We start from the raw sequence: 55843 nt of genomic DNA, 5'->3' as shown, positions 1-55843 counted from the left end.
GGCACGCGCAATATTTGCGCACCGGCCGCACCAAGGCGGGTTGCAGCGGCAGGCTCCGCAAGCTCAGAAGCGATGACCCACAGCGGCGTCTCGCGCGCGGAGCGCACGAGCTGGCTTGAAGCGGGGATGCGCAGGCTCTGGTCGAGCACCACACGCACTGGCGAGCGCGCCGCCATGCCCGGCAGGCGGCAATTGAGCTGCGGATCGTCCGCCAGCACCGTGCCGATGCCGACCAGGATCGCATCGCTCTGCGCGCGCAGCAGATGCACGCGATTGCGCGCCGCCTCCCCCGTGATCGCGACCGGCTTGCCGCCGGCGGCGCCGATCTTGCCGTCGGGCGAAACCGCGAGCTTCAGGATCACGTGCGGACGCTGGTCCCGGATGCGGCGGAAATGGCCGGCATGGTCGAACGCGGCCTCCGCCGCGCACAGGCCTACGTCCACCGCGATGCCGGCAGCGCGCAGGCGTGCATGCCCCTGCCCTGCGACCTCCGGATTGGGATCCTCGATCGCCGCCACCACCCGCTTGATACCGGCGGCGATCACCGCATCTGCGCAAGGCGGCGACTTGCCGAAATGCGAGCACGGCTCGAGCGTGACGTAGAGCGTGGCGCCGCGGGCGGCTTCTCCTGCGCGCCGCAAAGCCTCGGGCTCGCCATGCGGCCGCCCGCCTGGTTGCGTCCAGCCGCGGCCGACGATGACGCCGTCCTTGACGATGACGGCACCCACGGCCGGATTGGGCCAGGTGCGACCCTGCCCGCGCCTCCCCAGCGCCAGCGCCAGCTGCATGAAACGAAGATCGGCGTCCTTGGCCTCACGGGCCTTCTGCGCGAACTGATCTTCCAGGATACGGAAGATCATTTGCGGATCGCGGCAAGCCGCGCTTCCTCCTCACCGGAGAGCTCGCCGAGCACGTTGGCGAAATCCTTGGCCTCGCGGAAATTGCGGTAGACCGAGGCGAAGCGCACATAGGCGACGTCGTCGAGCGTACGCAGATGCTCCATCACGGTCTCGCCGATCACCTCGGACGAGATCTCGGCCTCGCCGCCGGTCTCGAGCTCGCGCACGATGGTGGAGACCATCTTCTCCACCCTTTCCGGCTCGACCGGCCGCTTGCGCAGACTGATCGACACCGAGCGCATCAGCTTGTCACGGTCGAACGGCACGCGGCGGCCGTTGCGCTTGATCACCGTGAGCTCGCGCAGCTGCACGCGCTCGAAGGTGGTGAAGCGAAATTCGCAGGCGACGCACACGCGCCGCCTGCGAATGACGGAAGAGTCCTCGGTCGGACGCGAGTCCTTTACCTGCGTATCGAGACTGTTGCAGTTCGGGCAGCGCATCCGTTGACCTTAATCAGTTCTCTTGGCCTTATTGATAGATCGGGAACCGGTCGGTGAGCGCCTTGACCCGTTCCTTGATCGCGGCTTCCACCAGCGGCGCCTTGCCGTCGGAGGACTGCGCGATCGCGTTGAGGACCTCGGCGATCATGCCGCCGACCTGCTGGAATTCGGCGACGCCGAAGCCGCGGGTGGTGGCCGCCGGCGTGCCCAGACGAATACCGGAGGTGACGAAGGGCGACTCGGGGTCGAACGGAATGCCGTTCTTGTTGCAGGTGATGGCAGCGCGAACCAGCGCCTTCTCCGAGGCGTTGCCCTTCAGGCCCTTCGGCCTGAGATCGACCAGCATCAGATGGTTGTCGGTGCCGCCGGAGACGATGTCGAAGCCGTGGCTCTTCATCGCTTCTGCCAGCGCCTTGGCGTTCTCGACGACGTTCTTGGCGTAGACCTTGAAGTCCGGACGCAGCGCCTCGCCGAAGGCGACCGCCTTGGCCGCGATCACGTGCATCAGGGGGCCGCCCTGCAGACCCGGGAAGATCGCCGAGTTGAACTTCTTGGTCAGCGCCTCGTCATTCCACAGCATCAGGCCGCCGCGCGGGCCGCGCAGCGATTTGTGCGTCGTCGTCGTGGTGATGTGGGCATGCGGCACCGGCGAGGCATGCACGCCGCCGGCAACGAGGCCGGCGAAGTGGGCCATGTCGACCAGCAGATACGCGCCGACGCTGTCGGCGATCTCGCGGAAGCGCTTGAAGTCCCAGGCGCGCGAATAGGCCGAGCCGCCGGCGACGATCAGCTTCGGCTTGACCTCCTCGGCCTGCTTGGCGACCGCATCCATGTCGATGATCTGGTCCTCGCGGCGCACGGTGTAGTGCGCGGCCTTGAACCACTTGCCGCTCATGTTGACGGGCGAGCCGTGGGTGAGATGGCCGCCGGCCGCAAGGTCGAGGCCCATGAAGGTGTCGCCGGGCTGCAGCAGCGCCAGGAACACCGCCTGGTTCATCTGGCTGCCGGAGTTCGGCTGCACGTTGGCGAATTTGGCGCCGAACAGCTTCTTGGCGCGATCGATCGCAAGATTCTCGGCGACGTCGACCCACTCACAACCGCCATAGTAGCGCGCGCCCGGATAACCCTCAGCGTACTTGTTGGTCATCACCGAACCCTGCGCTTCCAGCACGGCCCGGCTGACGATGTTCTCGGAGGCGATCAGCTCGACCTCATGGCGCTGACGGCCGAGCTCACCCTTGATGGCGGCGGCGATGTCCGGGTCGGCCTGCTCGAGCGAGGCGGTGAAAAACGAATCGGGCGCGGAGGCGGACGCTGTAGAGTTCTTGGCTGAGGTCATCTTGCGAATATCTCCACCGCCGCAGCCTTTTGGCGGGCTACGGGCGGGTCTGGTGTGGCGATCGGAAGCACGCGCGATCTACCACATCGCCCGCAACAGGCCAAGCATTTGCGGGTCGGGCTCGATATTTGTGCAAGATATGGTGGGGATCGGGGAATTTCGGCAACCGGGCCGGTTCGAGGAACCGCCCGTCCGCCTAAACCCGAAATGGGACCGCTTCGGGCCTTAACGTCTCACCCCTGGGCGGCGGACTGCGGCCAATGTCCCGTCACAGCCCCGTATACCCCGCCTTCACCGGGTCCACGCTGCCGTCGAGCTGCCGCAGGTAGGTCAGGCCGCAGACTGTCAACCTGTGCGGGTCCTTCTCGCCGGCTTCCATCAGGGTGTTGAGGTAGTTCGTGACCTTGGCCCTCGCCTCCTCGCTGGCCGCGGCGGTGCGGTTGGCGAGCAGGTCATAGGTCTGCATGATGCGGTCGATGGCGGCTTCCATGGCACCCTCTGGTTCGTCGGTGTTTTGGGACTGTTGATCAGGCAACCGCGCGGGCCTCGGCCTGCGCCTCGAACCGGGCGATCGCCTTGTTGGCGAGCCTGATCCTGTTGAATTCGCCGTGCTGGAGCAGCTTCACGATGATCCCGAGCAGGCGTTCGTCGGTGACGAGCGTATCGGGGATCGCGCCGGACCGGCGAAGGTAATTCGCGGCGATGGCGTAGGCCTCGCTCACGAGTTCCACGTTCATCGCCTGAAGCCCGCGCTCGACCAGCATCGACATGTCTCCGATCCGAAGGAGATAAGCACCGAGGGCGGAACTGGTTCCTCGCAGGCGCGACTTTTTTCGCAGGTGCAAAAATGTAAACGCACCGGTCCGGGGGCAACTCCGGGCCGATGCGCTTGGGGAAGTCAGGCACGTTTTGGGAAGCTTGCCGGTCTTGTTGCGGGCCGGCTTGGCCTAATCCCTTGGAAAAATCAGAGCCGATACAAGATCTGGTCGGTCCAGAACCGCTCGAGGCGATGCAGCGACTTGTTGAGGGTCGAGAATTCCTCGCCCGAGATGCCGCCGACCTGCTCGACCGTCTTGACGTGCTTCTGGTAGAGCGCATCGACGATGCGGCGGACTTCCTGGCCCTGCGGGGTCAGGCGGATGCGCACCGAGCGGCGATCGACGCGCGAGCGCTGATGATCGAGGAAGCCGAGCTCGACGAGCTTCTTCAGATTGTAGGAGACGTTGGAGCCGAGATAGTAACCGCGCGTGCGCAGCTCGCCCGCGGTCAGCTCCTTGTCGCCGATGTTGTAGAGCAGGAGCGCCTGCACCGAGTTGATGTCCGCGCGGCCGCGGCGATCGAATTCGTCCTTGATCACGTCGAGGAGCCGGCGATGCAGCCGCTCCACCAGAGTCAAAGCTTCCAGATAGAGCGACTGCACCGAACCCTGCTGGCCGGAGACGCGCTCTGCGGTATCTGCCGCAGTTGCGACGGCTTTCATCATGACACTTCCCCTGTTGTCGTTTTTATCGACACTTATTCGACGAAACTTGTGTCCCGTCTGATAGGTGCAACTTAAGGGGCGCGTTTGAAGATCGGCTTAAATAAGAGAATAAAGAGATCATGAATTTAAGACAGTGAATTGCGGATTAAGCCTGTGCCACAAGCACTTTTCGCAACTCTCTGTTGACCTTCGCAAGGTCCTGTTCACCCTCCGTCCGCCGCACCTGTCGCATTCCAGAACAGCCCCGCTCCGTTTCGAAACGGGCGCGTAAGAGCTGTGGCGGAACCGGCTGGTCAACGAAAACTTACCGCAAATTTTAGGCAACCAGCGGTCAACCAAGCTGAACACTCTCGTGTCCCGGACAAGCGCCGCAAAGCGGCGCGCAGAGCCGGGACCCAGATGTTTCAAAGCGAGATTGCGGAGAGATGGGCCCCGGCTCTGCAGCGCACCGCTGAAGGAGCGCTGCGCTGCGTCCGGGGCACGAGAGTGTGCTTTGCGATCGTCCGCCCTACGGCGGCCGTTCGCGCGCGGCCATCCACGCGAGCGCGAGATAAGCGGCAAGCATGAAGGCCTCGACGCCGACGACGATCAGGCTGCCGCCGTAGATTCCCGGGAACATCAGCTCGATCACCGCCATCGACACCACGGTGGTCAGCCACACCACCGCGCCCCATGGCGTCGCCAGCCATAGCCCGACCGCGGCGACGAGCTCGATCACGGCGAAGTAGACGGTGGCGGCCTGCCAGGCCATCGACTGGTTCTCGAACGCCTCGTCCTCGCCGCCGACGAAGCCGGTAACCTGCGCCCAGTGATAGAGCCCCTTCAGGATCGAGAGCAGCGCCATCACCCGCAGGAACAGCACCAGGCGGCGCGTCCAGACATTGTCGTCGGACTCGGTCCGCTCCGACGAGATCGCAGCGACCGACATGGCGGTCTCTCTGGCGGTCTCTCTGGCGGCGTCTCTGGTAGTGTCCCTTGCGCCGTCGCGGGCCGCATCGCGGGTGGAGATCTCGGACATGGGCCCTTTGTGGCTGCTTCGCCCTGCAAAATCAATCGGCCGCGCCTTCCGTTCAACTCTGCCTTGCGGCAGGTCAAGCCGCGGTGACGGGAACCGTGCGAGCTGGTATAAGAATAATTCCAGCCGGAGGAAGAGTGATGGCGATCAAATACGGACGTCCGATCGAATTGCGCGAGGTCTCGCGCCACGAGGGCACGATGGTGCCCCATGCCCTCGATCTGACCGTCCGCCCGCGCCGCAACCGCAAGGCCGAATGGGCCCGGCGCATGGTGCGGGAGAACGTGCTCACCACCGACGATCTGATCTGGCCGCTGTTCCTGATCGACGGCAACAACAAGCGCGAGCAGGTCGCCTCGATGCCCGGCGTCGAGCGCCTCAGCGTCGACCAGGCCGTGCGCGAGGCCGAGCGCGCCATGAAGCTCACCATTCCCTGCATCGCGCTGTTTCCCTACACCGACCCGTCCCTGCGCGACGAGGAAGGCTCTGAAGCGACCAATCCGAACAATCTGGTTTGCCAGGCGGTGCGTGCGATCAAGAAGGAGTTTCCGGACATCGGCCTGCTCTGCGACGTCGCGCTCGATCCCTTCACCAGCCACGGCCATGATGGCCTGATCTCGGACGGCAGGATCCTGAACGACGAGACGGTCGCGGTGCTGGTGCGCCAGGCCCTGGTGCAGGCCGAGGCCGGCTGCGACATCATCGCGCCCTCCGACATGATGGACGGCCGCGTGGCCGCGATCCGCGAGGGACTGGATCGCTCCGGCCTGTCCGACGTGCAGATCATGGCCTATGCGGCCAAATACGCCTCCGCCTTCTATGGGCCCTTCCGAGACGCGATCGGCTCGGCCAAGACGCTGACCGGCGACAAGCGCACCTATCAGATGGACAGCGCCAACTCCGACGAGGCGCTGCGCGAGGTCGAGCTCGACATCGCCGAAGGCGCCGACATGGTGATGGTGAAGCCCGGCATGCCCTATCTCGACGTGGTCCGCCGCGTGAAGGATACGTTCGCGATGCCGACCTTCGCCTATCAGGTCTCCGGCGAATACGCGATGATTGCAGCCGCCGCGAACAACGGCTGGCTCGACGGCGAGCGCGCGATGATGGAGAGCCTGCTTGCCTTCAAGCGCGCCGGCGCCGACGGCGTGCTCAGCTATTTCGCGCCGAAGGCGGCAGAGAAGCTGCGGGCGCAGGGGTAAGCTGGCGGGGTACCTTCACTGTCGTCCCTGCGTACGCAGGGCCCCATACCGCGTAATCTAACTGTAATCCGCGGTATTCGTACCGACGAAATCAACTAACGGTCTTCGCCAAACTCCTCCCTGTGGTTATGTATCCCGGATCTGCGCTTCGCTTGTCCGGGACGACACCGGTGTTTGCGGCGCCAACATCGTGCCCTCCCTCGCCCCCGAATCGCCGGAATATTTCGGCATGTTGACATCCCAGCGCCCTTGGCAGGGGATGAGCCTGCTCCCATGTCCTGCCTCGAGGGTTTTTCCCTCTGTTTCCCCCTTGGGAGGACGGATCATGTCGTACGAGACGGGCAATTCGGGCGCCTGGCGCAATGACGGCGGGGTGCAGCCGCACGCCTACGATCCCTATCTGCACCCGGAGCTGTTTCGCGGCGTTGCAACGCGGCGGGCCTTCGCCTTCTTGATCGACATGGTCGTGATCTCGGTGCCGGTGATCCTCGGCTACATCTTCATCGCCTTGTTCGGCGTGGTCACCCTCGGCATCGGCTGGGCGCTGTTCTGGCTGGCCTGGCCGGCCTCCGTGGTCTGGGCCATCGTCTATTATGGTGCCTGCATCGGCGGCCCCTCCTCCGCCACGATCGGCATGCGCCTGATGGATCTGGAGCTGCGCACCTGGTACGGCGCGCCCGGCTATTTCGTGCTCGGCGCCACCCACGCCGTGCTGTTCTGGGTCTCGGTCTCGTTCCTGACGCCCTTCGTGGTGCTGGTCGGACTGTTCAATGGCCGCCGGCGCCTGCTGCACGACCTCGTGCTGGGAACGGTCGTGATCAACAATTCCGTCCGCGCGCCCGTACCGCAGGGCGCAAGGACATATTGAGCCGGCGATCAAGGACCTATCAACCAGGATCACTTAAGCTGTCTGATCTGACCTGCCGAGCAGACCGATTGACCAGGGGCTTCCGTAGCGCGATGCTGATACTCGTTTCGGAGGCCCACGACGTCCCTTGACCCAGCACTCGCGCGATACCCCCCAATTCTACCTCACGGCGCCCTCGCCCTGCCCCTATCTGCCGGGCCGGCATGAGCGCAAGGTGTTCACGCACCTGGTGGGGGAGCGCGCCGGTGACCTCAACGACCTCCTGACCCATGGCGGTTTCCGCCGCAGCCAGTCGATCGCCTACCGGCCAGCCTGCGACCAGTGCCGCGCCTGCGTCTCGGTCCGGGTCGTCGCCAACGAGTTCCGCCTCTCCCGCAACTTCCGCAAGGTGATGGCGCGCAATTCCGACATCATCGGCGAGCAGCGCAGTGCGGTCCCGACCTCCGAGCAATATTCGGTGTTCCGGGCCTATCTCGACGCCCGCCACCGCCACGGCGGCATGGCCGACATGACCGTGCTCGACTACGCCATGATGGTCGAGGACAGCCATGTCGAGACCCGCATCATCGAATACCGCAAGCGCGGCCCCGACAGCGGCATCACCGGCCGCGGCGAGGAGCTGATCGCGGTGGCGCTGACCGACGTGCTCAGCGACGGCCTGTCGATGGTCTATTCGTTCTTCGAGCCGGGCCAGGTCAGCCGCTCGATGGGCACCTTCATGATCCTCGACCACATCGCCCGCGCCCGCCGGCAAGGCCTGCCTTACGTCTATCTCGGCTACTGGATCGAGGGCTCCAAGAAGATGGACTACAAGGCCCGCTTCCTGCCGCAGCAGCGTCTCGCGCCCTCCGGCTGGCTGCGCATCGACGCGCAGGGCGACGCCGCGTCCGAGCCGCAGGACTGAGGCGTCATCCGGAAGGTGCGGAGCGCTTTCCGGGAAGATCAAGGGCAAACGGCGACCATAAGGGCGATCAAGCGCGAGCGATGAACCTCAGCGCTGCGATCCCAGGCAAGAAGAAATAGCCGCCGCCGAGCGTCTGCGTGAAATGTTGCAGCGAAACTTCGCGGCCGCTCGCCAGCCCCGGAATGGTGAAGGTCTTCGGGCACGGCTGCGACCCCACGACCGGATCATCCTGGCTTTCGAGCGTTCCGAATCTCCGGTTTTGCAGCCAGCGCTGGTGAATGAACTCGAACTGCCGCTCGAGGTCCGCATTGCAGGCGATGAAGAAGATGCCCTGGCGGCCCGAGGACTCGCGGTACGGCCTGCCGCGCCGCAGCAAGCGGTGCAGCTTGGATGACTTGATGCTGGATTGCACGTCGATGCCGAGTGAGTCCCGGGGATTCGAACGACGCACATGCGCGCCTTTGGGACACATGAAACCGTCGGCGTCATCGACACGATAGCGGAACGCATCGGCTGCCGAATCCGGCGCTGGCACGGTCGGGTCGCCTTTCCACGACAAGGGAAGTCCATTCTTCCTGCGCCCCATCAGCTTCTCGCCGGCCGAGACGCCGTTCGCCGCGAAGAAGTCCGCGTTCGCCATCTCGAACGCCCTGAACGCGGTCACATCCTGCTCGAACTGACGTACGGCGAGATAGCTTCCGTTCAGGGTGAATCGCCCGTTGGCACTCGTCCATCCCTCCACGTTCGGGCAGAAGGTCAACTCGTCGTATTCGTTGCGATAGCCCAGGATGAATTCGCCCGGCTCCACGAGGCGGTCGCCATAGAGATCGCCAGCCTCGTCTCGAGCCGCCCTCAAGGTCTCGCCGTCCTCGTCCCTGAGGCCCCGTATCACCGGTTGGGCAAGACCATCGCGAAATCCGAACGGCTCACGCAGTTTGCCATCCCCGTCGAAGAAATCGGAATCCTCGCCGACCTCGATGACGGAGAAAGCGCTCGATTTGATCTCGGGCAACCGCGAGACGGCGCCGCGCGCCTTCCATTCGGCCAGCAGGATGTGCACCACCTCGCCGCCGCCCGGACCTTCGCGATCGGTCCAAGACCACTGCCGGTCGTCGTCCCGCAACAATCTGGCGCGCAATTCGCTGCCCATGCCGCTGCGGAACGGCGTCGGAAACGGATGGTCACTGGTTTCCCGGCAACCCAGCTTCGCCAGCCCCGAATAGGTGAAGCCGATCGCGACGACGGCATCGAGGGGCTTCGTCGCTTTCTCATTCTCTTTCTTCTTTTCCTGCTTCTCTTGTTTCGGCTTGCCAACCTGCTTCGCGCTGACGATCAGCCCGGTGTCGAGCAGCTCCGCGAGCCATGCCTTCGCCAGCGCCTCGTCGCGGATCGTCAGCAGCCTGAAACAACTGGTGGTGAGCGAGCCGAAGCCGCTCTTCAGCATGCCCTGGATGTCGTGGCTTTGCTCGGAGAGACGCGGAGCGTGCTTCATGTCTCGATGGCCCTCATGATCAGATCGTCGTTCTTCCCGTTGCGCTCGCCGAACAAGGCGTCGCGCAGTCCCGTCGCGAGGTTGATCTGGTCGACGGTCCGGTTGCAGGCGTCGAAATGGTAGAGGTGCGGGAGCATGCTGTCGCGCGCATACGACTTGAATTTCAGCTCGCACTTCACGCCGCGGAAGACGACGAAGCGCGTCGGCGGAAAGCTGCGCGGCTTTGCAACGCCGGGCTGCCCCGCCAGCGCCGGCTCGCGCGGATGCAGCTCGGTCCAGCGCCAGGCCAGCGTGGTGCCGACGGCCGCGCCGTTGATGAAGTCGTCGAGATAGCCGCCGAAATTGCCGTCATAGTTCGAGCAGAACAGAAAGCGGCGTCCGCCATCGATGATGTGCCAATGGCCGAAATGGATGCCCGGCGCATTGCCGAGCCAGCCTTGCGTGAAGAACACCCGTCCGGCAAACGTCACGATGCGCAGAGCCACGCGAATGCACCATGCGCTCCACCATTGCGGACCGCGCAGCTCCGTGAGGCTGAACATGTGCTGGGTCCCATCGACCAACTCGGCCTCGCAGCGCTCAACCGACGGATGAATCTGCTGGGCACGCGGAACGTCGTCTTCGAGCGGATGAAAGAACTTTTCGCTCAGCCCCGTGAAATAGCGATTGAGCCGGTAGAACAGCGCGCCGATGGCGAGCACCGCGGCGATCGCGACGACGGCGATCAACGTGATCTGCAATCCGGTCAGCTTCGGCAGCTTCGGTTCGATGACATCATGCATGTAGACCGGAGCCAGCGCATAGGCCAATGGAGCAAGCGTGTAGGCGATGGCGCAGGCGGCAACGGCCAGCAGCAGCGGCACGCCGATGACCCAGCCGCCCACATAGGTCGCCAACGACGAGAGCGTCTCGGTCGGCCGATCGAGCTCCTGCTGAACGCTGTTCAACCAGCGCCTCCACGACACAAACTGCGCGGGCAGCGGCACAAGGAAGAGCCAAACGAGGAATGCGATCACTGCGAACGCCAGCAGCCCGTGCCAGCTCATCGTGAACAGGCATTCGGTCGTCTTGGTCACGGCGTGTTCGATCGCCTTACCCACCCGCCCCGGTTCGCCGAAGAACCAGTTAAAGGCGCGCGGCAATGCCCAGACGATCCCGAGCAACGCGAACCACAGCACGATCGCGGCCACGGGATAAGCGAGCTTCGCGCCGATGCCTGCCCCCTTCCCGCGCCAATAGGATCGCGGCGCAGCTGTGGCCGCCCATCCGAAATCGGGATTGGCATAGGCCCATCTTGACAGCGCAAGCGCGAAGGCGGTGCGATCGTTGCCGTATTTCGGCTTCAGCTTCCGCGCTTCGATGCGCGTCTGATCGAGCAGGTCTTTCTCCATCGCGATCTGCCGGACCGATCGGTCGCGGGCGCCGACGAAGCCGCCATCAGCGATGCTGTGCCAGCTCATCAGCTTATCCAGCAATTGCTGCTTATGCTGCGCCGTGGGCTCTGCGACGTTGGGAGCAATCATGGAGCCGAACAGCGCCCACATCGCGCCACCGGGATGGTAGACCAGCCGATACAACAGGTCGTACGGGCGGAACCCCTCCTCGACCGCAAGCTCGAGCACGAGCGACGGCTGCGGGTCGGGGTCGCCGGTCAAGGCCGGGAGCAGCCCGATCGAGGCGAAGTGGACCACGGCGACGTCCCGCAGGACGGCGTTCAACCCATCGTGGAGCGGCTTTGGAAGTTCCGCTCCGCCGGCCCAGCCTGGCGCAACGATGCAGATCATCTGCTGCCGGACGATCTCGAGCATGGCCGTCGTCTCCGCTCGCTCAGGTGATGCGCATGCGCATGGACAACATCAGGGGGCCGTCATAGGTGATGGCCTTGCCTTCACCGCGCGCCAGCTGCAGCCGGGGCAACGTCAGCAATCCGATCAGCGCGCTCGTCAGGATGTCCACCGCGTGGTCCCGGGCAGGACATTGGCGGTAGCCATATCCGAACATGAGATAGCGCAGCGGATCTTCGCTGCCCCAATCGCGCTCCGGGCAGAAGCTTCTGCTGTCGGAGACCACGCTCGGATCGAACAGAGCGGCGATCCCCAGCAGCGACACCTTCCCGCCACCCGGACATTTCGCGTTCTGTCGCGCGCCCGTCTGCAGTTCGGTGTCCCGCGGCACGTCGCGCGCCAGCAGCGGAAAGATCGGGCGGAAACGCATCAGCTCGAGCACATGGTCGCGCACGTCCTTGCGGAAACCCGTGTCGGTCCAGACGCGGTCCTTGAGACTCTGGGCCCGGGACCAGAGTTTTTCGTAGACCTTGGGGCGGCCGAGGAGCTCCTGCACGGCAAGGGCTCCCGACTGAACCGTGACCGGATGCGAAATCCAGGCAAGCCCCACCGCGTTTCGTTCAATGTCCTGGGATGCGCTTTTGACACCCCACGCGGTGCCGATGGGGCCGGTCACGCGATCGATGCGCGCCTGAAGCGCATCGCCACAGGTCTCCGCCCGCCGCCGAAGGTCGAGCGTCGCAAGGCTGCCGGCCAGCAATTGACCTGCAACATACCGGATCTCCAGCATGTACTGCCGTTGCAGGCCTTCATCGACGGCGGCTTGCGCGGCCGGGTCCGCCGAGCCTGCCACCACCGCGTCGGTCGCCGATCCGAACAGCGGCTTCATGGCGTGGAAGACGACCCACATCAGATAGTTCTCGATCAGATCGAAACTGCGATCTCCGGAATCCAGTATCCCGATCCGTCTCTTGGCCTCCTCGTCGGACGCGTTCGGAACATCGAGGGCGTCGAGGCGCTCGCGGACCAGAGCCCTGTCGGCCGTGTAGGTCGGGCCGGGATCCATGCCGATGAGGTAGTCCCCGGACACCATGTTGGCGGCATGCGCCGTGTTGGAAAAGCTGGGCGTGCGCGTCAACACATCCTTGACCGCGCTGGCGCGGGCCACCATGCCGAATGGGCCCCCTATGGAGGGCCAGCGCCGCAACAGCGCGCCGGCCGCGCGCAAGACGACGATGTGGCGGTTGAGCCAGCAGAACAGACCATAGGAGAGCCTGCGTATTCCCGGCGCCAGCGCGTCGGGTTCATAGGTCGAGAGTTTCATGCTGCATACCCGTCCTTCCGCCAATCTGCGAGCACCGCGGCGGCCCGTCCTCGATAGTGGGGCATGCCCAGCCGCTCCGCTGCCTCGGCGACCCTCTTGAAATGCGCTTCGGCGCCCGTGAGATCGCCGGCCTGCCGCAAGGTGTCTGCAAGCTCGTACAGGGCTTCGGTCTGGTGACCGTATTCTTCGGCGGCCTCCTCGACGGCCTTGCGGCCGACTGCGATGGCATCGTCGAGCCGATCGAGCTTGCGATAGGCGACGCCCAGGCTCACGCGCATGAACGTCCGGCCGTAGGGCCCGGCCGCCTCGTAGATGCGGTCGGCGAACCCCTTCTCCAGCATCGTCGCCGCCTCGGCGGCCTTGCCGTTGCGCGCGAGCGCGCTGCCGAGAACGCCCGTGCAAACCGAAAGCATGGTCGGGACGTTGTGCGTCATGCACTGCTGCACGCCCGTGCGCATCAAGGTCTCGGCACGATCGAGCTCCCTGCTCTCGATCCAGATCTGCGACTGGACGGTGTCGATCAGCAGACGGGAATAGGGATGGTTGATGTTCGACAGGATCTCGTAGGCCTTGGCACAGAACGCATGTGCCCTTGCGCTGTCTCCGAGCCGCCAGAGCGTGCTGGCATGAAACGCATACAGATTGATGATGGGGATAGCGGCCCATCCGGGTTGGACGCAATGCGCCGACAGCTCTGGTCCGTAGTCGGAGAGCAGAATCTGCCCCTCCATGGCGGCCTCTGCATATCGACCGAGAGCGTGGAGATTCATCACGCGGGTCTGGTGCGCCGCCATCATCATGTGGCGGCGTTGCGCAAGGCGCGCCGCCTCGAGACCCCGTGTGGCATAGCGCAGACCCTGCTCGAAGCGGCCGCGCATCCACAGGAACACCGCCGTCTCGGTCGACACCGCCGCTCGTGCCCGCTGATCGTTCAGTTGCACCGCGATGGCTTCCGCGCGCTCCATATTGCTGAAGATGTCGTCGATCTGTCCGAGGGCCAACATCGCCCCGATGGCTTCCAGGCGGAGCGCGAGCTCCAGGGTCTGCGCAACCGAGGCGTCATCGATTCGGCGGGCTGCCTGAAGACCCTTCTCGAACATTTGAAGGGCTTCCTGATTGGCCGAGCGCGAGATGGCACGCGCCATCGACTTGACGGTGAATCTGGCCGCCTGCTCCCACTCCTCGCCCTTGAAGGCATGGTGCGCCAGCGCCGGCGCGACATCCGCTCCGGCCGCCCCTGGTCGCGCATGCAGCGCCAGGAAGGCCTGACGATGCAGCGCCTTGAGCCGCGCGCGTGTGAGGGTGCCGAGCACGACATCGCGCACCAGTGCGTGACGAAACGCGAACGCGTGCTGTTCGAGCAGGCCGAGCGCCTGATCCGGTCCCGTCAGCAAGCCGGATGCAACGCAAAGACCCAGCAATTCTTCGGCACGCCCCAAGTCCACGGCCTGCATCGCGGCGATCAGTTCGCCCGTGATGGGGTCGCCGAGGATCGCCGCGGCCTCGAGCGCGGACTTGGCGGCTTCGGGCAGCCTGTCGACGCGCGCGGCGATCACCGCGGCGATGGAGCCCGGCACGCGCAGCTCCCCGGGCGGCCGCTGCAGGCGGTATGCACCCGGCGTCCCCTCCAGCGATCCGTCGTCGATCAGCGTGATGACCAACTGCTCCAGGAAGAAGGGATTGCCGTCGGCGCGCGCGACCAGGTCGTTCATGATGCCGAGCACGGACAGATCGTCCCCCATCAGGGCGCGCGCGAGTCTGAGCAACTCGCCGTCGCGAAGGGGCTCGATCACGCGCTCCGCAAACCACGGGGCCTGGCGCCACTGATGTTCGAAATCGGGTCGATAGCTGACGCAGACCAGGATGGGCAGACCCTGAAGCTTTGGAAGCAGCGCCTCGAACAACCGTCGGCTCTCGCGGTCGGCCAGGAAAACGTCCTCGAGCACGAGCACGAACGGGCCCGTCTGCGCCCGCCTGCGCACGAGCCAAAGCAATGCGTCGCCAATTCGCCGCCGCCGCTGCACCGGATTCAGCGCCAGCCAAGCCTGGTCCGGCGCCGCCAGACCCAGCAAGTCATTCACCGCCGCCAGATGCGCGGCACCTTCGCTGGCCCATTCGGCGTCGAGGATCTGCCTGTCGGATTGTGGGTCCGTCGCGCTTTGCGGCAACCCAGCCAAACTTGCGATCAGGTCCGCGGCGGTGCTGTAGGCGCGTGCGCTTGCATAACCTCGCGCCTGCGAAAGGCAGACCTCCGTGCCCTGACTTGCAAGCGCGGCGATCCAGTCGGCTATCAAGCGGGACTTCCCGATCCCGGCATCGCCGCACAGCCCGATCGTCCGCATCACGCCGGCTCGAACGATGTCGAGATCCGCAGCCAGGATCCGCAAGGACTCTTCGCGGCCGACCAGGGGCGCCCAGCGCTGCTTGCGCGTCAGCGGCCCAGCCGCCGAACTTTCGGTGGCGACCACGACCTCATGGAGCTCGACCGGATCGTCCAATCCTCGCACCGGTCGCATCCCGACCGGCCGCGTGTCGATCTGCTGCGCGACGAGCCGCTGCGTCGCGGCACTGATCAGAATGCCGCCGGGCGGGGCCATCTTTTCGAGCCGCGATGCAAGGTGAATCGTCTTGCCATCCGCCCCGTAATGCGACCAGCCGTATTGTCCGACGACGCCGACCAGGACTTCGCCCGAATTGATGCCGATGCGCAGCATCGGACTGGCCATGCCATGAACCTCATGGCCGGGAATGGTTGCTCTCTGCATCTTGAGGGCGGCAAGGCACGCGCGCAGGGCGTGATCCTCCTGCGCCATGGGCGCGCCGAACAGGGCGACGAGCCCGTCGCCGAGCAACTGGCTCACCGTACCGCCATAGGTCCCGACCGCTTCGGCCAAGTGGTTCAGCGCCTTGCCGAGATAATTGCGGGATTCCTCGGGGTCGGAGTGCTGGAGCAGCGATGTCGAGTCGCAGACGTCGACGAAGAGAACGCTGACCTGCTTGTTTTCGGTCAACATCTGTGACCGAACCGCCGCATGATCATGCAGCGGAATAACCCGCTCCTCACGGTCAGTCGTGCCGGCCGCCGATGGACCAGAGGGCTGCTCCACGGCGCGATCGAGGCGCGCGCCGCATTGAGAGCAGAAGCGATGCTCACGAGCGACACGGGCTGAACATGCGGGACACTTGGTCACGGCAGTACACGCTCATCAATGACTTCAACGCAGCAATCAAAGCTTTCTGGCCTGATCATCGTCCCCTCCCAGGACGTGAACCCGCGCAGCAAAAATCAATCCATCGCCAATGGCGGCGCCACTGGCTCGCGCGCCAACTTTGCGCGCAACCCGTTCTAATTGTCCGGAGAGAATGCGATCAGCGCACCTACTCCGGCGCGGGACCGCCGATTATCCCGCGGGGAGAAAAATCAATCTTGAAAAACGCAACATCATAGCACGGCCCGTCAGCAAATATGGCCCATCAGCAATTGGAGGTAGTATACCCTCTTCGCACCAATTGAAAAGCGGTCATTCGTCGGCGGGCGACGAAAGCGTCGGTCGCCGGCCGGCGCGCATTTTCGAAAGGCGGGACCGGGTTCGCGCAAAACGGGTCCGGCCGGCTCGCGCGAGGTAGCAGCTCGTCGCAGGGCACTCCGCACGGAAAGTGCGGGCAGTCCCTGCACTCATCCAGACAACGTGTCGAACAACAGCTTCAGGTTCAACACCACGATCACGCCCGCGACGATCCATGCGATCGCCGCGACGTAGGTGGGAATCGCGAACCTGCTCATCTTGCGGCGGTCGGAGACGAAGCGGACCAGCGGGATGACGGCGAAGGGCAGCTGCATCGACAGCACGACCTGGCTGAACACCAGGAGATCCGCCGTGCCGCGCTCGCCATAGATCGCGGTGACCACGATCACCGGAATGATGGCGATGCCGCGCGTGAGCAGGCGGCGCGCCCAGCTCGGCAGGCGCAGATCGAGAAAGCCTTCCATCACGATCTGGCCGGCGAGCGTCGCCGTCACCGTCGAGTTCAGGCCGGAGGCGAGCAGCGCTATCGCGAACAAAGTCGAGGCGATGCCGAGGCCGAGCAGCGGCGACAGCAGCTCGAAGGCCTGCCCGATCTCGGCGACATCCGAATGGCCGCTCTTGTGGAAGGTCGCGGCGGCGACGACGAGGATCGCGGCATTGATGAACAGCGCCAGCATCAGGGCGATGGTGGAATCCGTCGTCGCCCATTTGATCGCCTCGCGGCGGCCTTCGTCGTTGCGCTCATAGGCGCGCGTCTGCACGATCGAGGAGTGCAGGTAGAGATTATGCGGCATCACGGTCGCGCCGATGATGCCGATCGCGATGTAGAGCATCTCGGGATTGGTGAAGATCTCGCTCTTCGGCATGAAGCCGCGCAGCACCTCCGCGACCGGCGGCGCGGCAGCCGCGATCTGGACCGCGAAGCAGACCGCGATCACCACCAGCAGCGCGATGACGAAGGCTTCGAGGAAGCGGAAGCCGCGGTTCATCAGGAGCAGCAGCAGGAAGGCATCGAGGGCTGCGAGCAGCGCGCCGCCGATCAGGGGAATGCCGAACAGGAGTTTGAGCGCGATCGCCGTGCCGATCACCTCGGCGAGATCGCAGGCGATGATCGCCGCCTCGCAGGCAAGCCACAGCAGGAAGTTCACCGCCGGCGAATAGGTGGCGCGGCAGGCCTGCGCGAGGTCGCGGTCGGTGACGATGCCGAGCCGCGCCGCCAGCGACTGCAGCAGGATCGCCATCAGGTTCGAGAGCAGGATGACGGAGAGCAGCGTGTAGCCGAACTTCGATCCGCCGGCGAGATCGGTCGCCCAATTGCCGGGGTCCATGTAGCCGACCGAGACGAGATAGCCCGGACCGACGAAGGCGAGCAGCCGGCGCGACCAGTGGCCCGCGGCCGGAATGGCGACCGAGGCGTTGACCTCGGCAAGACTCTTGGTGGCGGGCGCATCGGCGCGCCAGCCGGCGTCGGGCGTCAAATCGGGCGATCGGGCATCCATGGGGCGAGAATACCGAACTCGGGGCTTATTGCAACTCATTTGCAACTGCATCTAGTGACATAGGTTCCCGATCCCGCCCTTATGCGCTGCCCTGTCGGAAACCGGGTGGGTTTGGCGGCCCCTGACGCCGGATACTCGCGCCAATCCGAGTTTGCAGGAAATGAGCCATGTCAAATCCGCCGCGCCTCCCCTACACCTTCGGCCGCCTCGCCTGGTCCAACCTCGCGGCGCAGTCGGCCGAGCAGATCGCATTGGCCGCCGCCCCCATCGTGGCCGTGCTCACGCTCGGGGTAGCGGAAGGCCGGACCGGCCTCTTGCAGACCGCGCTGACCCTGCCCTTCGTGCTGTTCGCCATTCCCGCCGGCCTGCTCGCCGACCGCATCTCGCGTCGCTCGCTGATGGCGGCGGCCGAGGCACTGCGGGCGGTGGCGCTCGCTTCCATCGTGCTGCTGCTGGCGCTTGGCGCGCTCAACCTGCCGCTGCTGGCGCTGCTCGGCTTCGCGGCAGTGTGCGGCACCGTCGTCTACAGCGTGGCCGCGCCGGCGCTGGTGCCCTCGCTGGTCAGCGCGGAGCTGTTGCCGGCTGCGAATGCCCGCATCGAGCTTGCCCGCACCGTCGCCTTTGCCAGCGGCCCTGCGCTCGGCGGCGCGCTGGTGGGCTGGTGGGGCGCCAGCCCGGCCTTCGGCTTCGCCGCCGCGCTCTCGGCGATCGCGGTGGTGCTGCTCGCCGGCATCTACGAACCCGCACGGAGCCCCTCGCCGCGCCGTCATCCGCTGCTGGAGATCCGCGAGGGCGCGGCCTTCGTGTTTCATCATCCGCTGCTGCGGCCGGTGTTCATCACCCAGTTCATCTTCAACACCGGCTGGTTCCTGCAGATCGCCGTGTTCGTGCCCTACGCGGTGCGCCATCTCGGCCTGACCGCCGCGGGCGTCGGCACCGTGCTGACGATGTACGGCGTCGGCATGGTGATCGGCGCGCTGCTCGCCACGCGCGTGATGCAGCGCATCGCCTTCGGCACCGTGGTCGGTCTCGGCCCGGTCACCGGCTTCGTTGCCGCGTTGGTGATGGCGCTGACGGTGCTGATCCCTTCGCCGTGGCTTGCGGCCCTGAGCTTCTTCCTGCTCGGCGTCGGCCCGATCCTGTGGGTGATCTCGACCACGACGCTGCGCCAGTCGGTGACGCCGCCGCGCCTCCTGGGGCGCGTCTCCGCCATCAACATCATGAGCTACGGTGCCCGCCCGCTCGGTTCAGTGCTGGGCGCGGTCGTCGGCGGGCTCTGGAGCGCGGAAGCGTGCCTTTATCTTGCGGTCGCCGTGTTCGGCATGCAGGCCCTGGTGATCTGGCTGTCGCCGGCGGTGGCGCTGGACCGGCAGCCGGCGATGGTGGGGGACGAAGCGGCTGTGAGGTGCTAGCCACAGCCGTCATTGCGAGCACAGCGGAGTGTCCCGGACAAGCAGCAACGCTGCGCAGAGCCGGGACCCAGAAGCCGCGAGCTCCTCTGCGACATGGGCCCCGGCTCTGCAGCGCATCGCTGAAGGAGCGCTGCGCTGCGTCCGGGGCACGAGATTGCGCACAGCTTATCCGTGCTAATTCGCCAGGTACCGCTCGTAGCTTCCCGTCACCGGCTCGCTCGCATCGACCTCGGGATCGAGCGTGTAGAGATCCTGCGCGCGGCCGATGCCGCGCAGCGCGTAGCGGCCGGTGGAGACGAGATAACGCCGGCCGGCGGCATCGAGGCCCTTGTAGAATTCGGATGACGCCAAGAGTTCGCGGTCGACCGAGCGGCTCATCGAGGCGATGCGGCTGACTTCGTTGACGGTGGGGCCGACCACCGTGAAGTCGAGCCGGTCCTCGCTGCCGATGTTGCCGTAGAAGACCTCCCCGACATGGAGGCCGATATAGGCCGACGTCGTCGGACGGCCCTCAGCCGCCCGGCGGGCATTCAGCGCAGCGATATTCTTGCGGAACAGATGCTCGGCGCGCAGTGCGGCGCGCCGCGCGTCCGCCATGTCCTCGCCCCAGAACATCGCGAGCACGCCGTCGCCGATCAGCTTGAGCACGTCGCCGCCGGCATCGTGGATCGCCTCGATCACGGCCTGGGCGTAGTCGTTCAGGAACGGGATGATCTCGTCGGGGCCGATGCTCTCGCTGATCCCGGTCGAGCCGCGCAAATCCGAATACCACAGCACGGCGTTGATGCGCTCGGTGACGCCGCGCGAGATGCGCCCGGCCAGCACCTGCGCGGAGGCGTCGCGGCCGAGATAGACGCGGCCGAGCGTGCGCACGATGTCGACCTGCTGCGCCGACTTGATCGCAAGACCCAGCACCGGCACGAGATCGCGCATGGCCTCGAGCTGGGCCTCATCGAATCCTTCGTCGCGCCGCGTCGTCCAGCAGGAATACAGGCAGTCCATCAGCCCGAGCGCGCCGTTCTCGCCGAAGCGGTGCACGAAGGCCAGATAGTGCTTATGGCCTTTCTCGGCGAGCTCGCCGATCTGCGAGAAGTCCATCGACGGCGCGTCGGCGAGATCGATCACCATCTCGTCGTGGCCATTCTCGAGCATGTGGAAGAACACCGAGCGGCGCCAGCTCTTGGCGGCGTCGCCGTCGGCGGTCGAGCCGTATTCGAACATTTCGCTCTCGTTGCTGGCGCGATCGCTCCAGCGGAAGCCGCGGCCCTCATAGATCGGATGCAGCGTGTCGATGACGACCAGCGCGCGCGACAGTTCCAGGCCCTCGGCGCGACAGCGCTCGCAGAAGCCTCTGAGCAGTTCGTTTTCGGGCAGGCCCGTGAGCCCCTGGCCCGTCAGCCAGTTCATCAGCGCAAGGCGCGAGGTCAATTTCATGCGCCATTATGGCGTGCATTCGCGACGAGCGGAAGTCCATGCACATCGCCGCGCGTCAAAGGCTCCCGCCTACAGCAGGTCGAATATGCCGCAGGCGCTGTTGACGCACTCACGCCGCACGCTGCAAATGGAACCGATGACACCGCCGACCCGACATGGAGCGATATGAGCCAGCGCCAGCTTCCGATCATCCTGGCGCTCGGCACCACGCAGACCCTGGCCTGGGCTTCCAGCTACTATCTGCCGGCGCTGCTCGCCGATCCCATGGCGCGCGATCTCGGCGTCTCCTCCAACTGGATTTTTGGCGCGTTCTCGGCCTCGCTGGTGATCTCGGCGATGCTCGGACCTCGCATCGGCCGGCAGATCGACCTCGTCGGCGGACGGCAGGTGCTATCGGCCTCGAACCTGACCATCGCCGCCGGGCTCGCGCTCCTTGGGCTCTCGCAGTCCGTTGCGGTGATGGTGTTCGCCTGGCTCGTGCTCGGCATCGGCATGGCGATGGGGCTCTACGATGCCGCCTTCGCCGCGCTGGGGCGCATCTACGGCACCGAGGCGCGCCGGCCCATCACCGGCATCACGCTGATGGCGGGCTTTGCCTCCACCGTCGGCTGGCCGCTCACGGCCTGGGGCCTGTCGCATATCGGCTGGCGCGACACCTGCTTTGCCTGGGCGGCCGCCAACATCCTGATCGGCCTGCCGCTCAACTTCTTCATGCTGCCGGTGATCAAGGGCGCCAGCCAAGCGGCTGCCGCGGCCGAGAAGCCGCATGTGCCGCTCGATCGCACCATGCTTCTGCTGGCCTTCATCTTCGCGGCGGTGTGGACCGTCACCGGCGCCATGGCCGCGCATTTCCCGCGCATCCTGGAGACGACGGGCGCAACGCCGGCCGAGGCCATCGCCGCCGGCGCATTGATCGGGCCGGCGCAGGTCGGTGCACGCATGCTGGAGGCTGGCTTCCTCAGCCGCTTCCATCCGCTGTGGTCGACCCGGCTTGCCTGCCTCACCCACCCGATCGGCGCCGTGATCGTGGCCGTCTTCGGCGGCGCTGCGGCGAGCGCGTTCGCGCTGTTCCACGGCTCGGGCAACGGCATTTTGACGATCGCGCGCGGCACGCTGCCGCTGTCGATCTTCGGCCCGAAGGACTTTGGCTACCGTCTCGGCATCATCGGCGCACCAGCGCGCATGGCGCAGGCGGTGGCGCCGCTGGCGTTCGGCCTGCTCATCGACCTCATGGGCGCCAAGGTGCTGGTCGTCTCCTCTGCGCTGAGCCTGTCGGCGCTGGCGGCGTTGTTCCTGATCCGCACCAGGCCGCGGCCGGATTGACCGGACGCAGGCTTTCGCGCACAAGCGGGCCATGAGCGACGACACCCGCCCGCCCCGTACATTCAAGGGACTCCTGCGCTGGGCGACCACGCCGCCGCAGGCCTGGGGCGTCTATCTCCTCGCCATCATCCTGGTGTGGCTGGTTTCGTTCTACGCCGGCACGCTGAAGCCGAAGAAGCCGCCGGAGACGAGCCCGGCCGCAGCGACCGCGCCGAAAAGCTGATTGAAGCGTCAGTCGTAAAACTCCGGCGCCATCTTCTGGCTGTCGCGCTGGGCCTTGTCGTGGTTGATCCAGAGCTGCGCCTTCTCCTTGGCGAGCGTGTCGGCGAGCTTCTGCATCGAGGCCGCGGTCTGGTCCTTGTCGACATTCATGCTGGGGACGCGGCGGTTATCCCAATTGTCCTTGAAGTGCACGGCATCGCCCGACAGCACCACCGCGCCGGTCTTGGACGGTTTCACCAGCAGCGACTGGTGCCCGGGCGTGTGGCCGGGCGTCGACAGGATGGTCACGCTGCCGTCGCCGAACACATCCTTGTCGCCGGTGAGCAATTCCACGGGATGCGAGGGCTTGAAGCGCGGCGCGTTGTTGGCGCCCGGCCAGTCATATTCGGCCTTCTGCACGTAGAGCATCGACTGCGGGAACAGCTCGACATTGCCGGTATGGTCCGGATGGGTGTGGGAGACCGCCATCGCCTTGACGTCGTCGGGCTTGACGCCGAGCTGCTCGAGCTGCGCCTGCAACGTCTTCGGCCGGCGCCAGGTCACGGCCTTGGGATCGGCGGGCACAAGACCGCTCGGCATCGCGGCGACGGAATCGGCGATGCCGGTGTCCCACAGGAACCAGCCTTTGGCGTGCTTGATCAGATAGCACGTGTCGACGAAGTCCATCGTCTTGCCTTCGTTCAACCCGGGCGTCCAGCGCGAGATGTCACCCGCGGTGCCCTCCCCGCAATTGAGCACATAGAGCTTCTCGACGCCGGTCGATTGCGCCGATGCCGGGGCGCCTGACAGCGCCAGTGCAGCCATGGCGAGAGCGAGCCTGGTCCTGCGCATCATCATTCCTCCCTTTCAGCCACACGGCCGTGACCGAGGATCAACCCCGGCCCGTTCGCAGAATTCCCGCCGGTCACGTCAATGCGGGCAGGTCTCGACCTCCACCGTGACATGGCTGAGACCCTTCAACCCGGCGAGCCGCCGCTTGTAGACCGCCGGCGGCTTCGGCTTGTCCGAGACCACCGAGAGCAGCACGGCACAATGGCCTGGGCCGACCTGCCACAGATGCAGATCGGTGACGCGATCGTCACCGGCCTCCATGCGCGCGCGGATCACCCGCTCCAGCTTCTCGTCGGCGCGCACGTCGAGCAGCACCGCGCCCGATGACTTGACCAGGCCGAATGCCCAGCTTGCGATCACCACGCTGCCGATCAGGCCGACCGCGGGATCGGCCCAGACCCATCCCGAAGTCATCGCGACCGCAAGCGCGGCGATCGCCAGCACCGAGGTCGCCGCGTCGGTCATGACGTGCACATAGGCCGCGCGCAGATTGTTGTCGTGATGATGATGACGGCCATCATGATCATGATCGTGGTCATGGTCATCGTGATCGTCATGCGCATGGCCGTGGCCGTGGTCATGGCCGTGATGGTGATGATCGTGGCTGTCGCGCAGCAGCCAGGCGCTGGCGAGGTTGACGGCAAGGCCGAGCGCGGCCACCGCCATCGCCTCGCCATAGACGATCGGCACCGGATTCATCAGTCGCAGCACGCTCTCATAAGCGATCTCGACGGCGATCAATCCCAAAATGATCGCGCTGGCGAAGGCTGCGAGGTCGCCGAACTTGCCGGTACCGAAGGTGAAATGCGCATTGCCCAGATGCCGCCGCGCGAAGCGGTACGCGAAAGCGGCGATGCCGAGCGCGGCGGCATGCGTGCCCATGTGCCAGCCGTCGGCGAGCAGCGCCATCGAGCCGAACAGCGAGCCGGCGACGATTTCGCCGACCATCATGACGAGCGTCAGGACGACGACGAGCCAGGTGCGGCGCTCGTTCTCGTCGTGCTTCTCGCCCAGGAAGGCGTGGTCATGGGTCCATTGCTCGATGGAATGCGAATGCATCGAATTCTCCAGGAGATTCAGATCTGTTGAGGCCATTATAGTCCGGTCGGCAGCACTTTTCTAAGGTCCAGCCGTCCCCCGGATTGACAGTGCTTCTTAGTTTCGGTGTAATCTGCGCCATGGGGATTTGAGCGATCTCCCCACGAGGCGACATGCCCAAGTATCGCGTCCCGTCTGTTTCTTGCGAGGACGCAAAATGTCTACATTCACGACCATATCATCCGACAAACTGGCGCGCCTGATCGGCACGGCCAATGCTCCTGTCCTGATCGATGTCCGCACCGAGGAGGATTTCGCCGCCGACAGGCGGCTGATTCCCGGCTCGATCAAGCTCAGCCACGAGACCGTCGCGGAATGGGGCGGCGCATTTGCCGGCCGTTCGGCCGTCGTCTCCTGCCTGCGCGGCGCCAAGCTCGCACAGGGCACGGCCGCCTGGCTGAGGCAGCTCGGCGCCGAGGCCGAAACCCTGGAGGACGGCTTTGAGGGCTGGAAGGCGGCCAAGCTGCCGCTGGTCGATGCCCGCAAGCTGCCGCCGCGCGACGCCAAGGGGCGCACCGTCTGGGTGACGCGGGCACGGCCGAAGGTCGATCGCATCGCCTGCCCCTGGCTGATCCGCCGCTTCGTCGACCCCAACGCGGTCTTCCTCTATGTCGCGCCCTCCGAGGTGGTCGCGGTCGGCGAGCGCTTCAACGCCGCCCCCTTCGACATCGAGAACGTGTTCTGGAGCCACCGCGGCGAGCTCTGCACCTTCGACGTCATGATCGAGGAGTTCGGCATCGCCACTCCGGCCCTGCTCCGGCTGGCGACGCTGGTGCGCGGCGCCGACACCGCGCGGCCGGATCTTGCCCCGGAGGCACCCGGACTGCTCGCGGCCTCGCTCGGGCTGTCGCGGATGTATGACGACGACCTCGAACAGCTCGAGGCCGGCATGACGCTGTACGATGCCTTCTACCGCTGGTGCCGCGATGCGACGGCCGAGACCCACAATTGGCCGACCAACAAGGTGAAGGCGTAATGGACATCCGTAACGTTCAAGCAGGAGCTGATGCCGGTCACGGCATCAGCTTCAACGAAGCGTTTCGCGTCTGGCTTCGCGTCGCCTGCCTGAGCTTCGGCGGGCCCGCGGGCCAGATCGCGGTGATGCACCGCATCCTGGTCGAGGAGAAGAAGTGGATCTCCGAAGGCCGTTTCCTGCATGCGCTGAACTATTGCATGCTGCTGCCGGGCCCGGAGGCGCAGCAGCTTGCGACCTATGTCGGCTGGCTGATGCATCGCACCAAGGGCGGGCTGATGGCGGGCGGGCTGTTCATCCTGCCCGGCATCATCGCCATCATGGGCCTCAGCTATGTCTACGCGGCTTTCGGTAACGTCAGCTTCGTCGAGGCGCTGTTCTTCGGCCTGAAGGCCGCCGTGCTCGCCATCGTCGTCGAGGCGGTGGTGCGTGTCGGCAAGCGCGCGCTGAAGAACCGCGTCATGATCGCGCTCGCAGGCATCGCCTTCGTCGCGATCTTCTTCTTCGCGGTGCCCTTCCCGATCATCATCATCGCCGCCGGCCTGATCGGCTATGCCGGCGCGCGCAGCGGTCGGCCGGAGTTCGCGCCGGCCGGTCACGGCCATGGCGGGAGCGGCGCCGCGATCGACAGCATGCTCGGCGAGGCCGTCCCCGATCACGTCAAGCCCAACACCGCGCGCGCGATCCGCGTCGGCGCGTTGTGGCTGGCGCTCTGGCTGGTGCCGGTCGCCGTGTTGTTGCTCGCGCTCGGCCAAGGCAACGTTTTCAGCCAGATCGCGCTGTTCTTCTCGAAGATGTCGCTGGTCACCTTCGGCGGCGCCTATGCCGTGCTGGCCTATGTCGCCCAGCAGGCGGTCGAGCATTATCACTGGCTGAAGCCGCACGAGATGCTCGACGGTCTCGGCATGGCCGAGACCACGCCGGGCCCGCTGATCATGGTGCTGCAGTTCGTCGGCTTCATGGCAGCCTTCCGCGACCCGAGCGGGCTGTCGCCGATGCTCGCGGCCACACTCGGCGGGCTGCTCGCGACCTGGGTGACTTTCACGCCCTGCTTCCTCTGGATCTTCGTCGGCGCGCCCTATATCGAGCGCCTGCGCGGCAACACGGGCCTCGCCGGCGCGCTCAGTGCAATCACCGCAGCCGTGGTCGGCGTCATCCTCAACCTCTCGATATGGTTCGCGCTGCACACGCTGTTCCGCGAGACCGTGCCGGTGCACGCCTTTCCGCTGAACTTCGATATGCCCGTGCTGAGGAGCGTCGATATCCCAGCGCTGCTGCTGGCCATCGCCGCCGCAACCGCGATCTTCCGGTTCAAGCTGGGGATGCTGACGGTGCTGGCGGGAAGCTGCGCGGCGGGTGTGGGGCTGAGGCTGGCGGGGGTGATTTGAGGCGCGCAGGGTCGCGCCGGCGAATTTTCACCTCACCGGTTCCACACCGGCCTGCAAACCTCAGCTAGGTCTTGCAATGCCTCGTCGCCTCTGGCGGCAGCGTGGTTGTGACGGGGACGGCCAGTAGCTATACTCAAAGTTTGGCGTTGCGGACCGCAGGCAGATGCGCGCTGGATGTGGCCTGCACTCATCTCGTTGGGGGAGTTCGCTTTGAGCAGTTCTACCGGGCGGAGAGAGTATGAACGCCTGGCTGACTTCATTCGACACAACCACGCCCCTATCGTGAAAGAATGGACGGAGTTCGCTCGAACCCTGTCACCGGCCAGCGACAAGATGTCAAAGCTGGCTCTGGAGGATCATATCGTCGATCTTCTCGGGTTTGTGGCGGACGACCTCGAAACCGTACAAACCCCGCGGGAAAGGTTGGACAAATCGCGGGGCGACGGCGCGCAAGATAACGCCTTTTCTCAAAGCGCCGCTGAGCTTCATGCCGCTCTACGTCTCGCCGACGGCTTTGACATCGATCAGATGGTCTCGGAATACAGGGCGCTTCGTGCAAGCGTCGTCAAGCAGTGGGTTGCGCACCATCGGATCCTTGCCGATACCGATATCGAGGATTTGACGCGGTTCAACGAGGCGATCGATCAGGCCGTAACGGAATCGGTGGCGCACTATACGAAGACGATAAATGACTCGCGTAATCTGTTTCTGGGGGTCCTTGGCCACGATTTGCGCAATCCCCTGGGCGCCGTTTCGATGGGCGCCCAGTGGATCGAGCGATCTGGAACAACCGACGCAAAGCAGGCCAGGGTCGTTTCGGAGATCAAGCTGGCGGCAGGCCGGGCGACCCAAATTCTGAACGATCTGCTCGATCTCACGCGCTCATCTTTCGGCACTCAGATCCCTGTTACAAAGAGCAAGAACGACGTTGCGGCCTTATGTCAGGAAATCGCGGATGAGTTTCGCTCCGTCAACGCAGATCGGAACTTTCAGGTCACGCATGAGGGTGATCCGTTGGTTTCCTGCGACCCCGCTCGCCTGGGACAGGTGCTGTCCAACCTGATGGGCAATGCCGTCCAGTATAGCGACGTAGCGACCCCGATCACCGTGACTGTTGCAGGCAACGATCCAGATGCCGTGACGATCAACGTGCACAATCTTGGGTCTTCAATCCCGCTTGAGACTCAAAGATCGATCTTCCAATCCTGGACGCGAGGGCAGGATGCTGAAAACCCGTCCGTGCACGGCACTCACCTGGGTCTTGGCCTCTACATCGCAAAATTGATCGTCGAAGCTCATGGCGGCGAGATTTCTGTGACATCCGACGAGCACACAGGCACGTGCTTTTCGATCCGATTGCGGCGCGAATGATCAGTCAAGCCAGGAAGAGCGCTGCGGCATTCGACTGGCCAGCCTTATTCGACTGGCCAGCCTTGCGGCGATGAGCGAGGAAGGCGGCTAGACGCGAGCGCGGCGAGCTCCACGATGGAAGCCGCGGCAGCGCATGGCCAATCACCTCCCGCTGATCGCCAGCCGCATTGGGGACGCCGCGAAGATTGTCCGAAAAGAACCGGCCACTCGGAACGTCGGCTGCCGTGACGGCTTAAGAGCGTGACTGCGGGGATGTCCCGGCCGGTGGCGTCTTCCGCGTGCGAAAGGAATGATATGCTTGAGCAAAGCTCGCCTCGCGGCACTTGCGTCCTCGTGGTCGAGGATGAGCCGATGCTTCTCCTGATGGCGAGTGACATCGTCGAGGATGCAGGACTGCATCCGCTCCTAGCCGGCAATGCCGATGAGGCCATCAGGATACTTGAAGCCCGACAGGATATCTGCGTGGTCTTCACAGATGTCAGGATGCCTGGTTCGATGGACGGCATTCGGCTCGCGACGGCCGTTCGGGAAAGATGGCCACCGATAAAGCTTCTGGTCGTCTCGGGTCATCTCATCAACGGTCCAGAGCTGCCAGACGGGGCAAAGTTCTTCCGCAAGCCCTATCCGTCCGCGGCAATCCTTTCAACGCTCCGCGAACTTGCGGCCTGAACGGCAAGATGGCAAGCGCGCTCACAGACGTTTCCTGGGGCATCCGTGCCTCCGATCTCCCCTCGCGAGGGGATCAATAGACGCTCAATCTGCAAATAGCTGTCTTTACCGGGATCACCGGACTGCAGCGCAAGGAACGGGACCGCATCAGAGGCGTTCCTCCAGCATGGCCGAACCGCTCCCGACTATTATCGAAAACTCGCTTCAGATTGCTTGGGACTTCCTGGACCGCTCAGGTGGAATTGCCGACCCGCAGCAGGCGGCCGAAATCTTGCTGGACAGCATCAAAACTCAAATTCTAAAGGGCGAGAGCCGCACGTTGATGCTTTCCAATCGAGCCATTGCCGCTTTCGAGCAGCGTCAGAAAGCTCCATGCTAGGGCGGCGGACGAATGCTGCTCGCAGGCTCCCGCGATAGCTATCCATATGACGTGCCGATCAGTCCCTGTCGGTCGCCTCTTCCCGAAAGACAGGCCGTGTGTGGCCAAGCTCGATTTTTTGGGCCAGTTGAGCCCGTTCCTTGTCTGCAGGCTGATCTTCTCCCCGTACGCGCATGATGCCGTGGTCTGATATCTTGGTCATGGTGACCTCCTGCTAGACCAAGCCCCGCCCCACCCCAACGTTCCAAATATCGGGCTTGCTTCGACGTCACACGAAGGAGTGATCCCTCTGCTATGACGGGCGCGTCCGGAATAGTCGCCTTAACTGCCTCCACTTCACCTCGATCCATCGATGAAGCCGGCGGCCTTGAAAATTGCCGCCCTCTGGAAGCAAATCGAGTGTGAACGAAGCGTTCCCTTGTCGTCTCGGCGGGAACGAGGGCTCTCTGCTGCAGAGGAAACTAGGACGCGAGCAGAGCACCCAACCTTCAAAACGGCTGGACGCGCGCGCATGCCGGGATCGCTGAGCGTTTCCGCCTTTCACTCGACCGAGCACAGGTCGGCGCCGTACGGGGACGAAAGCCACCTTCAGTTTGTGCCATCCACCCCGGGGATGCCCCATCGTCAGGCGCGTATCTGGCGATGGGCCGATTCCCCGTGAAACCTCGCGAGAGTTTCTCCCCGTCATGGTCGACTTAGTACGCAAGAACAGCCGATTTCGATCTGCGACTGTTAGTCGGCGGTCTTTTCCTCGTCCTTGTGCTCGCGCGAAGCGTCGCGATTATCTTTCGTCTGTTTCGCATCGCCGGGCTTTTTCCCAGCCATATTTCCGGGATTGTAGTGGTATTTGCCATCCGGATTCTCGCCGGGTTGCTTCTGATCGGGTTTCTTGTTGCTTGTCATGAGAAGTTGCTCCTTTGAAGGACGTAACGGGCTTGAACGGAAATCAATGGTCGATGTTCCAGTTTGGTCGGTTGATCTGGCGTTCGAGCGGATTTCGTAGTCGAGTAAGGCACTCAACCGCGCGAAAAGCCCGCCTGCGAGACGCGACAACAGCCCATGACAGGTGCGAACACAACGCACCTCCTGCAGGCTCGCCAGGTCACTCCAATTTGTGTTGGAACGAAAGCTCAACCGCCCCCGTTGACGGTGAGCTGCAACATTTCTCAATTGCCTGAGTCATCGTGCAGACCACCTGAGGTACTGCAAATGGCTCTCGCGCGAACACGCTCCCACTCCCTGTCGTCCGACTACGTCGTTGCCTTGCAACGACATCCTCTGCTTGCGACCTTTGCCGCGGCGGCTTCCCTTCTCGGGGTGGCAGCGATCGTAAACCAGCGCCTCGCCAGGAAGGCCGAACGCGATAACCCGCCCCGTGGGCAGTTCTTGGATATCGACGGCGCGCGGCTGCACTACGTGGAACGCGGCGAAGGACGTCCCCTGGTGCTCCTTCACGGCAACGGCAGCATGATCCAGGATTTCGACTCCAGCGGGCTGATCGACCTGGCGGCCAACGGCTACAGGGTGATTGTATTCGATCGTCCCGGATTCGGTCATAGCTCGCGGCCGCGGAACGTGATCTGGACTCCCGAAGCACAGGCAGATCTGATCCGGAAGGCGCTTGATCGGATAGGCGTTAAGCAGGCAATCGTGCTTGGACATTCATGGGGTGCTTCCGTCGCTCTTGCGCTGGCGATAAGACATCCGTCACGTGTCGAAGCCTTGGTGCTGGCATCGGGCTACTATTTTCCAACCGCCCGCGCCGACGTAACGGCCTCCTCGGTATCTGCAATGCCTGGGGTGGGCGATGCCATCAGCCACACGATCTCGCCGATCCTCAGCCGCATGTTGTGGCCAGCCATGTTGCACAAGATGTTCGGGCCTCGGTCGGTCCCCGATAAGTTCGATGGCTTCCCCAAGGAGATGGCGGTGCGACCATCGCAGATGCGTGCCAGCGCGGCGGAAGCGGCCTTGATGATACCCGCTGCGCTTGAGTCATCGAAGACCTATGATCAGATCGATATCCCGACCATTATTATCGCAGGCGACGAGGATCGTCTGATCGACATCAACGAGCAGTCGGTCAGACTGCACGGTGAGATCAAGCACAGCAAATTGCATCGCATCGCTGGAGCGGGTCATATGATTCAACAATCCGCCACGACCCAGTTGATGGCTGCCATCGACGAAGCCGCCGCAGCGACCGGCATGGGCGGAAATGCCCCGCATATGTTCGCAAAGGCTTAGGACGCTTCTCGAAGGGCTGGCTTGCCATCCGAGAAGTCGACCCATGACGTCTGCATCAGGAAGTTCTGGTGAGTGGCCTCTGGCCATTCCCCGGACAAGCTCGCGCGCAGCAGCATTCTCCGCTTGTGGAGGGCATCACCGAAATTAACCCTGTCGGCAAATGATCTTCCCTGGTCCGACGCCCCGCCGACAAGTTGCCTCATTGGCGCGGAGAATTCTCTGCAGCACTGACGTCGGTTGGAGGCGCATTATGCTGAGAATGGCGTTGCTGGGCCTCCTGATCCTGCTGAGTGTGGGGATGCTGTCGGCCATGGAGCTGAGAACTCCGCCACGCCGCGTCACCGTGATCGCCGAGCCGCCTGCCGAACAAACCACAAGCCCTTCTGCGTCACATGGCGCGCTGGCGAAGGCTGATCGGCTTGAAATCTCCGCCGTGAGCAGCGAGACGCCGACACAGGCACCTCCGGCCGAGGACCGCATCGCCCCCTCGCAAGACGTCCATATCGGCTCGTCCGAGCCGAAGCCGACCGTCCGTCATCGGCACCATCCGAAGAAGCTCGCGACCGCTCAGCTCAAGCCGAAGCCAAGAGCGATCCCCGTCAAGCAGGCCGCCAATCCTCAACGCTCAAAGGCCGCAGGCAATCCCGAGCCCTGCCGGCTGAAGGCGTTTGGTGGCTTGCTCAAGGCATTGAATATGAGCGGGTGCGAGATCTGAAGATGCTTCCGAGCGCGGCTCGCATCGACCGTTGCCCGTCGGGCAGAACAGCCCGTCAATTTGCACTGACCGCTTGTCAAGCCCCACCTCGCAAAATATTCCACTTTACCGAAATTCGGATTTATCGTACACACAAGACACCCTGGCCCGAGACAAGGGGCGGATCGCGATCGTCACGAACCGCGGGCTGGGCAGCGATGGACGCGACGGCGTCGGCGCGATGGGCATTGCAGGGCGGGCAACCGTGCGCAATGGCTTTCCGCGCATACGACACGGCGCCGACAGCGTCTTCGCATGGCTTCGGGGGCGAGCACACGCCACCCCCCGGATTCCCAGCGAGGACGTGCGTGGACGGAGAAGTCGTGTGGTCCCGACGCCCGGGGTTCTGGCGCCAAGTCTTGCGGTGATGGAGCGGCCGACCGGCACGCGCATCAGCATTCCCGCAAGGCGACGGGGGCAATAGTGCAACGCTCCCCGAGGAGAGCACGAAGGACACCGTTAAAACCATTCGCGCAGGGAAGGCCGGGCGACCGGCAACACCTGTGGTCCACCCCGTGTGCATTTCTATCGCGCACGGATCTCGGGTGCCAGCCGGCGCCCGGCCTTCCCTGCGCCCTTGTCTCTTTGGGCGCGGCACATGAAGCAAGACTCGGGCGAGATGCGTCGCGAGAAGGCGAACGCGCGTCTGCTGTTTGAAATGTGAGTTGGAGCGCAATGGCCCCGCCAACTGCTCCGTCATTGCGAGCGCAAAACCATGACCGTCACCCTGAGGTGCGCGCTCAGGGGCGCATCGCGCCACTGAGCAAGCCTCGAAGGGCGACGGCCCGGCTCTCGCAGCGGGGCCGTTCATCCTTCGAGGCTCCCGGCGCGATGCCTTGCATCGCGCCACTCGCACCTCAGGATGACGGACGGCAGAAACTACCGCATCATCATCCGCGCGATCGCTTCGCCAATCACCACCGTCGTGAAATGCGTGTTTGCGCGGCAGTCGGACGGCATGATCGAGGCGTCGGCGACGCGCAAGCCCGAGATGCCCTTCACGGTGCCATCGGGGTTGACCACGCCACCGGCATCATTGGCGCCGGACATGCGGCAGCTGCCGGCGGCGTGCTGGATGTCGCCGGTCTCACGGCGCAGCACCGCGTCGAGCTCGTGATCCGGCAGCGCGGCGGCCTGCGGCAAGGTCAGATCGGTGTCGGCGAGCCTGATCCAGTCGGCGATGCCGGAGAGCGCCGGCTGCGACGTGATCACCGCGAGCCGCCTCACCGCATCGATCATGCGCAGCATGTCGCGGGGATCGGCCAGCATGTTCTCTTCGACGACGGGATCGATGGTGGGGTCGGCCGAGGCCAGCTTGAGCGTGCCGCGCGAGTACGCGTTGAACAGCCCTGCCCCGATCGCGCCCGGTACGCCGATGCCGCGATGGTTGAACGCGATCAGGATCATGTCGCGCTTGCCGCCATCGGCAAGGCCCGAGGAATAGGCCACGCAGCAATTGGTGTGGCGGGTGTCGGGATCGGTCGGCCGCAGATTTTCGTGGAGCTGGATCGTGGCGCGAAACAGCGGATGGTCGAAATAGTGGCGGCCGACCGGCAAATCGCGCGCGACCGCGATCCCCATCGCCTTCAGCTCCTCGGCAGGACCAACGCCCGAGCGCAGCAGGATCGCCGGACTGTGGATCGCGCCGGCGCAGAGCACGACCTGGCGCGCGCTGATCTCGTGAGTGCCCTGCCCTTCGATGTGAACGCGGACGCCGGTGGCGCGGCCGTCGCTGATCAGCACGCGATCGACCAGCGCGTGGCCCCGGATCTCCAGATTGGCGCGGCCGCGCGCGGGCTCCAGATAGCCCTCATTGGTGCTGATGCGGCGCAGGTCGCGGCTGTTGATGGGATAGCAGGCAACGCCCTCGCCATCGGGGCCGTTGAGATCGGCGCACCAGGGATAGCCGCTCGCCAGCGCCGCATCGCGCAAACCGCGGTCGATCGGACCCCATGTCTCCGGCGGCGCGCGATAGACCGGCAGCGGCCCGCCGCTTCCGTGGCCCTCGGCATCGCCGAACTCGAAATCGTCCTCGATCACGGAGAACAGCGGCATCACCTCCTTCGCCGACCAGCCGGTGCAGCCATTGGCCGCCCATTCGTCGAAGGCATCGGCGACGCCGCGGATCGCGATCTGCCCGTTCATCATCGAGGAGCCGCCGAGTCCCTTGCCGCGCCAGTAGAAGCGCGGCTCCTGCCCGGCCACCCGGCGCGACAACAGATCAGGCCACTGCCATTTCTCCTGGTACTCGCGCTTGTGGATGATCGGGATCGGGTTCGGCGTCCTCACCTCCCAGGGCGCCTCATCGGCGCGCCAGTCGCGGCCGGCTTCGAGCAACAGCACGCGCCGTGCGGGATCCTCGGACAGCCGCGCCGCAACCGCAGCGCCGGCAGAGCCGCCGCCGACAACAATGACATCGTACATCGCGTTATTTCTCGACGTTCCAGAACACGGGGATGGCGGACGGTATCAGACCGCGCAAGGTGGCGCGATAGGCCGCGGGCTGCGCAAATTGTCCCCACGGGATCGCGGGGGCCTGATCGTACATCACGCTCTGGATCTGCCCGGCGATTTTCTTGCGGTCCTCCTCGGCCGGCGCCTTGGCGAAAGCTTCCATCAAAGGCGTGATGCGTGGATCGCACTGCCAGCCGGTGAAATCGGCGCAGTTGAACGCGACCATGACGTTGGTCAGCGGCGAGCCGAGATCGAAACCGCCGGCGTGAACGCCATAGACGCTCCAGCCCTCCTTCTTGGCGCGGCGCGCCAGCACGCTCGCCCAATCCATCACCTGCAGATCGACGTTGAAGCCGGCGGCCTTCAGCCGCTCCGCCAGCACCTGCGCCGAGACGCGGGGGGCTTCGAGATCGTTGGCCTCCATCACGACGACGGGCTCGCCGGCATATTTGGTCGCCTTCAGCGCGGCCTTGGCCGCCTCGATCGAGGGCTTGGCGGCGGCTTCCGTGCCGGCCTTGCTCTCATAGGTCGTGCCGCAGGTGAAGAAGGTGGCGCAAGGCGTCGCGTATTTCGCATCGAGGCCGAGGGCATCCAGCACCTCGCGCTGATCGACCAGCTTCCACAGCACGCGGCGGATCTCGGGATCGTCGAACGGCTTCGACGCGGCGTTGAGGCGATAGGCGCCGGCGAACATGTTGCCACCGGTGAAATTGACGAGCTTGACGCGGGAGTTTTTCTCCAACTGCGGCAGCAGGTCGAACGGCGCATATTGCATGAAGTCGACCTCGCCGGCCTGGAGCGCGGACGCCGCGGTCGCACCATCTGGGATGACGCGGATCTCGAGCGCATCGACGTTGACGCGCTTGCCGCCGGCGAGGAAGTCGGCGGGCTCGGGGCGCGGCAGATAGTCGGCGAACTTCTTCAGGATCATGCGATCGCCGGTGCGGTGATCGGCCTTGCTGTAGACGAACGGGCCGGAGCCGATGATCTCGGTGATGCGCTGGTCGCCGGGTGTTTTCGCGATGCGCTCGGGCATCATGAAGGCGACCGGGCTGACGGGATTGCCAAGCGCGTCGATGACGAGGCCGGAGGGCTCCTTCAACGTCAGCACGAAGGTCTTCGCATCGGTCGGCTCGAGCGAGGCCGTGATCGCAAAGATGCGGCGGCCAAGCGCGCTGCGGGTGCCCCAGCGACGCAGCGACGCCACGCAATCGGCCGCAGTGACCGGCTGACCGTCATGCCATTTCAGGCCGTCGCGCAGCGTGAACGTGTAGGTCAAACCGTCCGCGGAGACCTTCCAGTCCTGCACCATCTGCGGCTTGATGTCGCCCTTGGAGTCTTTCGCGAACAGCGTGTCGAACACCATGTAGCCGAACGTGCGCGAAATATAGGCCGTGGAGAAATGCGGATCGAGCGTGACGATTTCCGCCTCGAGCACCGCGACGAGATTGCCCGCGGCATGCGCTGGCGCCGCGACAATCGCGAGGCCGAGCAACGCCGGAATGAACGTCCTGAGTTTGAACATTGGTTTCTTCTTGCCTTGGCGAAACGGTTACGGTCGCCAGCAAAAAGCAATGTTCGTGCCCATACCGCGAAGCTACGTATGCGCTCACGACTATCAGCCGCGCGTTTGCACGATGCAGGTCAAAGTGCGCTGTTACCACCTCTCGTCATTGCAAGCGCAGCGAGGCAATCCAGAGTCTATCTGCGGCGGCAGTCTGGATCGCTTGACTGCGCTTGCAATGACGGAGGAGAACCGAATGGAGTCACGCTCTCTCGTGCCCCGGACGCGGCGCAGCGTCCCCGGCGATGCGAAGCATCGTCCGGTGCGGTGCGCTGCAGAGCCGGGGCCCATCTCGCCGCGTGCTCTGCCGACGCTGGGTCCCGGCTCTGCGCAGCAGCGTTTCACGCTGCAGCGCGTCCGGGACAAGAGAGCCCCTACCCGATCACTCGCCCGAACTTGTTCGACTTCGGGAAACCCTTCGGCGGCAGGCGGCCGGCGTCGGCGCGGGTGCCCTTCCACTCGCTGAGCTCCTTCATGGTCGCGGAGAATTCGCGGCCCGCGGAGTCCTTCCAGGTCAGGCCGGCCTTGGCCTCGAACACGGCAATGTCGGAGAGGCCGCCGTCCTTGTACTTCTGCAGGCGCACGCCGCGGCCGCGCGCCATCTCCGGCACCTGGTCGAGCGGGAAGATCAGCATCTTGCGGTTCTCGCCGATGACCGCGACGGTATCCCCCAGCACTTCGGTGATCGCGCGCGCCTCGTTCGGCATGTCGACGTTGAGAACCTGCTTGCCCTTCTTGGTGGTGCCGACGCAATCGTCCTCGTTGACGACGAAACCCTGGCCCTCGTGGCTCGCGACCAGGAATTTGCGTCCGCCCTTGTTGACGAACAGCGCGACGGGCGCGGCCTCCTGCTCGAGGTCGATGAACAGGCGGATCGGCTCGCCGTGACCGCGTCCGCCCGGCAGCTTGGCGACGTCGAGCGTGTAGAACTTGCCGTTGGTGGCGAACAGCAAAAGCTTCGATGTCGTCTCGGCGAAGAACGCAAAGCCCAGCTTGTCGTCCTGCTTGAAGGCGAGCCCCGAGAGGTCCTCGACGTGCCCCTTCATGGTGCGGATCCAGCCCTTGTCGGAGACCACGACCGTCACCGGCTCGCGCTCGACGAGAGCTTCCTCCATCGCGGCGAGATCGTGCTCGGGCGCATCGGCGAAGGTGGTGCGGCGCTTGCCGAGCGGCGTCTTCGGCCCGAACATGTCGCGGACCTTGCCGACCTGCTCGCCGACCTTCTTCCACTGCTCGGCTTCGGAGGCGAGCACCGCGTTGATGCCCTTGAGCTCGGCGCGGAGGTTCTTGTCCTCGGTGCGGATCTCCATTTCCTCGAGCTTGCGCAGGCTGCGCAGCCGCATGTTGAGGATGGCTTCGGCCTGCACCTCGGTGAGCTTGAACGCCGCCATCAAGGCCGGCTTCGGCTCATCCTCGGTGCGGATGATCTTGATGACCTTGTCGATGTTCAGATAGGCGATCAGGAAGCCGCCGAGCACTTCCAGCCGGTGCTCGATCTGCGCCTTGCGGTAGTTGCTGCGGCGGATCAGCACGTCGCGCAGATGGTCGAGCCATTCGCGCAGGCACTCCGCCAGCCCCACCACCTTGGGGACGCGGCCCTTGATCAGCACGTTGAGGTTCAGCGGAATCTTGTTCTCGAGCTCGGTGAGCCTGAACAGCGATTCCATCATCAAGGCGGGATCGACGTTCTTCGACTTCGGCTCGATCACGATGCGGACGTCTTCGGCCGACTCGTCCCTGATGTCGCCGACCAGCGGCAGCTTCTTCTGGTCGAGCAGCTCGGCGACCTTCTCGATCAGCCGCGATTTCTGCACCAGGAAGGGAATCTCGGTGACGACGACGACCCAGGTGCCGCGCGCGCCCTCCTCCTGCGTCCACCGCGCACGGACGCGGAACGATCCGCGGCCGGTGGTGTAGGCCTCGGCGATCGCCTGCTTGGAATCGACGCAGATACCGCCGGTCGGGAAATCGGGCCCCTTCACCCACCGCATCAGCGCCTTGGACTTGGCGTCGGGCTTCTCGATCAGATGCAGCGCGGCCTCGCAAAGCTCGGCGGCATTGTGCGGCGGGATCGAGGTCGCCATGCCGACGGCGATGCCCTGCGCGCCGTTGGCGAGCAGGTTCGGGAAGCCGCCGGGCAGCACGACCGGCTCCTTCGACTGGCCGTCGTAATTGGGGCGGAACTCGACGCCGTCCTCGTCGATGCCTTCGAGCAGGAGGCGCGCGACATCGGTCATGCGCGCTTCGGTGTAGCGGTAGGCGGCGGGATTATCGCCGTCGATATTGCCGAAATTGCCCTGGCCGTCGACCAGCGGGTAGCGCGAGGAGAAGTCCTGCGCGAGGCGCACCATGGCGTCGTAGATGGCCTGGTCGCCGTGCGGATGGAACGAACCCATCACGTCGCCGACGATCTTGGCGGACTTCTTGAACGCCGTGCCGGGGTCGAGCCTGAGCAGGCGCATGCCGTAGAGGATGCGCCGGTGGACCGGCTTCAGGCCGTCGCGCGCGTCGGGCAGCGCGCGGTGCATGATGGTGGAGAGCGCATAGGCGAGGTAGCGCTCTTCCAGCGCCTCCTGCAGCCGGACCTCGTGAATTTCGGCCGGTTCTTCCGGCGGAACGATTCGTTTTCCCATGCCGCCCGGTTAAACCGTGGAAGGAAATCGGGCAAGGATGGATTGGTTCCCGGGGGCGGCCTATTGGCCGGCCCAGCCGGCCGTCACAGTCGGGGTCTGGGCCTGGCTAGGTGCCGGCGCATTGGTCAGGCAACGCCGGGCGGCCTCGATTTCGGCCTCCGTCGCGCCCTTCGACCGGGCCCATGTCTCTGCGGCTGCAGCGGAATATTTGGCCACATAGTACCGCACGACGGTGCACGAGGCGCGCCGGAACACGCCCGGCTGCGGCTCTCCGGCCATGGCATCAGGCGCAAACGCGAGCAGCGCCGCGGACAAGGCGAATCCCCTGATCAACATTTAGGCTGTCCCCGTTGTGGAACCTCAGGGCGAACTCGACCACCCCGATTTCGTTCCGGGGAACCTCATGTGAAGGAGCAAGGCAGAGTCCCGCTTTGCTCATGGCGCGGAGATGGCCGCCCTCGCCTGCTGCCGGGTCAGGGCGTTGATGAAGCCTGCCCGCGCGTCGGAATGGCCCTGCCCGCGCGGCTCCAGCACGTGGCGCTGCAGGAAGAGGCCCGTCAGCTGAAAGCCATCCTGCAGATCCTGGTCCGTGAGCTCGCTGGCGGTCTCGCCATGACGCAGGAAAGGCGGCAGCCGCAGCAGCCGGTCGCGCCACGGCTCGCCGGCGCCACGCGACACCGCCCCGCCGGATTTCGGCGAGACATAGATGAGGTCGGTGGTCTCGCCGGTCACCGCGCAATTCTCCAGTGCCAGCCCGAAACCGAGTTCGGCCAGCATCGCCAGCTCGAAATGGATCAGGTGGACGGCAGCGCTGCCGATGTCGTCGAAATCATCCAGCGAATGTTCGAGCAGCGCAAAAATCTCCTCGTGCGGATCGCGTTCCGGCAGCAGCCGCGCGACCGAGGCGAGATGGGTGACGCCGTAGACCCCATGGGACGATCCCAGCAGCGTGGCCGCGCGCAGCTTCAGCCCCTCGATGGCATAGGTGCCGAGATGCTCGTCGAGCCGCGCCCGCCACACCGCGCTGACGCTGTTCCCCGGCTGCAGCAGCGGCCGCAGCCGCGAGCTGGCACCGCCACGAACAAGACCGAGATGCCGGCCATGCGCGCGGGTCAGGAGCTCGACAATGGCGCTCGATTCGCCATGCCGCCGCACGCCCAGCACGATGCCTTCGTCGGTCCATTCCATGTGGATAGATTACAGGATTCCAGCGAGGAGCGCAGCGCTCTCGTCACCGTCATTCCGGGGCGCCTCGAAGAGGCGAACCCGGAATGACGCTAGGCGTTGAACCAGCCCTGCGCGTCGCCGCTGAAGGAGAAATACAGGCCCATCGTCGTCAGCGCGCAGGACACGATCTCGATGGCGCTGTCGAGCTCCAAGCCCTTCTCGCCGATGATCTGGCCGAGCGATATCACCGACAGCACGAGCGCTGCCGCCAGCACCCAGCGCGGCCAGTTCTTGCGCCCATGCGCGGCGAGCCGGACGAAGTAGACCAGCAGCAGAATCATGCCGCCGGCGAGCAAGGTCGCCGTCATGATCATCTGCTCGGTCATCTCGGCATTGGGCGTGCGGTCCTGCACCGCGACCGAGACGGCATCCAGCATCAACGATGCATAGAGCAGCGCTTCGAAGCGCCGGACGTTGGTGGGCACGCTCATCGGATACCGATCTGTTCTTGGTTATTCTCTCGGAAAGTCCAGGCCCATCTCGCGGTAGCGATCGGGATCGTCGCCCCAGTTCTCGCGCACCTTGACGAACAGGAACAGATGCACCGGCACGTCCAGGATCTGCATCAGCTCCTTGCGCGAGTCCGCGCCGATCGACTTGATGGTGGCGCCGCCCTTGCCGAGCACGATCTTGCGCTGGCTTTCGCGCTCCACGAAGATCGTCTGCTCGATGCGCACCGACTTGTCCTTGCGCTCCTCCCACTTGTCGGTCTCGACCGTGGACTGGTAGGGCAATTCCTGGTGCAGCTTCTGATAGATTTTTTCGCGCGTGATCTCGGCCGCCAGCTGCCGCATCGGCGCGTCGGACATCTGGTCCTCAGGGTAAAGGAACGGACCCGGCGGCACCATCTCGGAGAGAGTCTTGCGGAGGTCGTCGACGCCGTCGCCCGAGATCGCCGCGATCATGAAGGTGCGCGCGAACTTCATGCGCTCGTTGGCGGCCTGCGCCAGCGCCAGCAGCTTCTCGCGCTGGACCAGATCGACCTTGTTGATGACGAGAATCTTCTCGTGATTGACGCTGGCCGCCTTGGTGAGGATTGCCTCGGCCTCCTCGTCGATCCCGGTCTTGGCGTCGAGCAGCACGCAGACGAGATCGGCGTCATGCGCCCCGCTCCAGGCGGTCGAAACCATGGCGCGGTCGAGCCGGCGCTTGGGCAGGAAGATGCCGGGCGTGTCGACCAGAATGATCTGTGCGTTGTTCTCGATGACGATGCCGCGGATCAGCGCGCGCGTGGTCTGCACCTTGCGCGAGACGATCGTGACCTTGGCCCCGACCAGCGCGTTGACCAGCGTGGACTTGCCGACATTCGGCGCGCCGATCAGCGCAACGAAACCGCAGCGCGTCGCAGGGGGCGTCTCGCCGCTTGCTTCAGCCGTCATTGCTGCCGCCAACACCTTCTCGCTCGATCATCACTGAAGCCGCCACCTTCTCTGCCGCGCGCTTGCTGCCGCCGATGCCTTCGGCCGGCGCGAGCCCCGGCAGGTCCACCGCGACGCGGAATTGCGGATCATGATGCGGGCCGGTGCGCTCGACCTCGCGGTAAACCGGCGTCGGCAGCCCCTTCCCCTGCGCCCATTCCTGCAGCACGGTCTTGGGGTCGCGCAAGGGACGGCGCGGCTTGTGCATGCGCTCGGTCCAGTTGCGCTTGACGAATTCGGACGCCGCCGCGTAGCCGCCGTCGAGGAAGACGGCGCCGATCACGGCCTCGCAGATGTCGCCGAGGATGGACTTGCGCAGGCGCGCGTCGGCGCTGGAGCCGACCGAGCCGAGCTTGATGTCGTCGAGCAGACCGAGCGACTTGGCGACGTCGGCGCAGCTCTCCTTGCGCACGAGCTCGGCAAGTCGCTTGGACAGCTCGCCCTCGTCGGCGTTGGGGAACGCATGATAGAGCATGTCGGAGACGACGAGCCCGAGCACGTGGTCGCCGAGGAATTCCAGCCGTTGATAGCTGTCGCCGCGCTTGCGCCCGGACTTCAGCGCCGAGACATGGGTGATTGCCTGCATCAGCATGTTCGGGTCGGCGAATTTGTGGCCGATGCGCGCCTCGAGAGCCGCGTTGGCATCGGTGCCCTTGGTCTTGCTGCTCCGCGTCCGCTTCTTCTTCGCGGGCGCCTTGCCTGCAGCAGCCCTGGTCGCAGCTTCGCCGTCGAGGCCCGCTTGTGCCTCGATCGGTTCGGCCGCGATGTCCTTGGCTTCGTCTTTCATCGGACGATTTTGAAGAAGCGATTCCAGCGCACCGCCCACGGCCAGCGCCAGAACATCCAGGCGTGCTCGCCTTCGCCGATGGAGAAGAAGATCATCTGGGCGCGGCCGATCAGATTCTCCTGCGGGACATAGCCGACCTGGCCGAGAAAGCGGCTGTCGGTGGAGTTGTCGCGGTTGTCCCCCATCATGAAGAAATGGCCTGATGGGACTGTGTAGACGTTGGTGTTGTCCACATAGCCGTTGTCGGCGCAATCGAGCGTCTCATAGGACACGCCGTTCGGCAGCGTTTCCTTCCAGCGCTTCACCCGGGAGATGCCGCCACCTTCCGAGCCGCACGGCTCCTCGCCGACATATTCGCTCATCCGCTGCCGCTCGACCGGCGTGTCGTTGATGTAGAGCAGCCCGTCCCGCATCTGGATGCGGTCGCCGGGAAGACCGATCACGCGCTTGATGTAGTCGGTGGAATCGTCCTTCGGCAGCCGAAACACGACGATGTCGCCGCGCTGCGGGTCCGAGCCCCAGATCCGCCCGGAGAACAGCGGCGGCGAGAACGGAATCGAATAGTGGCTGTAGCCGTAGGAATATTTCGAGACGAACAGATAGTCGCCGACCAGCAGCGTCGCCTTCATCGAGCCGGACGGGATGTTGAAAGGCTGGAACAGGAAGGTGCGGATCACCAGCGCGATCAGGAGAGCGTGGATCACGACCCGGATCGTTTCGCCGACGCCGCTCTCAGTTTTCGTTCCCGAAGTCACGCTCATTGCTCTCTCAATTCCGGCCGGCGATCACAGAGCGCCCTCCTCCAGCGAACGGCCCACCGGTTCGCGGCGCAAGGAGATTGTCCTGATTCTGACAGTGAGGGCCAATTCCGGCGTAAAGCCGAATTCGCCCAGGCTGATTTGCGTCCGCGGACTTTTAGACGGTTGTCGGAGGCCACGCAATCAAGGATCGCATCAAAATTGGATAAGGCATTGATTTATAATCGATAATCATGAAATATCCGAGACCCCGTCAGGGTTTCGGCAGCGGGACGGCGGAAATGATGACGAAGGCCTGCGCCAGCGGCCAGTCGTCGGTGATCGAAAGGTCGATCCTGGCCTCGAACCCCTCAGGTGTCAGGGCCTGAAGCCGGGCCAGGGCGCCGCCAGTCAGTTGCATGGTCGGCCGCCCGCCCGGCAGGTTGACCACCCCCATGTCGCGCCACCAGACGCCGCGCCTGATGCCGGTGCCGAGCGCCTTGGAGCAGGCCTCCTTGGCGGCGAAGCGCTTGGCGTAGGTCGCAACCACCATCTTCTCGTTCTTGGCGCGGCGCTCCGCCTTGGCCCGCTCGGCCGCGGTGAAGATGCGGTCGAGGAAGCGCTCGCCGTGACGCTCGATCACCTTGGCAACGCGGGTGATGTCGATCAGGTCGGAGCCGATGCCGATGATCATGCCCGGCTCCGACCGCGGTCCATCGCCGCGCGCATGCTGCGCACCGTCTCGGCCAGCCCGACGAACAGCGCTTCGCCGATCATGTAATAGCCGATGTTGAGCTCCATGATCTCGGGCAGTGCCGCGATCGTCTCCGCCGTCGCATAGTCGAGCCCGTGCCCGGCATGGACCTCCAGCCCGGCCGCCCTGGCCAGCTTCACCCCCGCCACGATCCGCTTCCACTCGGCCTCGGCTTTCTCGGTGTGGCCGTCGGTGACGGCGTCGCACCAGGCGCCAGTGTGGATCTCGATCACGGGCGCGCGCAGCCGCGCCGCCATCTCGATCTGGGCGGGATCGGCGGCGATGAACAGCGAAACCCGAATACCGGCATCGCTCAGCCGCGCAATATAGGGCGCGAGCGCATTGTGCTGGCCGACGACGTCCAACCCGCCTTCGGTGGTCACCTCCTGCCGACGCTCCGGCACCAGGCACACGGCGTGCGGCTTGGTGGCGAGCGAGATGCGCATCATGTCGTCGGTCGCCGCCATCTCGAAATTGAGCGGCTTGGAGATCTCAGCCTTCAGCCGCGCCATGTCCTCGTCGCGGATGTGCCGGCGATCCTCGCGCAAATGGGCGGTGATGCCGTCGGCACCCGCTTCGATCGCCAGCAGCGCTGCGCGCACCGGATCGGGATGGCGACCGCCGCGCGCGTTACGCACGGTTGCGACGTGATCGATATTGACGCCGAGGCGAAGCGGAATTGCGGGCATTCTAGAACTCTCTCAACTTGTCATGCGCGGGCGCGACCCGCGCATCCATCCTCTTCGGAGAGATGGGTTGCCGGGTCTAGCCCGGCAACGACAGAACTTATCCATTAACACGTTCGACCTTGGCGACGACCGCCTTCGCGCGCAGCTGGGCCAGGATCGCGCTCAGATGCTTCAGATCGTAGACTTCGAGATCGATCGTCGTCTCCGTGAAGTCCGGCGAGCGGCGCTGCATGCTGATGTTGTCGATGTTGCCGTCGTGCTCGGCGATCACGGTCGCGATCTGCGCCAGCGCGCCGGGCTCGTTGACGTTCTCGACCTTGATGCGGGCCGGGAAACGCTGCGGCGCGGAGTCCTCGATGTCCCAGCGGACGTCGAGCCAGCGCTCCGGCTCCTCCTCGAAATCCTTCAGCGCCGGCGCCTGGATCGGGTAGATCGTGATCCCCTCGCCCGGCGTGACGATGCCGACGATGCGGTCTCCGGGCACGGCGCCGCCGTTCGGCGCGAACTTGATCGGCAGATCGGAATTGATGCCGCGGATCGGAATCGCGACCGGGCTGCGCGGCGGCTCCGAGGACTTCTCCTTGAGCTTGGCGGCAAGTCCCTTCTTCGCGCCGTAGCGCGCGATGCGCTCCTCCTTGTAGTCGGGATACATCGCGCGCGCGACGTGGGAGGCCTTGATCTCGCCGCGCCCCACGGCCGCCATCACGTCCTCGATCGACGTCCGCGCGAGCCGCGGCAGCGCGCCCTTGAGCTTGTCGTCGGCATATTCGATCTTGGCGCGCTCGAACAGGCGTTCCACGATGCGCCGTCCGAGGCCAGCATATTGATCGCGCACCGCAGTCCGCGTGGCGCGGCGGATCGCGGCGCGCGCCTTGCCGGTGACCGCAAGCGTTTCCCAGGCCGAGGGCGGCGCCGATTGCGCTTCCGAGGTCAGCACCTCGACCTCGTCGCCGTTCTGCAGCTCCGAGGACAGCGGCGCGAACTGGCCGTTGATCTTGCAGCCGACAGCGCTGTTGCCGACGTCGGTGTGCACGGCATAGGCGAAGTCGATCACGTTGGCATGGCGCGGCAGCGCGATCAGCTTGCCCTTCGGGGTGAAGCAGAACACCTGGTCGTGGAACAGCTCGAGCTTGGTGTGCTCGAGGAATTCCTCCGGATTGGCGCTCTCCGAGAGGATGCCGATGGTGTGGCGCAGCCAGGCGAAGGCGTTGGATTCGCGCTTGAGGAATTCGGTCGGCGAGCCGACGCCCTCTTTGTAGAACACATGCGCGGCGATGCCGCGCTCGGCGATCTGGTCCATCGCCTCGGTGCGGATCTGCAGCTCGACGCGCTGGTTGCCGGGGCCGATCACCGTGGTGTGGATCGAGCGATAGTCGTTCTGCTTCGGCGTCGAGATGTAGTCCTTGAAGCGCCCCGGCACGACCGGCCAGGTGGTGTGGACGATGCCGAGCGCGCGGTAGCAGGCCTCGATGTCGTTGACGACGAGGCGGAAGCCGAAGATGTCGGACAATTGCTCGAAGCCGACCGACTTGCGCTCCATCTTGGTCCAGATCGAGAACGGCTTCTTGCGGCGGCCATAGACCCGCGCGCCCAAGCCCCGGTGGCGCAGGTTGTTGGAGAGCTGGTCCTCGATCTCGCCGATCAGATTACGGTTGCGCTCGGCGAGCGCATCGAGGCGCTGCATCACGACCGAATAGGCTTCGGGATCGAGGGTGCGGAAGGACAGATCCTCCAGCTCCTCGCGCATTTCCTGCATGCCCATGCGCCCGGCGAGCGGCGCATAGATGTCGAGCGTCTCCTCGGCGATGCGCCTGCGCGATTCCGTCGGCACGAAGTCCAGCGTGCGCATGTTGTGCAGACGGTCGGCGAGCTTGACCAGAAGCACACGGACATCATCGGCAATGGCCAGCAACAATTTGCGCAGATTCTCGGCCTGCTTGGCCTCCCGCGACACCAGCTCCAGCCGCTTCAGCTTGGTCAGGCCCTCGACCAGCGCGCCGATCTCCGGCCCGAAGATCTGGTCGATCTCGGCCCGCGTCGCTTCGGTATCCTCGATGGTGTCGTGGAGCAGCGCGGCCACGATGGTGGCGTCGTCGAGCTTGAGGTCGGTGAGAATCGCCGCCACTTCGAGCGGGTGCGAGAAATACGGATCGCCCGAGGCCCGGGTCTGCGAGCCATGCGCCTTCATGGCGTAGACATAGGCGCGGTTCAGCAGGTCTTCGTTGGTGTTGGGATTGTAGGACCTGACGCGCTCGACGAGGTCATATTGACGCATCATGCGCGCGCGCGGCTTGGCCGGGCGCGCGACCGGCGCAGTCGGGGCCACGGCAACCGATTCGGTTGCGGCCTGCATCTGCGTGGATCTGCGACGCCGATATACCATGCCGTCCTGCCTTCAAACGAGCCCGCGGCGGCCCGTTGTATACATCTTAGCTCCGATCGCGCTCGTGTCCGATCAATTCAGTGACAGGACACGTCGCCAACCGACAACGCTATGGTAACCACGAAAACGTCAACAAAAGCAAAGGCCCGAACAACGGTTCGGGCCTTTGATAAGATCACAAGAAATCGACGATCGCGACTGACGATTTACTCGTCTTCCTCGGGCTGCTCCTCGGGCGGGGCGAGGCCTTCGAGACCCTTCAGGAGCTCCTCTTCGGTCATGCGTTCGACGGCGACTTCGGTATCGTCCGCATCGACGCTTGCACCCGCGGAACCGATCAGCGGCACCGTGTCCGGCTCGGGCTCGTCGACCTCGACGAACTTCTGGAGCGAGTGCACCAGCTCCTCGCGGAGGTCCTCCGGCGAAATGGTCGTGTCGGCAATTTCGCGCAAAGACACAACAGGGTTCTTGTCGTTATCGCGGTCAACCGTTAGTTGTGAACCGGACGAAATCATGCGGGCACGGTGGGCGGCCAGCAGGACCAAGTCAAACCGGTTGTCGACCTTGTCGATACAATCTTCTACGGTGACGCGAGCCATGGACTGTCGCTCCGTTGTGGGTGGGACGAAATATGTGGATGATTGGGGCTAGTTATAGGGGTCAGGCCAATTTCGCAAGGCCAATTTGTGATTTGGCCTCGCCAAACGGCTCTGCTACCCCCACATTGGGGCTGGGGTGGGTAGTTTCCCGGGCTGCCATTGAGGGCGGCGCTGGGTTTATGCAAGTCCGTCATAACTATACCTTGATTGCCCCGACTTCTCCGGATTTGCGGTTTCGACGGGTCTCAGCGGCACTTTAGAAATGCGCGGCTTGCTGTCGCCGCGCCAACAATAAAACGATCAATCACGAACACTACGCGAGCAAACTGAATGTCACCTTCTCCTACCAACAAGATCGCGCTCTTCATCGACGGGGCCAATCTCTACGCGACGGCGAAAACTCTGGGCTTCGACATCGATTACAAGCGCCTGCTGAAGGAGTTTCAGGGCCGCGGGACGCTGCTCCGGGCGTTCTACTACACCGCCATCATCGAGGATCAGGAATACTCCTCGATCCGCCCGCTGATCGACTGGCTGGACTACAACGGCTACACCGTCGTCACCAAGGCGACCAAGGAATTCATCGACGCCTCCGGCCGCCGCAAGGTCAAGGGCAACATGGACATCGAGCTCGCCGTCGACGCCATGGAGCTCGCCGAGCACATCGATCAGATGGTGCTGTTCTCCGGTGACGGCGACTTCCGCTCCCTGGTCGAGGCCGTGCAGCGCCGCGGCGTCCGGGTCACGGTGATCTCCACCATCGCCAGCCAGCCGCCGATGATCGCCGACGAGCTGCGCCGCCAGGCCGACGTCTTCACCGACCTCGTCGAGCTGCAGTCCAAGCTTGGCCGCGATCCGTCCGAACGGCCCGCCCCGCGCGACCGCGGCGAGCGCGAGGCCCGCCACCACGCTCCGCAGTTCCTCCAGCGCGCAACCACGATGGCGCCGAGGGGCGATGACGACTTCGAGGAGTGAGGCGGCCCGGCCAAGCCGCCAGCCCCCCACCCTCGTTCCCGACCGCGATTGTCCGCTATGTCCGCGCCTGGTTGCCTTTCGCGCGGCAAACCGTGCACGCGAGCCCTTGTGGCACAATGCGCCGGTTGCGCCGTTCGGCGACATCAAGGCGCGCCTTCTGATCGTCGGCCTCGCGCCGGGGATGCAGGGCGCCAACCGCACCGGCCGCCCCTTCACCGGCGATTATGCAGGCGATCTGCTTTACGCCACGCTGCTCGAATACGGCTTTGCCAAGGGCAGCTATCAGGCGCGGCCCGATGACGGTCTGAAGCTGGTGGACTGCCGGATCGCCAACGCAGTGCATTGCGTCCCGCCGCAAAACAAGCCGCTGCCGGTCGAGATCAATACCTGCCGGCAGTTTCTGGTCGCCAATCTCGAGACGATGCCGAAGCTGCGCGCGATCATCGCGCTCGGACGGATTGCGCACGACAGCGTGCTCAAGCCGCTGAAGCTGAAGGCTTCCCAAGCCCCCTTCGGCCATGGCGCCGTGCACCAGGCCGGCGCGTTCAAGCTCTACGACAGCTATCACTGCTCGCGCTACAACACGAACACCGGCGTGCTGACGCCGGACATGTTCCGCTCGGTGTTCGCGAAGGTGAAGGCGGACCTCGATTAGGCTTTCGCGGGATTGGCCTTCAGCCAGTCCAGGACGTCGCCGGCATTCCGGTCCGGCGGAAACACCGGATAGAACACGTGCGTGATGCGGGCGTCGTCGATAACAAGCGCGAGGCGCTTGATCAGCGTCAGGCCCGCGACCTCCATGGTCGGCAGCTTCAGCGCGCGCGTGAGCGCCAGCTTCTCGTCCGACAGCACAGGGAACGGCAGATGCAGCCGTGAGGCCATCTCGGTCTGGTAGTCGTTGCTCTGGGTCGAGAGCCCGAAGACGTGGGCGGCGCCGGCAGCCTTCAGCTCGGCGAACAGATCGCGAAACGCACAGGTCTGCGGCGTGCAACCGCGCGCCCCCGGGATCATGTCCCAATCGTCGACCAACGCGATCTTGCCGGGCTCGCCGGTGCGCGGATAGGCGAACACCACGGTCCGGCCGCGCAGGGCCGACAGCGTCACCGAGGTGTCGTTGGTCGCCAGCAGGCCGATCGGCGGCACCACCATGCCGGTGAGATGCGCGGCCGCGCCGTCATCGGCGGGGGCGGGAATCCGGCTCCAATCGACCTCGAGCAGGTTCCGCTGGGTCATCTCGTCAGCCCCTCGCCCGCATCAGGCGGCCCTTCTCGCGGCTCCAATCCCGCTTCTTCTCGGTCTCGCGCTTGTCGTGCAGCTTCTTGCCCTTTGCAACCGCGAGCTGCAATTTGGCGCGACCACGCTCGTTGAAATAGAGCTTGAGCGGGATCAGCGTCATGCCTTCGCGGTCGACCGCGCCCATCAGCTTGTTGATCTGCCGGCGATGCAGCAACAGCTTTCGCGGCCGCTTGGGCTCGTGATTGAAGCGGTTTCCTTGCAGATATTCCGGAATGGTGGCGTTGATCAGCCAGATCTCACCGTCCTTGGAATCGGCATAGGATTCCGCGATCGTGCTCTTGCCGTTGCGGATCGACTTGACCTCGGTTCCGGTCAGCGCAATGCCCGCCTCGATCGTATCCTCGATCGCATAGTTGAAGCGGGCCTTGCGATTTTCCGCCATGACCTTGATTGGACGTTCGTTTTTATCGGCCATGGTGGACAAACCTGAGGAAGATGCAGGCGTAAGCTAGCAGTCTGGTTGAAGCGCGCGCGTCACTTCTTGAGGAGATCGCGGATCTCGGTCAGCAGCACGACCTCGGCCGACGGCTTCGGCGGCTCCGCGGGCTTCGTCTCTTCCTTCCGCTTCAGCGTGTTCATGGCGCGGATGACCAGGAACAACACGAAGGCGACGATGATGAAGTTGATCGTCAGCGTCAGGAAGCTGCCGTAAGCAAGTACGGCGCCTTGCTTTTTCGCATCCGCTAAGTTGGTGGCTGTCACCGCCTTCGACAAGGGGGCGAAGTAGTTCGAGAAGTCGAGGCCACCGGTCGCGGCACCGATGAGCGGCATGATGATGTCACCGACCAGCGACGTGACGATGGCACCGAAGGCTGCGCCGATGATGACGCCGACCGCGAGATCGACGACGTTGCCCTTCATGGCGAACTCACGGAACTCCGTGAGCATCTTCCTGCCCTTCTCGTCGGCGCTCATGACCGGGCTCCCCGCAAAGCTGGCGCGTCAGTTGATCAGGCCAGCGTGCACCATGGCGCTGCGAACCGCAACACGGGTCGGCTCGGAAACCGGCACCATCGGCAAGCGCAGCGTCTCGTCCAGCTTGCCGAGCAGCGACATCGCGTACTTGATCGGCGCCGGATTGCTCTCGATGAAGAGGTTGTTGTGCAGCGGCATCAGCTTGTCGTGGATCGCGAGGGCTGCCTTGGCGTCGCCCTTTGCCCAGGCGGCGTGGAACTCGGCACACAGGCGCGGCGCGACGTTCGAGGTCACCGAGATGCAGCCGTGGCCGCCATGGGCCATGTAGCCGATGATGGTGGCATCCTCGCCCGAGAGCTGATTGAAGTCCTCGCCCATCGCTGCACGCTGCTGCGACACGCGGACCATGCTCGCGGTGGCGTCCTTGACGCCGGCGATGTTCTTCAGCTCCCACAGCCGCTTCATGGTGTCGACCGACATGTCGATCACCGAGCGCGGCGGGATGTTGTAGATGATGATCGGAATACCGATGGCGTCGTTGATCGCCTTGAAGTGCTGGTACATGCCTTCCTGGGTCGGCTTGTTGTAGTACGGCGTCACCACCAGCACGGCATCCGCGCCCGCCTTCTCGGCGTGCTGGGCGAGCTCGATCGCCTCCTTGGTCGAGTTGGAGCCGGCGCCGGCAACGACCGGCACGCGGCCCTTGGCCTCCTCGATGCACCACTCGACCACCTTCTTGTGCTCGTCATGGCTGAGCGTCGGGCTCTCGCCGGTGGTGCCGACCGGGACGAGGCCATTGGTGCCTTCGGACATCTGCCAATTGACCAGCGAGCGGAACGCCGCCTCGTCCAGCGAGCCGTTTTTGAACGGGGTAACCAAGGCGGTGAACGATCCCCGGAATTTCGTCTTGGCGGCCATGGACTTTCTCCGTACGCGGCTATTCGAGCAAGCACCCTTCATATCGAGTCTGGCCCGCCGGTAAAAGGTCCGCAGCCCTGTGACGCACCGTTTAGGCCGCGATTTCGCCGTGGTGGTGGTGCAAATCGGTCCGAGGTAAGCGGCTGTTGGTATTTTGTCCGCATATTCAATCAAATACAGCTAGATCTTGAGCCACTTGACTGATTCGGGGCGACGAAACCCGTGACCTCATTCCCTCGTGCCGCCTGGCGATCCACTGGCCTCGTCCTGTGCCTGATGGCAGGGCTGTCGGTTGGCGGCGGCGTTTTGGCCAAGTCCAATGAGACGGCTGCGGAGACCGCCAAGGACACAGCAAAGCCCGCCACCAAGGACGCAGCGAAGGGTTCGTCCAAGGGAGTCAGCAAGGGAGCCAGCAAGGACGCAACCAAGGGCGCGAGCAAGGCCACCACGGCAGCCCCCGCCAAGGACGCCGCGAAGAAGCCGGCCAAGGATAGCGTCAAGGACACCAGCAAGAGTACCGGCAAAGACGCCGCGAAGGACAAGCCCAGGCCTGCCGCGGCGGCGCCTGCGCCGAAATCACACCCGACCGCCAGCAGTTCGCCGCCGAAACCGGTCCCCGCGCCGGCCGCGACGGCGACCGTCAGACCTTCCGCCCCTGCCCCGCGCCCCGTCGCGGCCCCCGTACTGGCGCCGGCGACGCGCCAGCATGCCGCGCCGCGCAAGCCGGTCGTCCCGGCTGCGGTTGCCGCGACGTCGTCGACGTCGCAGGGCGACAAGGAGACCCTGGAGAGCGTCATTGAGCTGGTGCGCAAGCGCAAGGCGGGCGACGCCACCAATGCCGCGGCCGGCATCTCCGATCCGGTTGCGCGAAAACTCGCGGAATGGATCATCCTGCGCAGCGAGGACAATGGCGCGACCGTGGAGCGCTACCGCGCCTTCCTCTCCGCCAATCCGAGCTGGCCGTCGCAGACCTTCCTGCGCCGGCGCCTCGAAGCTGCGATGTGGGACGACAGGCGCGACGAGTCCGTGGCGTGGTCGTGGTTCGAGAGCGAGTCGCCAATCTCCGCCAAGGGCCGCTTCACGCTCGCCAGGGCGATGCTGGCGCGCGGCGACCGCGCCAACGCCGAGCGGCTGGTGCGCGAGGCCTGGCGCAGCGATCCTATGTCGGAGGAGACCGAGAACAACGCGCTCGACCAGTTCGGTGCGCTGCTGACGGCGGGCGACCAGAAGGCGCGGATGGACACCCTGCTCTACGGCAGCGAGACCGAGGCCGCGATGCGCGCCGCAAAGCGCCTCGGCGCCGGCTATGTCGCGCTGGCCAAGGCCCGCATCGCCGCCGTCAAGAAAGCGCCCAACGCGCGCGCGCTGCTCGATGCGGTGCCGCGCGAGCTGCACAGCGATCCCGGCTTCATCTTCAGCAAGATCCAGTTGCTGCGCCGCGAGGAGAAGTTCGCGGAAGCGGCGCAGCTGATGCTGTCCGCGCCGAAGGATCCGGGCCGCCTCCACAATCTCGACGAATGGTGGATCGAGCGACGCCTGCTGGCGCGCAAGATGATCGACACCGAAGAATTCCGCAGCGCCTATCTGATCGCGCGCGACGCCGCGCTGCCTTCGCGCGACATCTACAAGACCGAGCAGGAGTTCACGGCCGGTTGGATCGCGCTGCGCTTCCTCAACGATCCCGCCGCCGCCGCTCAGCATTTTGCCCGCATCGGCGTCGGCAGCGTCAATCCGACCGCGCTGGCACGCGCCGGCTATTGGCAGGGCCGCGCCGCGGAAGCCATGGGCCGCCAGCAGGAGGCTCGCAACGCCTATGCGCGCGCGGCCGAACAGTCGACCAGCTATTACGGCCAGCTCGCGCGCGCCAAGCTCGGGCTGCCGCAAATCGAGCTCAACAGCCAGCCGCGCAGCCGCGGCGCCGAACGCCTCGAGATCGTGCGTGCCGCCCAGCTGCTCTACGAACTCGACGAGCGCGAGATGGCGATCCCGCTGCTGGCCGACATGGGCGAGAACGGCGATCCCGAGGCGCTAGCCGGCCTCGGCGAGCTCACCCAGCGCTACAACGATGCGCGCGGCATGCTGCTGCTCGGCAAGGCCGCGCTCAATCGCGGCCTGCCCTTCGACTTCTACGCCTATCCCGTCAACGGCATTCCCCAATTCACGCCGATCGGCCCCGAGGTCGAGCGCAGCATCGTCTACGCGATCGCCCGGCAGGAAAGCGCGTTCAACCCATCGGTGGTCTCGCCGGCACAGGCCTACGGGCTGATGCAGGTGACGCCGGACGCCGCGCGCTATGTCTGCAAGCGGCATGGCGCGACCTACGATCTCGGGCGGCTGAAGAACGATTCGGTCTACAACGCCACGCTCGGCTCGGCCGAGCTCGGCGGGCTGCTCGAGGATTACCGCGGCTCCTACATCATGACCTTTGCCGCCTACAATGCCGGCCGCGGCAGCGTGAAGAAATGGATCGACCGCTATGGCGATCCGCGCGATCCCAAGGTCGATGCGGTCGACTGGGTCGAGCTGATTCCGTTCTCGGAGACGCGCAATTACGTGCAGCGGATCATGGAGAACCTTCAGGTCTACCGCGCCCGCTTCGGCGGCGGCACGCGCCTGCAGATCGAGGCCGATTTGCGCCGCGGCGCCGGCAGCGTGGAATAGCGCCCCCTCCCTGGAGAGGAACCAGGCCACCTCGATCATCAGATACGTCTGGATTGAGCATGAGGGTCGATACGCTCTCTGGAAGCAGCGTCTCCGGGATAGGAATCTGCCGTCCCAAGCAACAAGAAAAGGAGGAAAGCCATCAAGACGTTGATGTCCGCTCTTGCTCTTGTCTCCCTGTCGATCGGGCCGTCGAGCGCCGCTCCGATCAAGGTCGCAGCCCAGACCGGCAACGGCTCGGGTCGCGGTCCATGGGTCGGATGCTCACTGCCCGGTGCCGCGTCCAGAACTGCAGAAACGTTCTCGGCTTCAAGACCTTCTTCGAATGCCAAAGCAACAGGATGGAGCGGGGCTGGACCAGCGTCGAGAGCTCCTACCACTGCCGGGCCCTGGACTTGAGATAAGGCCGGTCCGATTCACAACGCGAAAGGCCGCCTCGATGGGCGGCCTTTTTTCGCATCGAGGGCCACCGCTCTCCTCCTCCTTGGACAGGACCTGTCGCCTCTCGATCGCCCAAAAGAAAAGCCCCGGCGGTTTCCCGCCGGGGCTCTCTAGATCAGGTCGTTAGACCGAGCTTACCAGTTGCGCTGAGCGCGGAGGAGCAGGGTGATGGTGTCCTGATCCTTCAGCTCGTACACAGCGGCCGGCTTGGCCGTCGTGCCGGAACCAACGTAGGCAACGGTGCCCGAGTACTTCTGGTCGAGATGGGTCCAGTTGACGTCGGCCGAGAAGGTCAGGTTCTTGACCGGGGTCCAACGGGTGATCAGACCGATCTGGGCGATCGCGAAGTCAGGGTTACAACCCGTGACACCGGCGAGGCCGCCGAACACGCCGCCAGCACCGCCAGCGCCGCAGAGGGTGGTCTTAGCCAGCGTGCCGTACTGGGCCTGAGCGTAGGCACCGTACAGCGCCGAGTTCCAGTAGGGATCCCAGTTGTGCGTGTAAGCACCACGGAAGCCCCAGGTCTTGACGGTTTCCTGCGCACCGCCCGTGATGAACACGGTGTCCGGAGCGATGGCGAAGCCGACGCTCTGGTAGGCAATGCCGGAGCTGCCGAACATCGAGTAGCTGCCGCCCGCCAGGTTCTGGAAGTTGTAGCGGGACGCGCCGTCGGTGTAGACGCCCTGGATGTTGATCGTGTCACCCGCGCCGGTCGGGATGTTCTTGATCGACAGAGCGAGCTGCACAGCCCAACCCCACTTGTCGTCCGGATGACCGGTCGGCTCGGTGGCGCCGTAGTAGGCAACGTGGTTGTCATGCGCAGCGACCGACGCCTGGAACAGGCCCCAAGCCTGGTCGACACGGACCATACCAACGAGGTTCGGCGAACGCGAACCGCCGATGGCGTTGGAGCCGTACGAACCACCGATCATGCCAGCCGCAGTCGCGCCGCTCATGTTCAGGTTGCCGGCCTGGTAGTAGGCCGTCGCGTCTTCAGCCGAGAAGGCCGCCGTCACGCCCTGACCGAAGTCAGCGGTGTAGGTGAACTGGTTGACACCAGTGACCGTGCCGCTGCCGCCGACGAGGCTGTCGAAGTTGTTGCCGGGATAGTTGGTCCAGGGCGCGTCGAACTGCGACACGGCCTTACCCATCGTGAAGCCAGCGAACTGGATGAAGGCGTAGTACACGCCGAGCGAACCGGCCGAGGTGTTGCCGTCAGTGCCGTTGACCGACGAACCAACGAGAGCCGGGGTGGCGCCGGAGGTGTTGAGAGCCAGCGTGCCGCTGTAGGCGGTCGCGCCGGTCGCGCTGCCGGTGCCGGCGTAGTTGCCGGTGGTCCAGGAGAACACGCCGTCGAAGAAGGTACGGACGACGCCGTACTCGGTCGCGGTGCGCGTGTCGATGTTGAGATCTTCACGAGCGCGCATGGTGTAGTAGTTCGTCAGACGGTTGCGCGCGCCGTTGTTCGACGTGAGCTGGCCGCTGAAGTCCGAGTTGGTGTTCAGCGCGACTTCA

The 55843-nt window shown here is 64.9% G+C and carries 52 protein-coding genes (1 of these 52 running past the window's edge); 17 read left to right on the top strand and 35 right to left on the bottom strand.

What is annotated here, in order from left to right:
- The 7 genes from ribD to TSA1_RS18365 form a co-directional block, all read right to left on the bottom strand.
- Nucleotides 1-860: the 5' portion of a bifunctional diaminohydroxyphosphoribosylaminopyrimidine deaminase/5-amino-6-(5-phosphoribosylamino)uracil reductase RibD gene (gene ribD, locus TSA1_RS18400; protein ID WP_100177588.1), read on the bottom strand. It extends 301 nt beyond the left edge of the window; the window shows 860 of its 1161 coding nt (coding positions 1-860); the start codon lies at nt 858-860; the stop codon falls past the left edge of the window.
- Nucleotides 857-1339, bottom strand: a complete 483-nt coding sequence (gene nrdR / locus TSA1_RS18395; RefSeq protein WP_100177587.1) for a transcriptional regulator NrdR — start codon at nt 1337-1339, stop codon at nt 857-859. The genes ribD and nrdR overlap by 4 nt, the downstream gene beginning before the upstream one ends.
- A 28-nt stretch (nt 1340-1367) precedes the next feature.
- A complete protein-coding gene (gene glyA / locus TSA1_RS18390) occupies nt 1368-2678 on the bottom strand; it encodes a serine hydroxymethyltransferase (protein ID WP_100177586.1) in 1311 nt (436 codons plus the stop codon).
- Nucleotides 2679-2946: 268 nt separating this feature from the next.
- Entirely contained in the window at nt 2947-3168 is a 222-nt protein-coding gene (locus tag TSA1_RS18385; RefSeq protein ID WP_014494771.1) for a hypothetical protein, read from the bottom strand.
- 37 nt (nt 3169-3205) lie between these two features.
- Nucleotides 3206-3442, bottom strand: a complete 237-nt coding sequence (locus tag TSA1_RS18380) for a hypothetical protein (RefSeq protein ID WP_100181200.1) — start codon at nt 3440-3442, stop codon at nt 3206-3208.
- Nucleotides 3443-3642: 200 nt separating this feature from the next.
- Entirely contained in the window at nt 3643-4161 is a 519-nt protein-coding gene (ldtR, locus tag TSA1_RS18375; RefSeq protein WP_018320040.1) for a transcriptional regulator LdtR, read from the bottom strand.
- A gap of 508 nt (nt 4162-4669) precedes the next feature.
- Nucleotides 4670-5179 (bottom strand): DUF6163 family protein, encoded by a 510-nt coding sequence (locus TSA1_RS18365; protein ID WP_100177585.1) that lies wholly within the window; start codon nt 5177-5179, stop codon nt 4670-4672.
- Nucleotides 5180-5316: 137 nt separating this feature from the next.
- Here TSA1_RS18365 and hemB point away from each other — a divergent pair, with 137 nt between their 5' ends.
- The 3 genes from hemB (at nt 5317) to TSA1_RS18350 (ending at nt 8150) form a co-directional block, all read left to right on the top strand.
- Complete coding sequence (gene hemB, locus TSA1_RS18360) at nt 5317-6378, top strand: porphobilinogen synthase (protein WP_174718964.1); 1062 nt, start codon at nt 5317-5319, stop codon at nt 6376-6378.
- A 325-nt stretch (nt 6379-6703) separates the two neighbouring features.
- Nucleotides 6704-7246, top strand: coding sequence for an RDD family protein (locus TSA1_RS18355; RefSeq protein ID WP_100177584.1), 543 nt, complete (start codon nt 6704-6706; stop codon nt 7244-7246).
- Between the two features lie 127 nt (nt 7247-7373).
- Nucleotides 7374-8150, top strand: a complete 777-nt coding sequence (locus TSA1_RS18350; protein WP_100177583.1) for an arginyltransferase — start codon at nt 7374-7376, stop codon at nt 8148-8150.
- A 67-nt stretch (nt 8151-8217) separates the two neighbouring features.
- On the opposite strand, the gene TSA1_RS18345 is transcribed toward TSA1_RS18350, so the two are convergent.
- The 4 genes from TSA1_RS18345 to TSA1_RS18330 are packed head-to-tail and all read right to left on the bottom strand — an operon-like array spanning nt 8218 to nt 15764.
- A complete protein-coding gene (locus tag TSA1_RS18345) occupies nt 8218-9594 on the bottom strand; it encodes a Dyp-type peroxidase (protein ID WP_245448339.1) in 1377 nt (458 codons plus the stop codon).
- Between the two features lie 44 nt (nt 9595-9638).
- A complete protein-coding gene (locus TSA1_RS18340) occupies nt 9639-11450 on the bottom strand; it encodes a hypothetical protein (RefSeq protein WP_100177582.1) in 1812 nt (603 codons plus the stop codon).
- A 19-nt stretch (nt 11451-11469) separates the two neighbouring features.
- Nucleotides 11470-12750, bottom strand: coding sequence for a cytochrome P450 (locus TSA1_RS18335; RefSeq protein WP_100177581.1), 1281 nt, complete (start codon nt 12748-12750; stop codon nt 11470-11472).
- The gene (locus TSA1_RS18330; RefSeq protein WP_245448337.1) at nt 12747-15764 is read right to left on the bottom strand and encodes an ATP-binding protein; all 3018 of its coding nucleotides are present in this window, start codon (nt 15762-15764) and stop codon (nt 12747-12749) included. The genes TSA1_RS18335 and TSA1_RS18330 overlap by 4 nt, the downstream gene beginning before the upstream one ends.
- A 195-nt stretch (nt 15765-15959) precedes the next feature.
- On the opposite strand from TSA1_RS18330, the gene TSA1_RS39340 reads away from it, so the two are divergent.
- Nucleotides 15960-16100: a hypothetical protein gene (locus tag TSA1_RS39340; protein WP_161497242.1), complete on the top strand. Its 141-nt coding sequence runs from the start codon at nt 15960-15962 to the stop codon at nt 16098-16100.
- A 326-nt stretch (nt 16101-16426) separates the two neighbouring features.
- Here TSA1_RS39340 and TSA1_RS18325 read toward each other — a convergent pair whose 3' ends face one another.
- A complete protein-coding gene (locus TSA1_RS18325) occupies nt 16427-17776 on the bottom strand; it encodes an Nramp family divalent metal transporter (RefSeq protein WP_100177579.1) in 1350 nt (449 codons plus the stop codon).
- Nucleotides 17777-17943: 167 nt separating this feature from the next.
- Between TSA1_RS18325 and TSA1_RS18320 the strand changes: the two genes are divergently transcribed.
- Entirely contained in the window at nt 17944-19188 is a 1245-nt protein-coding gene (locus TSA1_RS18320) for an MFS transporter (RefSeq protein WP_100177578.1), read from the top strand.
- A 174-nt stretch (nt 19189-19362) separates the two neighbouring features.
- Here TSA1_RS18320 and TSA1_RS18315 read toward each other — a convergent pair whose 3' ends face one another.
- Entirely contained in the window at nt 19363-20622 is a 1260-nt protein-coding gene (locus tag TSA1_RS18315) for an adenylate/guanylate cyclase domain-containing protein (protein ID WP_100177577.1), read from the bottom strand.
- Nucleotides 20623-20787: 165 nt separating this feature from the next.
- Between TSA1_RS18315 and TSA1_RS18310 the strand changes: the two genes are divergently transcribed.
- Together TSA1_RS18310 and TSA1_RS18305 are read left to right on the top strand one after the other, a co-directional pair.
- Nucleotides 20788-21945 carry an MFS transporter gene (locus TSA1_RS18310; RefSeq protein ID WP_100177576.1) on the top strand — a complete coding sequence of 386 codons (1158 nt, stop codon included), beginning with the start codon at nt 20788-20790 and terminating at the stop codon, nt 21943-21945.
- 31 nt (nt 21946-21976) lie between these two features.
- The gene (locus tag TSA1_RS18305) at nt 21977-22168 is read left to right on the top strand and encodes a hypothetical protein (protein WP_100177575.1); all 192 of its coding nucleotides are present in this window, start codon (nt 21977-21979) and stop codon (nt 22166-22168) included.
- 8 nt (nt 22169-22176) lie between these two features.
- On the opposite strand, the gene TSA1_RS18300 is transcribed toward TSA1_RS18305, so the two are convergent.
- On the bottom strand, nt 22177-23001 hold the full coding sequence (locus tag TSA1_RS18300; protein ID WP_100181197.1) for an N-acyl homoserine lactonase family protein: 825 nt from the start codon (nt 22999-23001) through the stop codon (nt 22177-22179).
- 75 nt (nt 23002-23076) lie between these two features.
- Nucleotides 23077-24057: a CDF family Co(II)/Ni(II) efflux transporter DmeF gene (gene dmeF, locus TSA1_RS18295; protein WP_100177574.1), complete on the bottom strand. Its 981-nt coding sequence runs from the start codon at nt 24055-24057 to the stop codon at nt 23077-23079.
- Between the two features lie 196 nt (nt 24058-24253).
- Between dmeF and TSA1_RS18290 the strand changes: the two genes are divergently transcribed.
- The 5 genes from TSA1_RS18290 (at nt 24254) to TSA1_RS18270 (ending at nt 28876) form a co-directional block, all read left to right on the top strand.
- Nucleotides 24254-25072: a chromate resistance protein ChrB domain-containing protein gene (locus TSA1_RS18290; RefSeq protein ID WP_142252259.1), complete on the top strand. Its 819-nt coding sequence runs from the start codon at nt 24254-24256 to the stop codon at nt 25070-25072.
- A complete protein-coding gene (gene chrA / locus TSA1_RS18285) occupies nt 25072-26457 on the top strand; it encodes a chromate efflux transporter (RefSeq protein ID WP_100177572.1) in 1386 nt (461 codons plus the stop codon). The genes TSA1_RS18290 and chrA overlap by 1 nt, the downstream gene beginning before the upstream one ends.
- 210 nt (nt 26458-26667) lie before the next feature.
- Nucleotides 26668-27828: a sensor histidine kinase gene (locus TSA1_RS18280; RefSeq protein WP_245448335.1), complete on the top strand. Its 1161-nt coding sequence runs from the start codon at nt 26668-26670 to the stop codon at nt 27826-27828.
- Nucleotides 27829-28122: 294 nt separating this feature from the next.
- A complete protein-coding gene (locus TSA1_RS18275) occupies nt 28123-28497 on the top strand; it encodes a response regulator (RefSeq protein ID WP_100177571.1) in 375 nt (124 codons plus the stop codon).
- A 166-nt stretch (nt 28498-28663) separates the two neighbouring features.
- Complete coding sequence (locus tag TSA1_RS18270) at nt 28664-28876, top strand: hypothetical protein (protein ID WP_100177570.1); 213 nt, start codon at nt 28664-28666, stop codon at nt 28874-28876.
- A 58-nt stretch (nt 28877-28934) separates the two neighbouring features.
- Here TSA1_RS18270 and TSA1_RS39755 read toward each other — a convergent pair whose 3' ends face one another.
- Nucleotides 28935-29078 (bottom strand): hypothetical protein, encoded by a 144-nt coding sequence (locus TSA1_RS39755; protein WP_174718963.1) that lies wholly within the window; start codon nt 29076-29078, stop codon nt 28935-28937.
- A gap of 530 nt (nt 29079-29608) precedes the next feature.
- The gene (locus TSA1_RS39750) at nt 29609-29779 is read right to left on the bottom strand and encodes a hypothetical protein (protein ID WP_174718962.1); all 171 of its coding nucleotides are present in this window, start codon (nt 29777-29779) and stop codon (nt 29609-29611) included.
- Nucleotides 29780-30085: 306 nt separating this feature from the next.
- Here TSA1_RS39750 and TSA1_RS18265 point away from each other — a divergent pair, with 306 nt between their 5' ends.
- Nucleotides 30086-31123, top strand: coding sequence for an alpha/beta fold hydrolase (locus tag TSA1_RS18265; RefSeq protein ID WP_100177569.1), 1038 nt, complete (start codon nt 30086-30088; stop codon nt 31121-31123).
- A gap of 250 nt (nt 31124-31373) precedes the next feature.
- Nucleotides 31374-31838, top strand: a complete 465-nt coding sequence (locus TSA1_RS18255; protein WP_100177567.1) for a hypothetical protein — start codon at nt 31374-31376, stop codon at nt 31836-31838.
- Between the two features lie 918 nt (nt 31839-32756).
- Here the strand turns inward: TSA1_RS18255 and TSA1_RS18250 are convergent.
- The 13 genes from TSA1_RS18250 to rpoZ form a co-directional block, all read right to left on the bottom strand.
- Nucleotides 32757-34301, bottom strand: a complete 1545-nt coding sequence (locus tag TSA1_RS18250) for a GMC family oxidoreductase (protein ID WP_100177566.1) — start codon at nt 34299-34301, stop codon at nt 32757-32759.
- Between the two features lie 4 nt (nt 34302-34305).
- Entirely contained in the window at nt 34306-35856 is a 1551-nt protein-coding gene (locus tag TSA1_RS18245; protein ID WP_100177565.1) for an ABC transporter substrate-binding protein, read from the bottom strand.
- Nucleotides 35857-36269: 413 nt separating this feature from the next.
- The gene (gene parC, locus TSA1_RS18240; protein ID WP_100177564.1) at nt 36270-38528 is read right to left on the bottom strand and encodes a DNA topoisomerase IV subunit A; all 2259 of its coding nucleotides are present in this window, start codon (nt 38526-38528) and stop codon (nt 36270-36272) included.
- A 60-nt stretch (nt 38529-38588) separates the two neighbouring features.
- The gene (locus tag TSA1_RS18235) at nt 38589-38864 is read right to left on the bottom strand and encodes a hypothetical protein (RefSeq protein WP_100177563.1); all 276 of its coding nucleotides are present in this window, start codon (nt 38862-38864) and stop codon (nt 38589-38591) included.
- A 99-nt stretch (nt 38865-38963) separates the two neighbouring features.
- Complete coding sequence (gene recO / locus TSA1_RS18230) at nt 38964-39716, bottom strand: DNA repair protein RecO (protein WP_100177562.1); 753 nt, start codon at nt 39714-39716, stop codon at nt 38964-38966.
- An 89-nt stretch (nt 39717-39805) separates the two neighbouring features.
- On the bottom strand, nt 39806-40186 hold the full coding sequence (locus TSA1_RS18225; protein ID WP_100177561.1) for a hypothetical protein: 381 nt from the start codon (nt 40184-40186) through the stop codon (nt 39806-39808).
- Between the two features lie 21 nt (nt 40187-40207).
- On the bottom strand, nt 40208-41134 hold the full coding sequence (gene era / locus TSA1_RS18220) for a GTPase Era (protein ID WP_100177560.1): 927 nt from the start codon (nt 41132-41134) through the stop codon (nt 40208-40210).
- The gene (gene rnc, locus TSA1_RS18215) at nt 41124-41960 is read right to left on the bottom strand and encodes a ribonuclease III (protein WP_100177559.1); all 837 of its coding nucleotides are present in this window, start codon (nt 41958-41960) and stop codon (nt 41124-41126) included. Before rnc ends, era begins: the two co-directional genes overlap by 11 nt.
- A complete protein-coding gene (gene lepB / locus TSA1_RS18210) occupies nt 41957-42721 on the bottom strand; it encodes a signal peptidase I (protein ID WP_100177558.1) in 765 nt (254 codons plus the stop codon). The genes rnc and lepB overlap by 4 nt, the downstream gene beginning before the upstream one ends.
- A 250-nt stretch (nt 42722-42971) precedes the next feature.
- On the bottom strand, nt 42972-43391 hold the full coding sequence (gene acpS, locus TSA1_RS18205; protein WP_100177557.1) for a holo-ACP synthase: 420 nt from the start codon (nt 43389-43391) through the stop codon (nt 42972-42974).
- A complete protein-coding gene (locus TSA1_RS18200; RefSeq protein WP_100177556.1) occupies nt 43388-44140 on the bottom strand; it encodes a pyridoxine 5'-phosphate synthase in 753 nt (250 codons plus the stop codon). The genes acpS and TSA1_RS18200 overlap by 4 nt, the downstream gene beginning before the upstream one ends.
- A gap of 97 nt (nt 44141-44237) precedes the next feature.
- Entirely contained in the window at nt 44238-46523 is a 2286-nt protein-coding gene (locus TSA1_RS18195; RefSeq protein ID WP_100177555.1) for a RelA/SpoT family protein, read from the bottom strand.
- 206 nt (nt 46524-46729) lie between these two features.
- Nucleotides 46730-47122 carry a DNA-directed RNA polymerase subunit omega gene (gene rpoZ, locus TSA1_RS18190; protein WP_008133017.1) on the bottom strand — a complete coding sequence of 131 codons (393 nt, stop codon included), beginning with the start codon at nt 47120-47122 and terminating at the stop codon, nt 46730-46732.
- Between the two features lie 330 nt (nt 47123-47452).
- Here rpoZ and TSA1_RS18185 point away from each other — a divergent pair, with 330 nt between their 5' ends.
- Both TSA1_RS18185 and TSA1_RS18180 read left to right on the top strand, forming a co-directional pair.
- On the top strand, nt 47453-48097 hold the full coding sequence (locus TSA1_RS18185) for a LabA-like NYN domain-containing protein (protein WP_028135957.1): 645 nt from the start codon (nt 47453-47455) through the stop codon (nt 48095-48097).
- Nucleotides 48078-48752 (top strand): uracil-DNA glycosylase, encoded by a 675-nt coding sequence (locus TSA1_RS18180; RefSeq protein WP_100177554.1) that lies wholly within the window; start codon nt 48078-48080, stop codon nt 48750-48752. The genes TSA1_RS18185 and TSA1_RS18180 overlap by 20 nt, the downstream gene beginning before the upstream one ends.
- On the opposite strand, the gene TSA1_RS18175 is transcribed toward TSA1_RS18180, so the two are convergent.
- Genes TSA1_RS18175 through dapA form a run of 4 tightly spaced genes read right to left on the bottom strand, consistent with a single transcriptional unit; the run spans nt 48749 to nt 51226 of the window.
- On the bottom strand, nt 48749-49330 hold the full coding sequence (locus tag TSA1_RS18175) for a peroxiredoxin (protein ID WP_100177553.1): 582 nt from the start codon (nt 49328-49330) through the stop codon (nt 48749-48751). The two genes, TSA1_RS18180 and TSA1_RS18175, sit on opposite strands and share 4 nt — an antisense overlap.
- Before the next feature lie 4 nt (nt 49331-49334).
- Complete coding sequence (smpB, locus tag TSA1_RS18170; RefSeq protein WP_027530006.1) at nt 49335-49808, bottom strand: SsrA-binding protein SmpB; 474 nt, start codon at nt 49806-49808, stop codon at nt 49335-49337.
- A gap of 59 nt (nt 49809-49867) precedes the next feature.
- The gene (mscL, locus tag TSA1_RS18165; RefSeq protein WP_100181195.1) at nt 49868-50281 is read right to left on the bottom strand and encodes a large conductance mechanosensitive channel protein MscL; all 414 of its coding nucleotides are present in this window, start codon (nt 50279-50281) and stop codon (nt 49868-49870) included.
- A gap of 54 nt (nt 50282-50335) precedes the next feature.
- A complete protein-coding gene (gene dapA / locus TSA1_RS18160) occupies nt 50336-51226 on the bottom strand; it encodes a 4-hydroxy-tetrahydrodipicolinate synthase (RefSeq protein ID WP_100177552.1) in 891 nt (296 codons plus the stop codon).
- A gap of 276 nt (nt 51227-51502) precedes the next feature.
- Between dapA and TSA1_RS18155 the strand changes: the two genes are divergently transcribed.
- Nucleotides 51503-53887, top strand: a complete 2385-nt coding sequence (locus TSA1_RS18155; RefSeq protein ID WP_174719314.1) for a lytic transglycosylase domain-containing protein — start codon at nt 51503-51505, stop codon at nt 53885-53887.
- Nucleotides 53888-54462: 575 nt separating this feature from the next.
- Here the strand turns inward: TSA1_RS18155 and TSA1_RS18145 are convergent.
- The coding region (locus tag TSA1_RS18145) for a porin (protein ID WP_100181194.1) at nt 54463-55843 on the bottom strand (1381 nt) is incomplete at its 5' end.

Source organism: Bradyrhizobium nitroreducens, from assembly GCF_002776695.1.
GTDB classification, from domain to species: Bacteria; Pseudomonadota; Alphaproteobacteria; order Rhizobiales; family Xanthobacteraceae; genus Bradyrhizobium; species Bradyrhizobium nitroreducens.
This window is presented reverse-complemented; position numbering and strand designations above follow the sequence as displayed.

Excerpts from the sequence above, each read along its gene's own strand:
- nrdR (WP_100177587.1), bottom strand. The coding sequence starts at position 1,339 with ATGCGCTGCCCGAACTGCAACAGTCTCGATACGCAGGTAAAGGACTCG.
- glyA (WP_100177586.1), bottom strand. The coding sequence starts at position 2,678 with ATGACCTCAGCCAAGAACTCTACAGCGTCCGCCTCCGCGCCCGATTCG.
- TSA1_RS18385 (WP_014494771.1), bottom strand. The coding sequence starts at position 3,168 with ATGGAAGCCGCCATCGACCGCATCATGCAGACCTATGACCTGCTCGCC.
- TSA1_RS18380 (WP_100181200.1), bottom strand. The coding sequence starts at position 3,442 with ATGCTGGTCGAGCGCGGGCTTCAGGCGATGAACGTGGAACTCGTGAGC.
- ldtR (WP_018320040.1), bottom strand. The coding sequence starts at position 4,161 with ATGATGAAAGCCGTCGCAACTGCGGCAGATACCGCAGAGCGCGTCTCC.
- TSA1_RS18365 (WP_100177585.1), bottom strand. The coding sequence starts at position 5,179 with ATGTCCGAGATCTCCACCCGCGATGCGGCCCGCGACGGCGCAAGGGAC.
- hemB (WP_174718964.1), top strand. The coding sequence starts at position 5,317 with ATGGCGATCAAATACGGACGTCCGATCGAATTGCGCGAGGTCTCGCGC.
- TSA1_RS18355 (WP_100177584.1), top strand. The coding sequence starts at position 6,704 with ATGTCGTACGAGACGGGCAATTCGGGCGCCTGGCGCAATGACGGCGGG.
- TSA1_RS18345 (WP_245448339.1), bottom strand. The coding sequence starts at position 9,594 with ATGCTGAAGAGCGGCTTCGGCTCGCTCACCACCAGTTGTTTCAGGCTG.
- TSA1_RS18340 (WP_100177582.1), bottom strand. The coding sequence starts at position 11,450 with ATGCTCGAGATCGTCCGGCAGCAGATGATCTGCATCGTTGCGCCAGGC.
- TSA1_RS18335 (WP_100177581.1), bottom strand. The coding sequence starts at position 12,750 with ATGAAACTCTCGACCTATGAACCCGACGCGCTGGCGCCGGGAATACGC.
- TSA1_RS18330 (WP_245448337.1), bottom strand. The coding sequence starts at position 15,764 with ATGTTGACCGAAAACAAGCAGGTCAGCGTTCTCTTCGTCGACGTCTGC.
- TSA1_RS39340 (WP_161497242.1), top strand. The coding sequence starts at position 15,960 with ATGACTTCAACGCAGCAATCAAAGCTTTCTGGCCTGATCATCGTCCCC.
- TSA1_RS18325 (WP_100177579.1), bottom strand. The coding sequence starts at position 17,776 with ATGGATGCCCGATCGCCCGATTTGACGCCCGACGCCGGCTGGCGCGCC.
- TSA1_RS18320 (WP_100177578.1), top strand. The coding sequence starts at position 17,944 with ATGTCAAATCCGCCGCGCCTCCCCTACACCTTCGGCCGCCTCGCCTGG.
- TSA1_RS18315 (WP_100177577.1), bottom strand. The coding sequence starts at position 20,622 with ATGAAATTGACCTCGCGCCTTGCGCTGATGAACTGGCTGACGGGCCAG.
- TSA1_RS18310 (WP_100177576.1), top strand. The coding sequence starts at position 20,788 with ATGAGCCAGCGCCAGCTTCCGATCATCCTGGCGCTCGGCACCACGCAG.
- TSA1_RS18305 (WP_100177575.1), top strand. The coding sequence starts at position 21,977 with ATGAGCGACGACACCCGCCCGCCCCGTACATTCAAGGGACTCCTGCGC.
- TSA1_RS18300 (WP_100181197.1), bottom strand. The coding sequence starts at position 23,001 with ATGATGCGCAGGACCAGGCTCGCTCTCGCCATGGCTGCACTGGCGCTG.
- dmeF (WP_100177574.1), bottom strand. The coding sequence starts at position 24,057 with ATGCATTCGCATTCCATCGAGCAATGGACCCATGACCACGCCTTCCTG.
- TSA1_RS18290 (WP_142252259.1), top strand. The coding sequence starts at position 24,254 with ATGTCTACATTCACGACCATATCATCCGACAAACTGGCGCGCCTGATC.
- chrA (WP_100177572.1), top strand. The coding sequence starts at position 25,072 with ATGGACATCCGTAACGTTCAAGCAGGAGCTGATGCCGGTCACGGCATC.
- TSA1_RS18275 (WP_100177571.1), top strand. The coding sequence starts at position 28,123 with ATGCTTGAGCAAAGCTCGCCTCGCGGCACTTGCGTCCTCGTGGTCGAG.
- TSA1_RS18270 (WP_100177570.1), top strand. The coding sequence starts at position 28,664 with ATGGCCGAACCGCTCCCGACTATTATCGAAAACTCGCTTCAGATTGCT.
- TSA1_RS39755 (WP_174718963.1), bottom strand. The coding sequence starts at position 29,078 with ATGACCAAGATATCAGACCACGGCATCATGCGCGTACGGGGAGAAGAT.
- TSA1_RS39750 (WP_174718962.1), bottom strand. The coding sequence starts at position 29,779 with ATGACAAGCAACAAGAAACCCGATCAGAAGCAACCCGGCGAGAATCCG.
- TSA1_RS18265 (WP_100177569.1), top strand. The coding sequence starts at position 30,086 with ATGGCTCTCGCGCGAACACGCTCCCACTCCCTGTCGTCCGACTACGTC.
- TSA1_RS18255 (WP_100177567.1), top strand. The coding sequence starts at position 31,374 with ATGCTGAGAATGGCGTTGCTGGGCCTCCTGATCCTGCTGAGTGTGGGG.
- TSA1_RS18250 (WP_100177566.1), bottom strand. The coding sequence starts at position 34,301 with ATGTACGATGTCATTGTTGTCGGCGGCGGCTCTGCCGGCGCTGCGGTT.
- TSA1_RS18245 (WP_100177565.1), bottom strand. The coding sequence starts at position 35,856 with ATGTTCAAACTCAGGACGTTCATTCCGGCGTTGCTCGGCCTCGCGATT.
- parC (WP_100177564.1), bottom strand. The coding sequence starts at position 38,528 with ATGGGAAAACGAATCGTTCCGCCGGAAGAACCGGCCGAAATTCACGAG.
- TSA1_RS18235 (WP_100177563.1), bottom strand. The coding sequence starts at position 38,864 with ATGTTGATCAGGGGATTCGCCTTGTCCGCGGCGCTGCTCGCGTTTGCG.
- recO (WP_100177562.1), bottom strand. The coding sequence starts at position 39,716 with ATGGAATGGACCGACGAAGGCATCGTGCTGGGCGTGCGGCGGCATGGC.
- TSA1_RS18225 (WP_100177561.1), bottom strand. The coding sequence starts at position 40,186 with ATGAGCGTGCCCACCAACGTCCGGCGCTTCGAAGCGCTGCTCTATGCA.
- era (WP_100177560.1), bottom strand. The coding sequence starts at position 41,134 with ATGACGGCTGAAGCAAGCGGCGAGACGCCCCCTGCGACGCGCTGCGGT.
- rnc (WP_100177559.1), bottom strand. The coding sequence starts at position 41,960 with ATGAAAGACGAAGCCAAGGACATCGCGGCCGAACCGATCGAGGCACAA.
- lepB (WP_100177558.1), bottom strand. The coding sequence starts at position 42,721 with ATGAGCGTGACTTCGGGAACGAAAACTGAGAGCGGCGTCGGCGAAACG.
- acpS (WP_100177557.1), bottom strand. The coding sequence starts at position 43,391 with ATGATCATCGGCATCGGCTCCGACCTGATCGACATCACCCGCGTTGCC.
- TSA1_RS18200 (WP_100177556.1), bottom strand. The coding sequence starts at position 44,140 with ATGCCCGCAATTCCGCTTCGCCTCGGCGTCAATATCGATCACGTCGCA.
- TSA1_RS18195 (WP_100177555.1), bottom strand. The coding sequence starts at position 46,523 with ATGGTATATCGGCGTCGCAGATCCACGCAGATGCAGGCCGCAACCGAA.
- rpoZ (WP_008133017.1), bottom strand. The coding sequence starts at position 47,122 with ATGGCTCGCGTCACCGTAGAAGATTGTATCGACAAGGTCGACAACCGG.
- TSA1_RS18185 (WP_028135957.1), top strand. The coding sequence starts at position 47,453 with ATGTCACCTTCTCCTACCAACAAGATCGCGCTCTTCATCGACGGGGCC.
- TSA1_RS18180 (WP_100177554.1), top strand. The coding sequence starts at position 48,078 with ATGACGACTTCGAGGAGTGAGGCGGCCCGGCCAAGCCGCCAGCCCCCC.
- TSA1_RS18175 (WP_100177553.1), bottom strand. The coding sequence starts at position 49,330 with ATGACCCAGCGGAACCTGCTCGAGGTCGATTGGAGCCGGATTCCCGCC.
- smpB (WP_027530006.1), bottom strand. The coding sequence starts at position 49,808 with ATGGCCGATAAAAACGAACGTCCAATCAAGGTCATGGCGGAAAATCGC.
- mscL (WP_100181195.1), bottom strand. The coding sequence starts at position 50,281 with ATGCTCACGGAGTTCCGTGAGTTCGCCATGAAGGGCAACGTCGTCGAT.
- dapA (WP_100177552.1), bottom strand. The coding sequence starts at position 51,226 with ATGGCCGCCAAGACGAAATTCCGGGGATCGTTCACCGCCTTGGTTACC.
- TSA1_RS18155 (WP_174719314.1), top strand. The coding sequence starts at position 51,503 with ATGGCAGGGCTGTCGGTTGGCGGCGGCGTTTTGGCCAAGTCCAATGAG.